General features: G+C 60.4%; 25 protein-coding genes and 4 tRNA genes (1 of these 29 running past the window's edge). 20 read left to right on the top strand and 9 right to left on the bottom strand.

Annotation, left to right across the window (positions count from 1 at the left end; all coding sequences use genetic code 11):
- Positions 1-5612, top strand: partial view of a DEAD/DEAH box helicase gene (locus tag BMI91_RS00140; RefSeq protein WP_078603562.1) — the 3' portion only. It extends 448 nt beyond the left edge of the window; the window shows 5612 of its 6060 coding nt (coding positions 449-6060); its start codon lies off the left edge, out of view; its stop codon occupies positions 5610-5612.
- 371 nt (positions 5613-5983) lie between these two features.
- Here BMI91_RS00140 and BMI91_RS20190 read toward each other — a convergent pair whose 3' ends face one another.
- From BMI91_RS20190 to BMI91_RS00130, 3 genes are all read right to left on the bottom strand, one after another.
- Positions 5984-6367: a transposase gene (locus BMI91_RS20190; protein ID WP_244176517.1), complete on the bottom strand. Its 384-nt coding sequence runs from the start codon at positions 6365-6367 to the stop codon at positions 5984-5986.
- Positions 6367-6780: an IS110 family transposase gene (locus BMI91_RS20325; RefSeq protein ID WP_425274910.1), complete on the bottom strand. Its 414-nt coding sequence runs from the start codon at positions 6778-6780 to the stop codon at positions 6367-6369. Before BMI91_RS20325 ends, BMI91_RS20190 begins: the two co-directional genes overlap by 1 nt.
- A 170-nt stretch (positions 6781-6950) precedes the next feature.
- Positions 6951-9560, bottom strand: a complete 2610-nt coding sequence (locus BMI91_RS00130; protein ID WP_078603561.1) for a 3'-5' exonuclease — start codon at positions 9558-9560, stop codon at positions 6951-6953.
- A 765-nt stretch (positions 9561-10325) separates the two neighbouring features.
- Between BMI91_RS00130 and BMI91_RS00125 the strand changes: the two genes are divergently transcribed.
- The 7 genes from BMI91_RS00125 (at position 10326) to BMI91_RS00090 (ending at position 39648) form a co-directional block, all read left to right on the top strand.
- Entirely contained in the window at positions 10326-17837 is a 7512-nt protein-coding gene (locus BMI91_RS00125) for a UvrD-helicase domain-containing protein (RefSeq protein ID WP_093476815.1), read from the top strand.
- 1023 nt (positions 17838-18860) lie between these two features.
- A complete protein-coding gene (locus BMI91_RS00120; protein ID WP_158522052.1) occupies positions 18861-21590 on the top strand; it encodes a DEAD/DEAH box helicase in 2730 nt (909 codons plus the stop codon).
- A gap of 4 nt (positions 21591-21594) precedes the next feature.
- Complete coding sequence (locus tag BMI91_RS00115; RefSeq protein WP_146683959.1) at positions 21595-26415, top strand: N-6 DNA methylase; 4821 nt, start codon at positions 21595-21597, stop codon at positions 26413-26415.
- Between the two features lies 1 nt (position 26416).
- Entirely contained in the window at positions 26417-32818 is a 6402-nt protein-coding gene (locus BMI91_RS00110) for a DEAD/DEAH box helicase (protein WP_078603557.1), read from the top strand.
- Positions 32815-34986, top strand: coding sequence for a UvrD-helicase domain-containing protein (locus BMI91_RS00105; RefSeq protein ID WP_078603556.1), 2172 nt, complete (start codon positions 32815-32817; stop codon positions 34984-34986). Before BMI91_RS00110 ends, BMI91_RS00105 begins: the two co-directional genes overlap by 4 nt.
- A 1181-nt stretch (positions 34987-36167) precedes the next feature.
- A complete protein-coding gene (locus BMI91_RS00095) occupies positions 36168-38279 on the top strand; it encodes a site-specific integrase (RefSeq protein ID WP_078603555.1) in 2112 nt (703 codons plus the stop codon).
- Between the two features lie 43 nt (positions 38280-38322).
- The gene (locus BMI91_RS00090; RefSeq protein WP_078603554.1) at positions 38323-39648 is read left to right on the top strand and encodes a hypothetical protein; all 1326 of its coding nucleotides are present in this window, start codon (positions 38323-38325) and stop codon (positions 39646-39648) included.
- Positions 39649-40243: 595 nt separating this feature from the next.
- On the opposite strand, the gene BMI91_RS00085 is transcribed toward BMI91_RS00090, so the two are convergent.
- Complete coding sequence (locus BMI91_RS00085; RefSeq protein ID WP_146683954.1) at positions 40244-40549, bottom strand: hypothetical protein; 306 nt, start codon at positions 40547-40549, stop codon at positions 40244-40246.
- Positions 40550-41085: 536 nt separating this feature from the next.
- Here BMI91_RS00085 and BMI91_RS00080 point away from each other — a divergent pair.
- Together BMI91_RS00080 and BMI91_RS19755 are read left to right on the top strand one after the other, a co-directional pair.
- Positions 41086-41397 (top strand): hypothetical protein, encoded by a 312-nt coding sequence (locus BMI91_RS00080; RefSeq protein WP_078603552.1) that lies wholly within the window; start codon positions 41086-41088, stop codon positions 41395-41397.
- A gap of 451 nt (positions 41398-41848) precedes the next feature.
- On the top strand, positions 41849-42283 hold the full coding sequence (locus tag BMI91_RS19755; protein WP_146683952.1) for a hypothetical protein: 435 nt from the start codon (positions 41849-41851) through the stop codon (positions 42281-42283).
- A 416-nt stretch (positions 42284-42699) separates the two neighbouring features.
- Here the strand turns inward: BMI91_RS19755 and BMI91_RS00075 are convergent, their stop codons facing one another.
- Both BMI91_RS00075 and tnpA read right to left on the bottom strand, forming a co-directional pair.
- Complete coding sequence (locus BMI91_RS00075; protein ID WP_078603551.1) at positions 42700-42945, bottom strand: YnfA family protein; 246 nt, start codon at positions 42943-42945, stop codon at positions 42700-42702.
- A gap of 195 nt (positions 42946-43140) precedes the next feature.
- Positions 43141-43506, bottom strand: coding sequence for an IS66-like element accessory protein TnpA (gene tnpA / locus BMI91_RS00070; protein WP_093476809.1), 366 nt, complete (start codon positions 43504-43506; stop codon positions 43141-43143).
- 875 nt (positions 43507-44381) lie between these two features.
- On the opposite strand from tnpA, the gene BMI91_RS00065 reads away from it, so the two are divergent.
- Both BMI91_RS00065 and BMI91_RS00060 read left to right on the top strand, forming a co-directional pair.
- Complete coding sequence (locus BMI91_RS00065; protein ID WP_078603550.1) at positions 44382-45254, top strand: endonuclease NucS domain-containing protein; 873 nt, start codon at positions 44382-44384, stop codon at positions 45252-45254.
- A 534-nt stretch (positions 45255-45788) separates the two neighbouring features.
- A complete protein-coding gene (locus tag BMI91_RS00060) occupies positions 45789-46820 on the top strand; it encodes a hypothetical protein (protein WP_078603549.1) in 1032 nt (343 codons plus the stop codon).
- Between the two features lie 395 nt (positions 46821-47215).
- Here the strand turns inward: BMI91_RS00060 and BMI91_RS00055 are convergent, their stop codons facing one another.
- The 3 genes from BMI91_RS00055 to BMI91_RS00045 all read right to left on the bottom strand — a co-directional run bounded on the left by BMI91_RS00055 (position 47216) and on the right by BMI91_RS00045 (position 50621).
- Entirely contained in the window at positions 47216-49450 is a 2235-nt protein-coding gene (locus BMI91_RS00055; RefSeq protein WP_078603548.1) for a DUF6538 domain-containing protein, read from the bottom strand.
- A gap of 152 nt (positions 49451-49602) precedes the next feature.
- Positions 49603-49677, bottom strand: a tRNA-Asn gene (locus BMI91_RS00050).
- Between the two features lie 71 nt (positions 49678-49748).
- On the bottom strand, positions 49749-50621 hold the full coding sequence (locus BMI91_RS00045) for an MBL fold metallo-hydrolase (protein WP_244176516.1): 873 nt from the start codon (positions 50619-50621) through the stop codon (positions 49749-49751).
- A gap of 36 nt (positions 50622-50657) precedes the next feature.
- Here BMI91_RS00045 and BMI91_RS00040 point away from each other — a divergent pair, with 36 nt between their 5' ends.
- From BMI91_RS00040 to BMI91_RS00005, 8 genes are all read left to right on the top strand, one after another.
- Complete coding sequence (locus BMI91_RS00040) at positions 50658-51992, top strand: ATP-binding protein (RefSeq protein ID WP_078603547.1); 1335 nt, start codon at positions 50658-50660, stop codon at positions 51990-51992.
- Positions 51993-52202: 210 nt separating this feature from the next.
- Positions 52203-54617, top strand: coding sequence for an endopeptidase La (gene lon / locus BMI91_RS00035; RefSeq protein WP_078523364.1), 2415 nt, complete (start codon positions 52203-52205; stop codon positions 54615-54617).
- Positions 54618-54728: 111 nt separating this feature from the next.
- A complete protein-coding gene (locus tag BMI91_RS00030) occupies positions 54729-55190 on the top strand; it encodes an HU family DNA-binding protein (protein ID WP_078603546.1) in 462 nt (153 codons plus the stop codon).
- 14 nt (positions 55191-55204) lie between these two features.
- A tRNA-Val gene (locus tag BMI91_RS00025) sits at positions 55205-55279 on the top strand.
- A gap of 137 nt (positions 55280-55416) precedes the next feature.
- A complete protein-coding gene (locus BMI91_RS00020; RefSeq protein ID WP_078523362.1) occupies positions 55417-56130 on the top strand; it encodes a dimethylsulfonioproprionate lyase family protein in 714 nt (237 codons plus the stop codon).
- A 42-nt stretch (positions 56131-56172) separates the two neighbouring features.
- Positions 56173-56248 (top strand) — tRNA-Val (locus BMI91_RS00015).
- Positions 56249-56384: 136 nt separating this feature from the next.
- Positions 56385-57326: a pirin family protein gene (locus BMI91_RS00010; protein WP_078603545.1), complete on the top strand. Its 942-nt coding sequence runs from the start codon at positions 56385-56387 to the stop codon at positions 57324-57326.
- 268 nt (positions 57327-57594) lie between these two features.
- A tRNA-Asp gene (locus BMI91_RS00005) sits at positions 57595-57671 on the top strand.

The following is a 57671-nucleotide window of genomic DNA, read 5'->3' as shown; positions in this document are numbered from 1 at the left end:
TGCTGAATGATCTCCTTCGCAGCTACAAACCTGGGGACACGGGCGTCCGGGGCATCGTGCTTTACCCACTGAACGCTCTGATCGATAGCCAGAAAGAGCGCCTCGGTGCATGGATGGACCCGCTGGCGAACCAGCTATCTTACGCGCTCTACAACCGCCACATGCCCGATACTGTGCCGGGGCCCAAGAGACGCGGCGCTCAGGTGATGGAGCGCCGGGCGATGCGCCAAGCGCCCCCCTCGCTCATGGTGACCAATGTCACCATGCTGGAATACATGCTGATGCGTGCGCAGGACCGGCCGATCCTTGAGAAGTCGCAGGGCACGCTGCGGTGGATCGTGCTGGACGAGGCGCATAGCTACGTCGGCGCACAGGCGGCGGAGATGGCTCTTCTGCTGCGCCGCGTGCGCGATGCATTCGGGGTGGCTCCCGAAGATGTCCGCCTTGCCGCGACGTCGGCGACCATCGGCGAGGGTGAAGAGAACAGGGAGACCTTGCGCCAGTTCCTCGCCGATTTGGCAGGCCTGAGTCCCGCACAGGTCGAGGTGATCGAAGGGCAGGAACGAGCGCCTAATCTGCCGCCAGAAGGCCCGGACGAAACGCTGGAGCCAGATGCAATGCCGTCTGCGCCCGATGCGCTGTGGCGCAAGTTGGCTCCGAATCCTCGATTGCGAAAGGTGCGCACCGCGATGCGCGATCGCGGTATCGGCCTTCGAGCGGCGGCAGCGTTGATGGGGCGTGAGGGCGATACGGAAGGCACGCTGCGCCTTCTTGAGGCGGGGGCGCAGGCGATTGACCCGGACACAGGCGTCGCGCTTGCCCCTTGGCGGCTGCATGTATTTCATCGGGCGCAAGGCGGGCTCTGGACCTGTGTTGATCCCGAGTGTCCCAAGCGCGACGAGGCCCTTCTGCAGGAAGGTGGAGACTGGCCCTTTGGTCGGATCCACTTCGCCGAAAGGGACAGGTGCGACTGCGGAGCACCGGTGCTGGAGATTGCAGCTTGCGACGAATGCGGCACGCCATGGCTGCGCGCGGAGATTGCCAATGACGGCCCGCATAGAATACTTCGCCCGGCTCGTGAGGTCGGGGTTGATGACGATTACATCCTGGATGTCGAACCCGAGGAGGATGGCGGTGAACTCGTCGCACCGCTCCTGTCCGAAAGTGTGATCGTCGGACCCGGAGACGACACGGGCGGAGAATTCCTTCGGGTTTCCGACGCGCACTTGTTCGAGCATCCAATGGAAGGAGATCGGGTTTTGCCGCTCACCGTCCTCGCGGAACAGGAACGTGGTTGTTGCGAGCGGGCTGGGCACAAAGGCGTTACCGTACGCCCACAGCGTTTCGGTGCGCCTTTCCTCATGGGCAACGCGATGCCGCTGCTCGTCGAGGCCGCTAAGTCAAGTAGCCATGATCATCCGGTGCCGTTCGGAGGGCGGCGCCTCCTGTCCTTTACCGACTCGCGCCAGGGCACCGCTCGTTTCTCCGCGAAGCTCCAGCAGGATGCGGAACGCACTCTCACACGCGCCATCATGTACCACTCGGTTCAGAACCGAGAGTGCAATCCGGAAAAAGCCTCCCAGATCAGGGCCACTATCGAAGCTCTCCGCCCGGCGGCCGCAGCCAATCCTTTGCTCGCAGCAAGCTTGGCAGAACAGGAGGCGGCATTGCACGAGGCAGAAGGATCGCCGAAGCCGCTGCTGTGGTCGGAGATGGTCCAGCGGATCGCGCAGAATGAGGAGTTCCGCAACTTCGCTCGCCCAGTCTGGCGAGACCGTCCTTCGAAGGGTGACGAGGCGTTGGCCACGCACTCCACGGCTCTGGCAGAACTCTTCCTCTACAGGGAAATGTTCCGACGTCCACGACTGCAAAACAACGCAGAGACGATGGGCCTCGCCCGACTTGTCTTCCCGGAGCTCGTCGCACAGGCACGCTTGTCCACTCCCGCCCCTTTGCGCGAAGCGTCGCACGATGATTCTGTCTGGGCCGATCTGTTGCATGCGGCCGTTGACCTTGTTTTCAGAACCAATCTGGCCATCCGCTTGCCCGAAGAGCCCGCAGACGTGCGACACTGGATTTCACCGAGAAGCGCCCTGGCTGCGGTCGTCGAGCCTGGTCTCAACAAGGAAGAGGTGTCCGGTGTTGATAACCCTCGTTTCTTTCCCAGTGCGCATTCCGATCGCTCCAACCTCGTCCGGCTTGTCTACCGCCTGATCGGCGGGAGCATCGATAGCGCAACCGATGTGGAAAGGGCCACAACGACACTCACGGCGATCTGGGAGCGGCTACGCAAGTCGGGAGCAATCGTCCAGGTCGCGCCCAGTGCCTGGCGCCTTGACCTCACGAATGCATCTATCGCGCCGGTCGAGACGGCATTTGAGTGCCCGGTCACCGGTCGTCTCCTGCCTTTTGCGCCGGGGAGGGTATCGCTGAACGCTGTGAACGCGGACGGGATTACCCGCGCCATTACGATGCCGACGTTGCCTAAGGCCGCCCCGATGGGCACATCGGTTGTTCAACGATCCGAGCTACGTGGCTGGCTCGAAAGCGACCCGGAGATCGCCGACCTACGCCTCGGTGGTCACTGGACGGATTTGCATGACCGGACCGTCGAGTTCACCCCTTTCCTTCGCGCTCAAGAGCATTCCGCGCAGATCGATCGGCCCAGCTTGCAGACCTACGAGAAGGCATTCAGAGAGGGCAGGATAAACGTACTGAACTGCTCGACGACGATGGAAATGGGCGTGGACATCCCTGACGTGGGGATCGTGGTAAACACAAATGTCCCGCCATCGCCGGCCAACTATCGGCAGCGCATCGGTCGAGCAGGCCGGCGGGGCGAACCTTGGGCCATGGCATTCACTTTCTGTAAGGATCTGCCGCTCGACAATATGATCTTCCGCGATCCTGGTAGGCTGCTCGGCGCTCAGGTTGCTGCGCCACAGGTTAGGCTCGACTCCACGATCCTGGTGCAGCGCCATGTCAATGCGGCTCTCTTGGGGCTCTTTCTACGCGAGAGTGGTGGGATGAGCGTTCGCACCAACATGGCCTCGTTCATGGGAGCGACAGAAGCGACAGATACGCCGTTTTTGCCTGACAGTGTGTCTGACGATTTCCTCGCCGCGCTCAAGGGCGATTGGGGTGCACAGAAGAATGTGGCGCAAGCGCTGGACCGGCTTGTCAGGGGGACCTGCCTCGCGGGTCACAAAGAGCTGACATCGCGCGCCCAAGCCGACTTCGCCGCAATGCGCAACCGGTGGCGCGATGAATACGAGCAACTCGTCGAAGCGCAAGCGGCTTATGCAGACAATGACCCCGCACATTGGCTCTACCGCAAACGTGCGAAACGCATGCGGGAAGAGTTCATGATGACCGAACTCGCCCGGCGCGGCTTCACACCATCCTATGGCTTCCCGGTGGATGTTGTGTCCTTCGATCATACTGGGAAAGGGGGGGGCGAGCCCGGGCCATCGCGTCCGCTGGATATGGCGATCCGGGAATATTCGCCGGGATGTGAAGTGGTGATCGACGGGCTGGTACATCGTTCCGATGGTGTTCTGCCGACATGGGGCAACCGTAACGATCCCGGCTCGGTCGAAGACCTCCGCACATTGTTCACCTGCCGATCCTGCAATCTATTCGGCACAACGCGACACGAGGCTGCCGACTGCCCGCGCTGCGGCAAACCGCTCGACCGAACAGAGCTCTTGCGTCCGGCGGGCTTTCTCGGAGCACGCCGTCCGCATAGTGCTTATGAACAACTGGCGTATGTGCCGCCCGATCCACCCCGTGTCTCGGCTGAGCCGGAGACCTGGGTATCGCTCCCCGATCCGGAGGTAGGCCGCCACCGCACTGCGCGCGAAGGGCGGGTTTTGGTCACCGCATCGGGCGAGCACGGTGACGGCTATGCGGTTTGCATCGCTTGCGGTCGCGCCGAGGCGGAGATGGGAGAGCGTGGCTCGCCGCTGCCCGCCGGGTTGGTCCGGCACCGGCCGCTTCAGAAACTGCGCGACAATCCGCGCCACGACGGGCTTTGCCCAGCGAACGATGACGCGTCCAGAAAGATCCGACGAAATGTAAAGCTTGGCACCGAAATGGTGACCGACGTGTTCGAGCTTCAACTGGATTCGCTGCCAATCAACGAAGCAGGAAAGGCCCTGGCAGCAGCCATCGGCGCCGCGCTGCGGGAGGTGCTTGGTTCACGATTGGGCGTGGATGCCGAGACCATGGGCCTCGCTGTCGCGCCCAGCCTGCGGCCCGACAAAGCCCGGCGGAGCGCGATATTCCTTTATGACAAGGCTTCGGGCGGATCCGGTTTTGCCTCGGCTGCGGATCGTGACCTGCCTGGGCTTCTGCGAGATGCTGCAGCGCGGCTTGACTGCCCTGCCGGTTGCGCAACCGGATGCCCTGAATGCGTATTACGGCGCGATCTCCAGTTTGGGACGCTGATGGATCGCCCCGGCGCGCTGAAAGTATTGGAGACGGAGATTTTGCCGCGGCTCGATCTTCCGGAGTCGTTGCAGCTGTTCGGGCCCTCGACACAAGCGGTAACGCGCCCGCTCGATGAATGGATCGATCGACAACTGGCACATCGTACAATCGAGCGGATGACTCTGTTTCTGACCGACCCACCTTCCGGTTGGGACATCGCCGATTGGCCCGGTACGCGCATTGCCGAAAATGCAGGTCGTTCTGGAGTGCAAGTCGCAATCGTTATGCGAACTTCGGACGTCCACCGCCTGGAGATGTCGCAGAAATTGGATCTTGTCCGTCTTGTCACCCGCGCACGCGCAAACTTGAATTTGGCAGAAGATCTACCCGCAGTAGGCGACAAGACTATCCTCGCTGAACTCTGCCTCAATGGGCGGGAGGTGGCCATAGCTGCGCCCGACGAATATGCCAGCCATGTAAACTGTCATTGGGGTGACGTGACCCGCGCGCTGGTCGTCCGTGGCCCTCGCGCGCCGCTGGCGGTAAGCGCGCCGCTCTCGTTGGACAAGCTCGCCGCCTACGGCGAGGGTAACTCTGCTCAAAAGGACGTCAGCACAGAATTGGATGGCGCGATCGGCCAGTTTGGTCGACGGTTCTGGGGTATCGCGAAAGGCCTGCGCCCGCAGATATTTGCCAACTCGACGCGTCTGGTGCGGGTTACTTACAATGACCGATACCTTCGCAGTCCACTAACGGGGCGCCTCCTCTACGAGGTATGGCGCACACTACCAATTGGTGACGCTGATACGCACCTTGAGATCGTGACTGAGACGCTTGGCAAAACCGAACGACCTGGCTTTCTACTCTGGCACAATTGGGAGACGGATGCACTCCGCCGCGATGTCCTCTCAGCTCTCTTCCCAAGCGCTTCGGTAATCATCGGTACGAAATCCGAGTGTGCCCATGCGCGGTTCTTCCGTTTTCATTTCGAAGATGGATCAGAGGCTTCACTTTTTCTCGATCAGGGGTTCGGTGCTTGGCGCGAAGCGGCGCAAAGGACCGCACGCTTCGATCATGATGTACACCCGAAATATCAGGCCCGCTCACTTCGAGAACTGAGGTTCGACGTGGCTTTGCAGGACGATGGACGTTTCCCTTCCCCTGTCTGGCTAAGCTGGTAGTGTACTTTCGTAATAGGCGTCTATTGATGTCGTAGAATTTTTGCCGCGCCAAATTTGAATTCGCTCCACCGTATTCCGGTAAGAAAATGGGAGTTAAATAAGGAAGGCTTGAATAACTCTACGCATCGCACCCTTCGCATAAGACACGTTCTCTGATTGCGGCTTCGTCAAGTGCGGATCGCGACGTCCGCCCGGGTCATGGTTCTCTCCGAGGTCGCAGCCTTTGCGCCTCACAATGGCGTTCGAGGGCGGATTGTCTCCAATGTCGTTAGCGGGGTTAGGATGATCGTTCGCCCCAACGTGTCTTGCGAGATTAATCTGCCTCCGTCCCATCAGGACTTCGCTTCCCGCCTTTCCGGCGAGAATTCAGATCAAGCAGTGGCCTCCTTCGTCCAGTGATACTCGGTTTCGTTCTTCCAGAGCGTCAGCATAAGGACGGCGATTTTGCGCGCCGTCGCAACGGCGGCTTTTCGGAAGCCGCGACGGCCAGCCAGGCGCACGGCCCAACTCTTCAGAGCCGAGAACCGTTTGACCTGTCGGATCACGGACGCAGCCGCTTCGAACAGCAAGCCGCGCATGGCGCTATCGCCGCATTTCGAGACCCGTCCGGACCAGTCGATCTCGCCGGACTGGTGCCGCTTCGGCGTGAGACCGAGGAAGGCGCCGACATCCGACGTCCGACCGAAACGGCTCGGATCATCGATCAGGGCGATGAAGCTGAGCGCATTCACTGGGCGAACGCCCGGAATGGTCATCAGCCGGCGCGCAACCGGTCGGACGCTTCAGTGCGGATATGGACGGGCGTGAACCAACCGGTGCGCGCCAGCTGAGCCAGACCTTCGGCGTCGCCTGCATCGGACTTTGTTGAGACGCGCTGACAAGCTCTTGTGCGCCTTCCGGGCATCGATGCAGGTGGCTGCCAAGCCAATGCGCTCGAGACCGTGCTGCAACCAGATCGACAACATCCCGCTCTCATGCACGATGCGGTTCGGCTCGAGCGACCGGTTGCGAAACCAGCCAGCGATGCCCTCGGGATCGGCGTGCCACGCGCCACGGTCTTGCCGTCCCTGTCCACGACACAGATTGAAATCTCTTTCAGCGACACGTCCAAACCAGCATAATTTTCCAAGGTCGTTCTCCTCACGGTTACTATCCATGAGGCCACCATACCGAACCTCGTTTGCCACCGGAGAGCGGCCGCCGCAATCACACCATATCGTTAACGGCGTAATTAGCGACGTGTCTTATATCCCCGCTCAAGTCTCAGGCAGGCGTTGCCAATGGCATTTCAGAGCGGACACCGCACCTTTTCTCATCGGTCCGTAGATCACTTTAGTTTCAAAATGCTTTGAGATTATCTCTTATTTCAACAGATGTCTTGGGGCCGAAGATGCCGCGAGCACGCGGCGAGGACTCGAGATCCTTCTTCAGGTCCCCGACCGATCTCCATTTCACTCTTTCCCGATTTCTTGTCAGACCGCGACCATCAACCAGCTCGCGAAGCTTCTCTTGGGCTTCATGCGATAGACCCAGAGCATATCCAGTGTAACAATACTGCTCACCATTCAGCGCGCCGATATCGCTGTCGTCGCTCTCCTCTATCTCGGGGAGCTTTTCTGGCGCCAGCGTCATGAATTCAGTGTTCAACTCTTCAACCTCGTTCCAGTCAAAGAAGGAAAGCTTTTTCCTCGCAGACTGCAGCCACGGGCTCGGCTCTCCATGATACGATAGATACAGGTCATTCTTTGCGCGGGTCATCGCAACATAAAGCCGGCATCCATCGCGATACATCTCATCGATTGGTGCATCATGAGGCGGTAGCACCCCTTCGCAGCAATTGACGATCACAACCAGGTCGAATTCATACCCCTTGGTTTGCTCGAGATCGGAGAGAACGAGATCTTCGCGTAGGAAGCCTCCGCTGCCATCGAGGGCCCGCAAGCCCAGTTTATTGGCAAATCTCCCCACTTCACATGTTGAGTACCCTGCAAGAGCAATACAGCAATTGGAATTTGGATGCTGATGCAGGTGCGAACGAACAATGGTCCTTGCATATCCAATTTCTTCCTCCAAAGAACCTGCCTTCAGCACGAGGGGCTCATTCGAGGAACGATTTGCGTATTTTGGATCGAGGATCTCAAGATCCTTTTCGGGACGATCCAGCATTTCATCATGCAGGTTTTGGTAGAGCACATGATACGCCGCCTCCAGAATCTGCCTTGTGTTACGGTAATTGCGCTGAATCCTGCGTCTCCGACCGCTGATGTCGATACCGGCTTCCGGAAGTACACGATGCTTGGGTAGGATGTGTTGCGCTATGTCCCCGCACAGGAAGATATCATTGGGGGCCGGAGGCACCAATTTCCGCAGGATCGAGAGTTCCATTGTCCCAAAGTCTTGCGCCTCGTCGATCACCACCCTCGTGAAGCGATTTGAGAGCTTGTCCTTGTAGCGTAGGAGCGCTGTGGTCAGACCCAGATAATCGATGACGCCGACGGCCTCCATCTTCTGCTCCCACCCGTAGAGCCCCTTCAGAATGGCTCGCCGCCACTCTTTTTGGATAGGATGTGTGCGACCCAAACGCTCGGTCTTGGTAGTGTCAGCATAGTCGGGTCGCTTATCCGGCGGCAGTGCCGTGCGGATCCAGTCAAACTCCTCGCGAAGATACGCTTCTGAGTTGATACTTTGCACGTAAAGGCTTTGGTGTATCGGGACCAGCACCTCGGCAGTTCGGGAGTTCGTCCAGCAGCGGTAATACTCTCTGAACACCTCATCAATGTGTTCATTGAGCTTCCATGAAACAGCGTCGTAATAGTGCGCTCTTTCGGGTTCGAACTCGCCCAGAAGTTCTTGGCACAACTCAAAGAAAGAGGTCACCTTTACCCGCGACCGGAGTTCCGCGCTGTCCGCTGCAGCGTCTACCAGATTTGAGATCAGCCCCGCGAGGCTTCGGTTCAAGGTAACCAAGAGAATTTTCTCACCTTCGCTGGAACCAGCGAGCCGGAGCGCACGACGCACTGCTATGCAGGTTTTGCCGGACCCGGAAACACCTGAGAGTTGCGAAGGGCCTTCGAATTCCTCTTTCACGATCATTTCCTGTTCAGGATGCATGAAAAGCATCCACTCAAGGTGATCGCCTTCGAGGGAGAAGCGGTCCAGCCATTCGAGATATTCTCTCGATCCGACGACAAGGCGCCTGATTGTGTCGCCGTCCTTGACCGCGAGCACTTCAGACAAGTCACTGCATTCAATCGTCTTCGTACGGCCGAGGAATTCATCAATGCGCAGCTCGGCATTCTCGACACCGTCCGCTGCCAAATGGCAAAGAACGTCCTGAACAAGGTTCCTCCTGTCCGGCGCCAGGATGTCCGCGCAGATCCCTTGGATCTCGTTTGCTGTCACGGTTCCTCTCAGCTGGCTCAACTTCAAAACTGCCCGCGCCGGCACGCCTTCCAGGAGTTCATCAACCCGGAGTGCAGAGAGTTTTCCCAGAATGGGTCCTTCAGACGGCCTCGGCGAAGGAGACAATATGACGCCTTCGTCGGGAGCGGACTTGTAGATAGGCATCAGGGTACCGGCTTCCTTATCGAAGGCCACCTCAAGACCCTTGTTTCTGTCCAACCACTTCTCACAGGAGTCGTGGTTGCCGACGAACAAGAGAATTATGCATTTGTTAGCTTGTTGAGTTATAAGGCGGAAGCCATCGCCCAGATCAAACTTCACACATGACCTTATTCTGCTCTCGCCATGATTGGTGATCGGAAATCTCTTCAGATCCTCTAATCCACCATGACTGATTGCCTCGATAATGCCTGAGGCCTTTTCAAAGCGCTTCCTGTTCTGCCCCCCCAGCCTAAACAATTTATGAAGTGAAGAGTCGAAATCCTTGTGTCGAAGCAGCGCAAAACTCGGCTCTTTCGAATTTGTATCATTAACTCGTTTAGGCATAATCGAATCTCATCAGTCTTCTATATACTGGCACATTCACTTTCGGCCGGCCTTTGCGTCAAGCGGCATGTAGTTCAACTGCAGGCTTCAAGGGGAGGGGGGGGATACTCGCTCGAAATATTGTGTACCTCCAGTCCAGTTCAGCACCATCTTGGTCCGGACGAACAGCGCGTCATTTGGGCCGCAGCGGACTCAGAACCGATTTGCGGTAATGCAGCATCAGGTTTTTGGTCTTGAGCCGAATTGAAACCGTTGGCAGTACTGTCTCGGTTGGTCTGTATCTGCGCATCGCAATCTTCGGTAGAGGAGGCAGCAAGAGTAGCTCGGCGCTTCGGTCCGTGAATGTCTTCTTCGACCCGTCTGAGCAGGTGATCCCCTGAGTGCAGCGCTTCACGGTCGTGCCAAGTGCCTCATGACGTCTGTCACCGGCGCGGAGGGCGGAAACCGGGCTTTCTCCACACGCGCGAGCGAAGCCCTCCCTTCTTCAACTGGCAAGCGAGTATCCATCTGGTTCACGCAGTCAGTCCGTTGCGATCGACAGAGGGGAGGCAGAACAGCACCGCCTTAGCAAACGCATCTTGGCTTCAATCCCGCCGCGATCCCAGTCGATTGCGGGAGCTGGTGAGAGCTGAGCAGCGTATAGACGCTGGCGCGATGGTTTCCACAGCTCCATGCGCCAGTTCTGGCCCTCTATTTGGACGTGAATGTTGAAAGATACGTTTTGTTATTGTCGTTCAGTTTATCAGCTGCAACTGTGCAATTTCAATGAATTTTCCAAAAAAGCATACTGCATTGCCACTCTCCGAACTTGCCGCTCATACGGACCCACCGACCCTGCCCGCCATTACCCCGAAGGCGCTTTTGAAGATGCCCTTCCTCGCCACGGTCGAAACGGTCGTCTCGACACGGGGCTTTGGGTTCTTGAGGATCGAGGGCAGCAAGGACGAGATATTTTTTCATGCCACGTCCGCCCTGTCGAACGAACAGGCCCTATTCCTGACGCTGAAGGAGGGAGACAGGCTGCTGTGCCAGATTGGCAGTACGCTGCGAGAACCATCCAAGCCCGCTGCCGTGCTCTGGACCCCGGTCGCCGGGCGAGACTGGACGAGCACGGGTACACCGGGCAGTCAGACGGAGCTGGACCGGATCCGGCGCCATCTCTTCGGGAAAGCCGGCACGGAGGAGATCGGACGTATCGTTGCGGCAGGCTGGTATCGCCGCAAATGGAAGGGGGGGGCACCCACCGATCTGGAGGATCCGGTCCTGCAGCAGGTCTACACCACTGCGCTGGCCGCGCTGAGGCCCGGCGAGCTCCCCAGCCGCCTTCATGCTGCGCAAGGTAGCCCTTTTGCCTTCGTGGCGGCCCTCGATCCGATGTCGGATGTCACCGAGCTCTCCGCCCTGCTGACGACCTTCGCGCCCGGTCAGCTCTCGGCGGTTTGCGCGCCCCGGGCGGAGTGGGTACAGACCTCGGGACCTCGGGGCAAAGCAGGGCGCTTGTCCGAGGATCAAAAGGTTGCCCTGCTCAGTTGGGCCGCGCTGAGCGGCGCCGATGACCCAGAGAGCTTCCGGGCCACATGGCTGAAGGGCGACGGAGCGCATGAAGCGACTTTCGCGCGGCAATGGCTGACATCTGGAGAGACGGTGCCCCGGCCACTGCTGTCCTGGCTGATGAGCCTACTCGAAAAGGATCTGCTACAGGTCGGCGACCTGCGCAACCTCGCGTTCCGGGATGCGCATGCGGGCCTCGTCCTGCATCACGCGCTTTCCGACGAGGAACAGGCACGCCTTCAAGAGAGCTGGGTGCGCGATCCCTCGGCGATCGAGGTGGCGCTGGAAGACGAGCCCGCGCTGGCGGGACGGTTGCTGCAGACCACCGTGCTTGCGCTCGATCTCGAGGCGGACGGGGCGCGGATCCGTCAGCTCGGACAAGCCGATCACCGCGGCAGTACGCGCCTCGAGGGCAGCCGCCTTGCCGGGAGCCTGCAACAGGGTTTGCCCGATTTGATAAACGCCTTGACGCAGGCACGGCTGGCGGTTGGGCACAACGCGATTGGCTGGGACTGGCCCATCCTGTCGCGTGCCGTGCCCTCCCTTCCCGGAACGCCCATCTGGGATACGCTCCTTGTCGCCTTCCTGCTCGAGCCCCAAGCTCTGTCTCATGCGCTTGGGGGCGATCACACGGCCGATGCCGATGCCCGCGCGGCCTTCGAGCTCTTCCGTCGACAGGCCGAGCGCTTCGATTCCTCCGTGCATGAGGCGATTCTGACCGGATGCTGCAGGTCCACGGAAGAGCTATTCACGCGGCTCGTGGAAGCGGGGCGTGACGACCTATCCGTTGCCCGAGCCACGCCCGCCGTCCTTGAGGCAGTCGATCGTGACCAGCCACTGCTGCTGCCGGATCGGCTCCTGCAACTGCTGGATTGGGTGCCGGGGTACGTGATCGCGCCCGCCGACCCAGAGACTCCGCTCGATCCAGCCTTGCTCGAGATCCGGCCGATGCGCCTGTTCGAAGAGCTGACGGCGGCGCAACGGCGGACGCCTGTGGTCGAGGTGCTGATGGCGGTGTTGCAACGGGCACAGGCACAAGGGGTCTCCGTGCGTCGTAACATGGTGCCGGGCTGGTTGACTGAGCGGCTGCCCTGGCTGGAGGCCGCGCTGAATGGGGCCGCGGGGCTGCCCGACACGGAGCCCGGCTGCCGGGTTTCCCCGCTTCCCGCTTCGCTGCAGTGGTGGGCGCAGGCGGAAACGTGGTCCGGGCAGGCCATGCTCCCCGACGGGCCGCGAATGATCGTCGCGCGCTCAGAGGCTCCCGCCGGGGCTCTCACGACGACCCCGATCCGTGAAGGCACCATTCTCCTGGACCTCGTTGGCGGGACGAGCTGGGCTGTGTGGGATCCGGCAGCGGACCGGCTGGAGACCGGCGGGAGCTGGCGGAGCTTCCACATTATCACCGTGCCAAGGACGGTGGTGCCGGTAAAGGGACCGGGCAGCCCGCGGATGAGCAAGCCGCTGTTGGTCTCTCGCCAGACCACGGTGCGCGATCCTGGTTCCCGGACGCAGGCCGGATACTGGTCAGAGCAGCTGGCGACGCTTCGCAGCCTGCCCGCGGAGAGCAATGCGGTGCCGATCCTGCTGGTGAGCAGCACTCGCAGCCGGACGATGTTGGGGCTTCTGGAAACGGCGCTGACCGAGCTGGGGCTGGGAGAGAAACAGCCCCAGCATCGCAGCCGGCGCGACCAGCTGAAACGGGCAGTGGCCAACAGGCTCTCCCTCGTCGCCGGTCTCGATGCGTGGCGCGACTGGGCTGCGCTGGCGAAGGATGCCGGGGTCACCCTCCAGCCGGTCGTGGACGCGGCCCCGCTGGAGGAATGGTACGCGCTGGACGCGCTGGAGGCCCCCGCCGCGTCCGAGCAGGAGGAAGGCCAGGATGACGGGCCACGCGAGATCTCCACGTCCATGCTGCTCGACGGGATCGACAAGCGGGTGGAAAAGTGGCTGCGGCCATGGCTGCGCGAGACCGGTTTGGCGGAGAGCGCCAGGGTTCCCATCCTGCTTGATCCCCGGCTTGAGGATACGCGGCACTTTACGGGAGGTGCTTTCAAGTGGCTTGCGGTCGAGCTCGCGCCCTGGACCTCCGAGGAAAGCCGGCGGATCGAGACGGTCTTCACTCCGTTGCAGATCGAACGGGAAGAGGCCCCCTCCGGGATGGCCGCGATGGAGCACTTCCTGGTGACGCACTGGCAGCCATCCGGCGCGGCGGGCAGCAACCCCGTGACCGGGTTCAAGCCGACACAGCTCGAGGCCATGGAGCATATCCGTGACCGCCGGGCCGATGTGATGATCACCCTGCCGACTGGAGAAGGCAAATCAGTGCTCTTCCAGGTGCCGGCCCTGGCCCGCGGCCTGCGCAATCGTCGGCTCACCCTCGTGATCTCGCCGTTACGGGCGCTGATGCGAGACCAGGTCCTGCGCCTGCATGAACAGGGGTTCGAAGAATCCGTCGACTTCCTCAGCGGAGACCAGTCCCGCGAAGAACAACGCGAGGTCCTGCAAGGCGTTCTCGACCAACGAATCGTGATGCTCTACGTCGCGCCCGAACGGCTGCGCGTGGACAGTTTCGTCGATGTACTGCGGCGTCGGATCGAGGCGGACGGCGGGCTGGAATATATCGTCTTCGACGAGGCACATTGCATCAATCAGTGGGGCTACGAGTTCCGCCCCGACTACTTCTTCGCCTTCAGTTCCCTGATGTCGCGGCTGCGGACTGGCCGCCTTCCGGACCCGACGCCGGTTTTGCTGCTCTCGGCGACGCTTACGGCCTCGGACCGTCGGCGGATGCGCGGGCTGCTGGAACGCCTGTCACAGGATCCGGACCGGTTGCCGCTCGCGATCTGTCCCGATCCGACGACGCAGGTCAGCCCGCTGCGCGCGCATATCCGTGTTCGCACGCATCAGATGCAGGGCAACATCTTCGAGCCGGATGGAAGGGCACTGCAGGAGCGGATCCCGGAGGTCGTGCAGGTCATCCGGACGGCCCGGAGGAACGTCGAAGAGACCGGACAGCGCAGTGCGGTGCTGGTCTTCGTTCTCTCCCGCTCTCACGCCGACACGCTGGCGGAGCAGCTGACGCGCGAGACCGGGCGGGAAGTCGAGAGCTTCCATGCCGGTCTCGATGGCGCCACGCGCGAGGACATCTACGATCGCTTCCGGAGCGGTGAGTTCGATGTGCTGGTGGCGACCAAGGCCTTCGGGATGGGGATGGACATCCCTGATATCCACTGGGTCGTGCATCTGGCGTCTCCCGGATATCTGGAGGATTACCTGCAGGAGGTGGGCCGGATCGGGCGCGGTGTCAGGGAGCGCGAGAAGGCGGGGCTCGACCGTCTCAACGCGCTGATGCTGTACTCGGGGCAGGATTTCGAGGCTATCAGGAGCATGCGGGCCGAGAGCGAACTAAGAGTGCCGCAGATCGATGAGATAGAGAAGCACATCCTTGAGGCGGTCGAGGCGGTCGGAGACAGCCCCATAGCCTTTGTCCCCCAGGACGGCTTCTCCGTCGAAAAGTACCGGACACCAGCGAAACGTCGGGGCGATGCCACGCGCCTGCGCCTGGCGCTCCACTGGTTGGAGGAGGCAGGGCATTTCCTGCAGGCGGGCACGGTGCCGGACCTGCTCGAGATCCGCTTCTCGCCGGTTCGGCTGAAACGAGTGTCCGAGGAGGACAGCTTGGCGGGGAAGGTCGCGGCGGCCATCTTGGAGGCGACGTCCAGCGTGCTGACCGAGAGGGTGCAGGCGCTTCCGGAGCTGATGCAGAGGATCTTGGGCAGCGTTGGTCTGCGGACCGGTGACGACGAGCGCTCCGGGGAACGCAAGGCCGTCATTAACCTCTCCCGGATCCGGCGCCACTGCCGGATGGAGAGCCTCGACGCGACCATGTCCGTTATCGCGGACCTCGCGCGCCGCGAGGCACTGACGCCCGTCTGGGTGATCGACTACACGACGCGGCCCGTGTTGTCCGAGAGCGAGACACATATTCGGACCCTGATGGAGCGGGTGACGGAGGCAGTGCGGCGGTTGCTCGGAGAGCTTCGCGGCACGGGCACTTTCCGCTTCGATCCGCACGACTGGTACGATCCGGCGCCATTCCGGCTGGTCGATCCCGAAGTTCGGAAACTTCCGAAGCAGTCCCGCGAACAGGTCGAACTCATCTTGCGGGAAGACCGATTCCGGCGCAGCTACATCAACGGCTTCCGCACCCTTGCTCGGGTGGTCGGAATCAGCCTTAAGCAGGGGCTCGACCCGAAGAGCGATCGTCTCTACTGGCAGGCCCGCTGCGCTGATGCCGAAGGCCGGATCGCGGCGCAGCGTCTCGATCACCTCCTGCCGCAGGCCGCGGCCCTGTCGCGCCTGTTCCCCCCGAACACGAAGGACGGGAGCCTCGAGGTCGCGGATATCATTAACGGGATGCAGGAGGCGCATCCTGTCGGGACGTTCCATGCCTCGGATCTCTCCAGCCTGATCCGCCTGTTGTCGTCGCTGGGGCTCGTAAGCACCTCGCCTGATCTGTTGCCGCCGTCCTACGTGCTGCAGCCGCAGGGACGCGCGCCGGGGCTGGGACAATACCCCGAACTGGTCGAGGAGCTCGACAGCGTCAACCGCTTCGCTGAGACGCGGATTTTCGGCATGGAGGTTCATGCTAATCTGCCCGAGGAGGCACGGGACCGGTTCGTGCCGGGCTACTTCGCTTGTCCCGACGTAGATGCGCTCAAGGGCTTCGTCGACGAGCAGCTGGGCGAGATCGAGGACGAGACTGGGATCTTCGCCGAGAAGCGCGACCAGCTCCGGGCGACCCGCGCGACGGAGTTCTTCGATTTCTACCGGGCCTCGCCGGAGCCGGCGCAATGGGAGGCGATGCAGCATCCCTACGACCGCCACTTGCTGGTGAATGCGGGACCGGGTGCGGGCAAGACGTCCGTGCTCGTGGGCCGGATCGTCCATCTCATCCGCGAGCAGCATGTGAAACCGTCCGAAATCATGGTGCTGGCCTTTAACCGCGCCGTGGTCTTCGAGATCCGCAAGCGGGTCCGGGACCTGTTCCGTTCACTCGGCTACGCGGCCTATGCGTCCCGCGTCCGGGTCCATACCTTCCACGGTCTCGCGATGCGCCATCTGGGGGATACGGCCCCTTCCGAGCCCGAAGAGCTCCTACCGACCTTCGCTCGCATGATGACATGGGATGCAGCGTTCAGGGCCAGTGTGGCCGGCGAGTGCCGGGCGCTTCTGATCGACGAGTTCCAGGACGTTAACGAGGAAGTCTACAAGATTATCCACGCGCTGCATGCAGGTAGCGGGGACCGGGCGGGGGTCATGGCGATCGGGGATGACGATCAGGACATCCTGCGCTGGAACCGCAAGCCAGTCCGTTTGGGTTGGGGGCGCCTTGCGGGGGAAGCCGGAGGCATTTTCGCCGACCATTACTTCGTTCGTTTCAAAGCGGATTTCGGCGGCGCGGACCTGTCCGAACTGACACTGGGCGTCAACTTCCGTTCCAGCCCGGAGATCGTCGAGAAGAGCCAGGAGATGATCAATGGCTTCTTCGGGCGCCGGACCCTGTCGCGACGGCTCAAGACCGGCCGGCTGCTTGCCGTGGACGGGGCGCCGTCGGGAACGGTGGAGCGTATCAATGCGCAGAGCTGGAGCTGGGAACGAACACTGCAGGACGTCCGCGCCACCAGCCGGCGGCTTTTGTCGGAGAACCCTGGAACTCTCGCGGTCCTGTGCCGCTCCAACGACGAGGTGGCCAGTGTCCACCGGGCGCTCTCCGACGTCTTCCCCATCGTCACCGTGCAGAGCAGCGACAACATCGCAATCCGCTCGCTCCGCCACGTGGCCCTATGGCTGGATCTGCTCGAACGCGAGATCGCACAGCAGGACCAAGCCCTCACCGATCCGCTGCGGACACGCCTGCTGGAGACCTTCGACGCAGAGACGGACATTCCCGAAACTCGGGCCGGAGGCCGGATGGACCCGGATCTCTCCGTGCTGTGGGACCTCTGCGCACAGGAAACCGTGTTCCCCTATCTCTCGACGCTGTTCGAATTCCTGAAGGATCTGCGCAGCGACGAGCTGAAACGCCTCCTCGGTTCCACGCGACCCGAAGGCGAGATCCTCGTCTCCACGATCCACAAGGTTAAGGGGCTGGAATACGACAACGTCGTGGTGCTGCCGTCCCGCATGTCCTTCGGGGGCAGAGGCGCAGAGATCGAGGCGAATGCGGCCGAAGAGGCGCGGCTGCTCTACGTCGCGCTGACCCGCGCTAAGTCCCGGCTGGTGTTCCATCTGGGAGATCGCGAACTTGCGTGGGCGGGAAAGACTATCGCGCCGTTTGCGGGCACGCAGGACGGTGGCTGCATCCTGACTGGAACACCGAAGGAGGTCTTCATCAGTTGGTCGATGAACCAGTCACACTCCAATGCGGATCCCGGGCGCACGCAGACCTATATCGAGACATCGGTGGCGGTCGGCGATCCGATCCGGATCGAGGCGCCGGACCGATGGGCCGGGAAGGCGCTGATGCACCAGTCGGAAACGGGGGGCAGCCGCCAGATCGGGGTGCCGTCCAAGGCCGTCGGGCAGAGTGGCGGTGTCTCGGATCTGAAGGTCAGCGCGGTGATCCGCTACGAGTCCAAGCCCGATGACCGTGCGCAGCCTTGCCCGAGGGTCGCGGCACAGGGGTGGGGCTATGTCGTCTTGGTCGAAGGGGTGCTGCGCTGAGGCCCGAGGCTACAGCTCCGGCGGATTGCACCCTGCGTTCGTCAGGGCGTGCGTCATGGCTGGCCTCAGGTGATACGGAGGGAGTGGAACGCGATGTCCGGGATGTCGAGGAGGTTCTGAGTGCTGGGCAGGCGGGGCGCTTCGGCTGCGGAACGAACTACGTCCGGCCCTCCGTGAGCGAGGACGTAATCATTGGGCCAATGTCGGCTACCTCTCTTTCTGGGCATCCATCCGGCGGAGACTCGACGTGGCGAAGTGGGTCGGCGGCCTTGCTGTAGGACGTTTTGGAACTATGACATGGGTGACATCTTATGACATGCTCTTCCGGTCCAATGTCCCGGACAACGAAACGTTGAGGGGCAGGGAGGTTTATGATGGTGATGCTGGATGTGGAATACGCCCGGGGCTCGCCTGGCCGCGAGTTTACTTGATAGCCCATGCAGAAAAACGGGGTGCGAGGTCATTCTGAATCGTCGCAGAGTACAGTCGTAATGATCCGCTCGAAAAAATTGAGATTATCAGACGCCGTTTTCTTACTGAGGTGCATTTAAAAAAACATACCGAGATGGAGGGAACTGAAATTGCGTTCTACTACAGTACTTGGTTTGAAGGTAATGGAGGGCAGAGGTTATGTCTATCGCGTCCCGCAATGCCTCTCTGACATGCGATTTTATCCAAGATAGAAAAACCGAGAAGCGGTCGATTGACCATAGGCTTACGAACCGTCACAAATGTGGTGCGCACCGATATACCAGCGCTAAGGCTTTACATGCGCCAGAAATTTTTTGAGGAACTACATCTTTGTCCGCCCATCCTGTTCCCGGCTCTGTGATCAGCCTGCGCTCTGCCGTTTGGAAGATCTTGGGCACATCCACGCTTAGACACGGCTTTCGGGAAGTGCACTGTCGTGGACTGTCTGGGCTGGTTCGAGACAAGGAGGCCCGCTTTGTCTGGGAGCTCGAACAAGGCGCGCAGGTCTTGGACCCGGCCGCAGTTAAGTTGGTTCCAGACGCTTCACCGGGCTTGATTGATACGAAGCTTCACCTTGAGGCATCGTTTCGCAACACGCCGACGACCACCCGCCGCCCCCTCACTCTCGGTCGTGCTGCGATCGATGATCTCTCCTTCCAGCACCTGCCCGTGGAGCGTGCGCTGGCGCAGGACCGGGTCCGGCTTCTGATTGCGGATGATGTTGGTCTCGGGAAGACTCTGGAGGCTGGCCTGATAGCCTCTGAATTGACTCTACGGGGCCGGGCGGACCGGATCCTTGTGGTCACCACCAAGGCGATGCTCACCCAGTTCCAGAAGGAATTCTGGACTCGGTTCTCAATCCCGCTCTCCCGGCTTGATAGCGCCGCGATACGGCGGATGCGTAACCGAATCCCGGCGCATTACAATGTATTTGACCAGTTCGACCGTTCCATCGTCTCGATCGATACCTTGAAGCGTGATACACAGATCCGCGATGCGATCAAGCACTCTTATTGGGACCTGATCATCATCGACGAAGCGCATAACGCGGCAGCCCGGAAAGCCTCGGCGGGTTCTAACTCGCAACGCGCAGAATTGGCGCAACTCCTGTCCCGACGCACCGACTCCCTCATATTGTTGACCGCGACGCCTCATGACGGCTCGCAGGAAAGCTTCGCGAGCCTGATCGAGATGCTCGACCCGACCCGGGTGCCGGACCCGACCCGTCTGCACCGATCCGACATCGAAGACCTGGTCGTGCGGCGGTTTCGGTCCGACAAGAGTGTGGCCGCAGACATCGGCAAGCAGGTTCCCGAACGACGACTTATCCGTCGCAACTTTCCGCTGAGCCCTGAAGAAGAACTGGCTTACCAGACGATAGCCGAACTGCACTTGGATCTTGACGAACAATCAAGTCGAGGTCGCGCGATTGACTTGTTCCGGACCACGCTCGCCAAGGCGATCTTCTCAAGCCCGGCTGCCTGCCTTGAGACGCTCCGCCGACGCATCCACGGGATCGACAACGGGACTGCGCGCGGCACAGACGAGGATCGAGACAGGCTCGCGGCGCTATCTGATCACGTGGCAGCAATCGACACTGATGCCTTTAGCAAGTACCAGGAGCTCCTCTGCATGCTCCGTGATCTGCGATGGAACGGGAAGAATCCGCGAGACCGGATCGTCATCTTCTCCGAGCGGATCGCAACGGTCTCTTGGCTTGCCAATCGACTTCGCGATGATCTGAACCTCTCGGACGAGCAAGTGGCGCGCGTGGACGGGGGAAGCGTGGAGGCAGACGTCAGAACTCAGGAGATTATCGACGAGTTCGGGCAAGAGAAGTCCCCGATCCGATTCCTGATAGCCTCGGACATGGCGTCAGAGGGGCTCAATCTGCACTTCCAGTGCCACCGTCTGATTCATTTTGATCTCCCCTGGTCGCTTCTGCGGTTTCAGCAACGGAACGGCCGGATCGACCGGTATGGGCAGGACCGCCACCCGCTCATCACCTATTTCGTCGGTGAAAGCTCGCACCCGAAGGTGCGTCAGATGTGGGTCTTGGAGAAGCTTGTAGAGAAGGACGAGGCAGCACAGGCCGGAGTGGGCGATCCAGCGGTGTTCCTGGGCACGGGGGATGCGGATCAAGAGGAAGTGGTCGTTGCTGAGGCTGTAGCGTCCGGGAACGGCGCCGAGGCTTTCGACGCGGAAATGTCCGCGCGTGTTGCGGACGCTCAAACCCATATGTCGCTGGATGACCAATTTGCGGCTCTTTTTGGGGAATACGCTACGCCGTCCTCCACGGAGCCAGAGGCAAGCGCTGCGCCGGAGCAGGACCCACCGCGGCTCTTCCCGGACACGTTTGCATATGCGACCAAAATGATTGAGCGACTGTCGCGACCCGAGGATGGCGTTTTCCCCTCAGCACCATCGTTCGCGCCGAAGGACCGCATGATTCGCATTAGTATCCCCGAGGATATGCTGGCTCGGGATGGATTCGGATACGCGGGTGAGGGTGCTGTCGACGGACGATACATGCCGGAGGAGGCGGTGGGACCCGGAAGCCGGATCGAACTGACCGACCAGGCGCAGGTCATCAATCAGGCGATCAATCAAGCAAAGATGCAGGAACGCTCTTGGCCGACTGTCCAATATCTCTGGGACGCGCACCCAATCCTGGAATGGTTCGCCGACCGGGCCAACACCTTCTTTCCGGAGCATTCCGCACCGGTCGCTCCGTTAAGCGGTTTGACCAATGGGCAAATCGCGGTGGTCATGCACGGCGCGATTCCGAATGCGAACGGGGCGCCGGTGATCGACCGCTGGGCTGTCATGGTCCAGCAGCCAGACGGGTCTATCCACATGGAGGAGGTTCAGGATTTCATCGCGAGCATGCGACTTGCGAATGACACTCCAGGACGGACTGTGAAAGACCTCGCTCCGGCGCAGGCGTCCATCCCAAACGCCGTGGATCGGTTCCAATCCCATCTCGTCAATATCCGTCGGGAACGTGCTGCCCAGATCCAGCGGGATCTCGACGCGGTCCTCGAACGGCTGGGTGAATTGGAGGGCCGGTTTCGGTCCCAGTTGACACTTGAATTAGGTGAGGAGCCGTCGAATGACATCGGACTGAGCCCGACCGAAAAGCGACGAATGACGATCAGGAGAGCGAAAGAACAACGGATCGAACGACTATTCGAGGATTGGGCGGAGTGGTTCGGGCGGACACGCCAGATGGTGGAAGACCCGAACCCGTATGTCGACGTAAAAGCTGTATTTGTGGGGTGATGGGATGGACCTGATCGGAATAGAGAACGAGGCAGAGTTCTTCCCATCCGGGACGCTGTCGGACGTTTTGAAGGAAGAACTTCAGGATATCACCAGCCGCTGGGCAGGGCTGGACAAGAATGCTCATCCAGTAGACCGATTGTCTCGCATAGCCGCCCCGACGATAGAGAGCTTGCGGCAGGCGCGTAATACTTCCAATGCGAGCCGTCGTAGCGAGTTCGTCCGAGATATCCATCATGCGCTCCTTCACGCACTTGGATACTCCTGGAAAAGGGATGCGGTCTTCACCGCGCTCGATGAGGCCCAGGCAATCCCGATTGTCGCCAGGGCGGCGGACGCGACCGGCCGAAATGCGCTCTGGGTCATCGAGGCCCCGGCTCAGGACGGCGGGGATGAGGCAGCAGACCCGCTCGGGGCATGTTTCACCGCGGATCAGTTCCCGCCCGACGTTGGTGAGGCGGCACTCTTGGATCAAACCATCGAGTCCGTTTTGGCGGAGGGGGTATTCGAGCTTTCCGACGGGCCACGTCATGTTCTTGTTCTGGGCCTTTCGCAGATTGTTCTTATCGACAAGAGGAAATGGCCGGCGCGTTCCGTGCTCCGTTTCGACCTTCAGGAGATTTTCACTCGGGCTGAACGCGAGACGCTGACCGTGATGTCTTGCCTGCTCTCACGCGAGGCGCGCGTTCCCGACCAGGGGACGCCGATCTCGGATCGGCTTGAGGAGGAAGCACAGCGCAATGCCAATGCGGTCACCACGTCTCTCAAGCGGACCGTAAGAGACGCGATTGAACTGCTCGGGCAAGAAGTCTTGGACGTCTCCGACGGCAAGCATCAGGGGGTCTGGATCGACGGGCCGGAGCTTTCGCGCGAATGTCTTCGCTACATGTATCGGCTCCTCTTCCTATTTTACGCTGAGGCAAACCCGCGTTTGAATCTGCTGGATCTGAGGGATCCGATTTACGCGACCGGTTATTCACTCGAGACTCTGCGTGAACTGGAATCCGTGCCGCTCCGCACGACCATGGATAGGGAAGGGACCTTTCTGTGGGACAGCCTCCAGCGAACCCTGCACCTGCTCTATACCGGGCTGGATCTCGCAGATGCGGAAAAGGGGACCGGCTTGCGTCTGCCGGCGGTAAAGGTGTCACTGCTCGATCCCAAGAGCACACCGATCCTGAATTCACTCTCCCTCCGCAACGAGGCAATCCAGAAAGTGATCCGCCTCCTATCGCTTAGGTCCACCGGCAAGGGAACTGGTCGGATTTCCTATGCGAAGCTCGGGATCGGCCAACTGGGCGCGGTCTACGAGACGCTGATCTCCTTTACCGGGGTGGTCGCCAAGACTGACCTCATAGAGCTGAAGCCACGCAAAGGCCGATCTGCAGAGGCCGATAACGGCGCGGATGACGAAGCTTCCGACGTTGACGATGAAGAAGAAATCGCTGAGCTGGACGACGCTGATCAGGAAGCTGAGGAAATCTTCCGCCGCGACAAGATCGATCCGCTCGCCCCCAGCTGGTTCGTCCCGCGTAGCCGGATCAAGGAATTCGAACCTGAGGAGATCGTCTTCAAGGGACCCGAGGCGCTGGTCTATCCCAAGGGGACCTTTATCTACCGGCTTGCGGGGCGCGACCGGGAGAAATCCGCCTCCTACTACACGCCGGAACCTCTTGCGCGGTTGTTGGTCAAGCATGCACTGATGGAAAGGTGCCGAGACCTGACCGCAGATGATCTTCTCGACCTGAAGATCCTCGAACCGGCGATGGGGTCAGCGGCCTTCCTCGTGGAGACTACGAACCAGCTTGCCGACCTTTACTTGGAGCGGAAGCAGAAGGAGACCGGGGAGACCATCCCGCAGGATAGGGTCGTTGTCGAAAAACAGAAAGTCAGGGCCTACATCGCCGACCGGAACTGTTTCGGGGTCGACCTTAACCCGATCGCGGTTGAACTGGGCGCCATCTCGCTTTGGCTCAACAGCCTCCATGCAAGCGACTTTTCCCCTTGGTTCGGGGATCAGCTCCATGCCGGGAATTCCCTGATCGGCGCCCGGCGGGCGTCCTATCCCCCCGCCTTTCTCGCCGCGAAGAAGCAGGCCGACCTCTGGTATAATGCCAAGCCCGAGGAGATCGGCTGGCGCAACCGCTTGCCGGAGAGCCATGTTTGGCAGTGGCTCCTGCCAGCCAAGGACATGGCGAACTTCGACAAGGACAAGTCGATCAAACCCTTCGCAGGTGACGCGCAGGATCAGATCAAGGACTGGCGCAAGGGCGGGTTCTTCAAGAAGCTTGAACCGCACGAGGTCAAGCTGGTCCAAAAGCTCAGCCGGGTTGCCGAGGCTTTGTTTGACCAGGTGGCCGAGGATCTTGCCAAGACCCGCGCGGCGGCGAATGACGAGATCACCCTCTGGCCGGACAAGGTCATCCCCGGGAACAAGGGGCTGGACTTCCAGGCTAAGGAGAAGCTGCAGGCACACCTGATCGGCGCCGACCACGCGAGGAATACGCTGCCCTACAAGCGCCTCAAGACGGCAATGGACGCCTGGTGCGCCCTCTGGCTCTGGCCGCTCGACAAGGCGGACCTGTTGCCGAGCCGGGCGGAGTTCCTGCAGGGGATGGCGATGATCCTCGACGGCGGGTTCACGCCGGACGGGTCACTGGCCGCCCCGAGCATGGACGAGTTCGCCGACCCGTCGCCGGACTTCCTCGACCAGCTGGAGCCGGACGCTCCAGCGCGCGACCTGTTCAGGGCGGCCGCGAAGCGGCAAGACGGGCTGTTCCGGGAGACCAATGTCGAGGCGCTGGTCGAGACCTTCGACTGGCTCGGTGTTGCGGTCGAGGTGGCCGGGCACGAGCGCTTCGTGCATTTCGACCTGATCTTCGCCGACGTGATGAAGGCGCGGGGTGGGTTCGACGTGATCGTCGGAAACCCGCCTTGGGCTAAGCCGTCGTTTGACGAGGCACTTGCCGTTTCCGCTTTCGATCCGGCCATCGGCGCCAAGAGCCTCAAAGCGAAGGATGTTCGCGGTGCGCTTCCCGAGCTTCTAAATAATCGATCAAAGTTGAATGAATTTATCAGGTCATACGCAATCGAGAATGGCCGCATATCTTTTACTTCGTCCAATACTACCTTTCCATCGTTGGGCGCGGGGGCAAACAATCTTTATGCCTGCTTCTTGGAGGTTGCGTGGCGCGTTGGAGCAGAGAACGGCTCTGTCGCGCTGATTCATCAAGATAGGCACCTTACGGATCCGAAAAACCGTGAGTTTAGGTCAAATTGGTACACTCGAATTCGACGTCATTTTGCTTTCCGAAATGAGCTTAGAAGCAAGAATTTTGCCGATGTAGGCAACCGGAAGGAGTTCTCGTTGAACGTTTATGGCTTTCCAAGGCGGCAAATTGAATTCATTCACATGAGCGGGTTGCTGGACGCGTCGCAGGTGGAGGATTCTTTTGCACATGATGGAGCCGGGCCAATTCCTCCGATGAAAGATGATAGCGGTAAATGGTTGGTCCGGGGGCACTCCGAGCGGATTGTGAAGCTGAACCGGGATTATCTCTTGAAGTTATCAGATTCATTGGAGGATGGTTCTGATAATATTTCCTGCAAGTTGCCGCAGATATACTCTACGAAAATTTCGGCGCTATTCTCTTCATCGCAAGCTATGAGGAGATCAGGAGAAGACTTGGTCTTTTCTTTGGAGCGCCCTATCGTTGAAACTGATGCGATCAGAGAGAGACGAGTCGAAAAGAGAGAAGCATTTGTCGAATATGTCGGCTCAGGCGTGCTAACTGCGCCAATGATCAAAGTTGGCTCGGCGTTTTCTCAATGCCCCGGGAAGTATCTAAGATCGCATCGAGACTATCACCCCCTGGATTTAGATGCCACCGATAGCACAAGCTTGATTCGATTTGGCTATAAACTATTTCAGCCACCGTCGATACTTGCGGTTGGAGAAAGTGGTGAAGAACTGATCGGGGAGGGGCATCCTCTCTATGCGTTCGCAGCGCGAGACTTCATCGACGTGAATGGAGAACGTAGCCTTTTGGCTGGGCTCGTTCCATCGGGGCTTCCTCACCTACACACCGTGCGTGCAGCCACAGCAGGTAGCCAGTTGAGCACGTTGTCAGTTGCGTCCCAACTGGTCTCACTTCCGTTTGATTTCTTTCTTAGAACTGCTGCGCCAGGCCACCTTGATATAAGCGTGCTGCAATCTCTACCTTTTCAAAAGGCAAGGAGCGACGCACTTTCTCGTGCTCTTCTCTTGTTCTGTCACTTGCAGGAATTTGCGGCTCTCTGGAATGGTCTTGCGCCGACCTTCGAGTGGACGGGATGGTCTCAAGTACACCCATCTTTGCCTATGGTGGATCTGAAAGATCGTTGGTCAAACTCATCGCGTCTTACGTCCGATTATGCAAGAAGGCTGGCGCTCGTTGAACTTGATGTGTTGGCTGCAATGGCGCTTGAGATTTCATGTGAGCAATTGATTGAAATATTCAAAACATATTACCCAATCCTTCGACAAAACGAGGCGGGCACCTGGTATGACCAGCATGGCCGGATCGTCTGGACCTGCTCCAAGGGCCTGCCCGGCGTCGGCTGGCTCGACGAGAAGGGCAAGAGCCCCAGTCGCGCCTCGTGGGAGAAAATCCTCGACGACAACCCGCCAGAACTGACCTGCACCGCCATCGACGACACGATGCCCGGTGGCCCGCGCGAGGTCACCCGCCACTTCGTCGGCCCCTTCACCAAGTGCGCCCGGATCGAGGACTACAAGTGCGCCTGGGCCCATTTCGAGCGGCTGAAAGCCGAGGACGCCGCCTGACATGAACCCGGTCCTTCTTGCCCGCCATGTGCAGGACAGCCTGCGCGAGCTCGTCCACACGACCCTGAACAGTTCCAGCCCCGCCTTCGAGGGCATGGTGGAGCGGTTCATGGCCGAGCCTGGGAATTTCATCAAAGGCCCGTGGATCTCGGTCGACATGCCGTTCCGCCAGATCGACGGCGCGGCGGAAGGAACCTGGGCGCAACCCTTCCCGAAGGTGCCCCTACGCTTCGCCCCCTACCAGCACCAGACGGACGCCTTCGCCCGGCTGAGCGGGGAGGCAATGCGCTCGACCCTCGTGGCGACGGGGACTGGGTCGGGCAAGACGGAATCCTACCTCTGGCCGATCCTCGACCACTGTCGGCGGCACAAGGGAGAGCCCGGCATCAAGGCGATCCTGATCTACCCTATGAACGCGCTTGCGACCGACCAGGCGCGCCGGATCGCCGCGGCCATCACCGAGATCGGCTCGCTGGACGGGGTGCGCGCCGGCATCTACGCCGACGCCGAACCGCAGAATCCGGCCCATGAGGTGACCGCCGACAGCGTCATCACCCACCGGGAGGCGATGCGGAAGAACCCGCCTGACATCCTGCTGACGAACTACAAGATGCTCGACTACCTGCTCCTGCGCGGCCGGGACAAGCCGCTGTGGGAGAAGAACGATCCCGAGACCCTGCGCTTCCTCGTGGTGGACGAGATGCACACCTTCGACGGCGCGCAGGGGGCTGATCTTGCCCTTCTTCTGCGGCGCCTGAAATATCGCCTCAAGACGCCCCAGGACCACCTGACTTGCGTCGGGTCCTCGGCGACGCTCGGCGCGGGAGAGGATGCGAAAACCGACCTCAGGCGCTATGCGGAGACGATCTTTGGCGAGACCTTCGATGAGGGCTCCGTGGTCACGGAAACCCGGAAGGTGCCGAACGAGGTGTTCGGCGATCCGGAATATCTGGATCGGCCTGAGCCGGCGGATATCCACGCAGCCCTGCGCGAGGCGGAGGAGTTGGATCAGGCCGGGGCGGCGTTGCGGCTTGCGACCTGCCTATTTCCCGAACGGACGGATCCGGATCTCGCCTTTCTCGATGACGGGGACCCGTCTGATCCGGGATTTCGGATCGCGCTCGGTGAGCGGTTGAAGGAGCATCACCTCTGTCAGCGCACACTCAAGATCATCGCGGAACACACGGGCCCCGCGTCGCTGGAGACGATCGCGGCAGGGCTGGCGCAGGTTCGCGTGATCCGGGAGTGGCATGAGTCTGACCATCGGGCGCTTGCAGAGCTGGTGGTCGCGCTGGTGGCCTGGGCCCGGTCTGGTCCATCCGAAAACCCGCGCTCGCTGTTCAACGTCAGGCTTCAGCTCTGGGTCCGCGAGATGTCCCGGATGATTACGAACCTGCCGCGATTGGAGGCGGGCTTGGTCCGATCGAAGATGGACCTCTTCCACGCGCTCGACCTTGACCGGCATATGCTTCGCCGAACTCTGCCCGTCGTAAACTGCAACCGGTGCGGCGCGACTGCCCATGTGGGGCGACTGAACCCGAATTCCAGCACCTGCTGGGCTCCTCTCGATCAGCTCTATGAGGAATTCTTCGACGAGAACGGTGGGGAGCGAATCCGACTTTTCTACCACGAGTCGATCGACCGGATGGTCCCAGCGAGCAGCGGGGCGGGAAGGATCGTGAAGGGTCTGCTCGACTCGGACACGATCGCCTTCACACCATCCGATCACAACAACCTCGAAACCGGGCCGGCAACCCCGGTCTGGATGTACGATCCGAGCGACTCTAATGGCCGGATCGACAGGACGTGTCCCGCCTGCGGTCAGGCACGTGGTCTTCTCCTTTTTGGGATGCGGGCGGCCCGGCTAACAACTGGAATCACCGGGACACTCTACACGTCAGAACAGAACGAGGAGCAGGCGGAGGAGAAGCCGCGCTTCCTGGTGTTCTCGGATTCGGTCCAGGACGCCGCGCACCGGGGCGCGGTTGCAGAGACCCGCAACGCCCTCGCAGTCTACCAGAAATCCCTCTTCACCGCTCTACGCGAGACCGAGACGGCCGGAATGAGCTTGAGCGAGGTGATCGAGGATGTGCCGACAGCGCTCCTCGACACGCTCGGTGGCGATGCGTTTACAGCGCTGTTCATCCCGAAGGAGCAGACTTGGCGCCGCCGTTACCAAGACCTCGTCCTGGATGGGATTTCCATCACCGACCCGGTTTTCCTGGACCACATGAAGCTGAGGCTCGGCTGGGAATATTTCGTCGATCTGAGCTACCGGGCGCATTTCAGCCATACGCTCGAGGTGAACGGGGTGGCGGTGGCAGACATCACTGCGGACCTCCTGTGCGCTTCGGCCCAGCGGCTTGCAAGCGAGCTCCGAAACGAGCTTCCAGGTGCGCCCGAGCTCGATCCTAACCTCCTCGCGGGCTTCCTGTCCGGGGTCGTTCAGAGGATGCGGAGACAAGGCTCCGTGGCGCATCCATATCTGGTCAGTGCTATCGCCACCGCCAATGGCCGCTACGGGCTGAACTGGTATGGAGCCCAGCAGCAAGTTGGCGTGAGACGAACTGGAGCTCTGCCAGCGCCAGACAGCCGCCGTGGCCTCGCTCCGATCCCGGTGGCGCTGCACAATCCGCCGTTTGGCTTCGAGAATATCACGAATGCCCATGTGTCGAGCTGGTATCGTGACTGGCTGTTCCGCACCCTCGGCCAAGAAGAGCTTCGTTACGGGACGGACCCGGATGCGATCTATCCGATGGTCCTCCGGCGGCTCGAGGCGGACGGGTTGGTCCGGCGGGTAGAACGGTCGGACGGGAGCCGGCACGCCTGGCTCATTGAGCCGGGATGGGTCACCGTGACAACTGGCACCATCGGACTCGCCTGTGACCGGTGTGGCCGACGCGAGACCGCCCCTGAGGGCAATGCGGAGATCGCGATAGCCAGCCTTTGCACCCGGATCGGGTGCGATGGGAAATTGAGAGAGGTCTCACCTCCAAATCGTCCGGCGCTGCGTCGCTCGCTTCTTTCGGATCGCAACCACCGGGTCGTCGCGCGAGAGCATACCGGCCTTCTCGAGACGAACGATCGGCTGCGGATAGAGAACGGGTTTATCTCGGAGGAGACCCGATGGGCCCCGAACTTGATCTCGGCGACTCCGACTCTGGAGATGGGTATCGATATCGGGGACCTGTCCACGCTCCTTCTGGGATCGGTTCCGCCCGAGGAGGCGAACTACGTCCAGCGGATGGGTCGGAGCGGGCGTCGTGACGGGAACGCACTGAATATGGTGCTCGCGAACTCCAGGGGCCACGACTTGCAGTTCTGGGAAGACCCTACCCCGATGCTGGCGGGCCAGGTACGTCCTCCAGGAGTTTTTCTGGCCGCAGAAGAGGTGCTTCTGCGTCAGGTGACCGCCTTCACACTGGACGCCTATGTCTCCGGTTCGAGTGAGGCAGGGGATTACGGCAAGGTCCGGGACGTCCTGAAACGTCGAGCTGCCGGTGCTATGATCGGATTTCCGATCGAGTGGCTGGAAATGATCAATGAGCGAGGCAATGAACTTGCGACCGCGTTCCTTTCTGGTCTTCCTCAAGAGGTTCAGGCGCGGACGGACCTGGTAGGTCGCATCCAGACCTACCTTACCGGCACGGACCCGAAATCCATCGGATGGCGGATCGGAGCCGTATTCGACGCGGCCGCGGAAGAGCGCGCACGCCTTGTCGAGAAGCGGGAGGAGGCAACACGGGAACTGAAGCGGCTCCGCACCCGTCGTGCCGAGATTACCGAGGAGGAGTTTGAACGTCGGGAGGCCGAAATTTCCCGCGACCGAGCCGAGATCAACAGGATGATCCGGAGCGGGATAGACGAGGTAACGGTGATCCGCTTCCTCACCGACAAGAGTGTCCTGCCGAACTACGCTTTCCCGGAAGAAGGAGTAAAATTGACCTCGATCTTGTCGCGTCGAAACGACTCCGGCGGAAGTGGGGGGCCTCAAGACGAGGACGGGTTGATCCATGTTGAATATTCTCGTCCGGCAAGCTCTGCCCTGTCCGAGCTCGCCCCAGGGCAGTTCTTTTATGCGAATGGACGGCAGGTGGAGATCGAGCGGATCGAGATCGGAAAAGAGGACCTGACCTCTTGGACCTTCTGCCCCGTCTGTTCGAATGTCGCCAACCGGGTCGAGGGTTTGCAAACGAGCACTTGCCCGCGTTGCGGAACCGACATGTGGTCGGACAGCGGATCCGAACATAACGTGGTTCAGCTCAAGTCTGTGATCTCGGTGGATAGCGAGGAGAAGGCGGCGATCCGGGACGGCGATCAGCGCGACCAGCGCCAGTTTGACCGGATGCTCATGCCGTTTCACCGGACCGGAGATATCGACTGCTCCTGGTTCACGAGCCAGGAGGAGGGAGCGCCCTTCGGATTCGAGTTTCTGCCAACCTGCACCTTCCGAGATTTCAATTTCGGATCGAAGTCAGCCTTTCCCGGACCCAGGGTCGCCGGTGAGAATAGGCCCGCGCAACCTTTCCGGATTTGCCGGCACTGCGGGACCCTGCAGAGGCCGCCGCGGAGCGAGGAAGATCGAGGCACGCACCCGTCGACCTGCAAGGTGATGCGGGAGCCGGATCTTGCTCGGGATCGGTGGGAGGCTGACGTGTTCCTAATGCGCAAGTTCGAAACGGAGGCGATTCGGGTCGTGATCCCGGTTGTGGGTGAGGCCGATGACGATGACCTGAAGAGCTTTGTTGCCGCAATCAACCTTGGTATGCGCCAGCATTTTGCGGGGAAGGTGGACCATCTCCGCTCCACCATCTTCGCGGCCCGGCTTGATGGAATGAGCACGGTCCGCAGCCTATACCTTTACGATTCCGTTCCGGGAGGTTCCGGGTATCTTCGTCAAATCGGTCAGCACCCCGACACGATGCGGAGCGTGATTGTCCGCGCGGTTGAGGCGCTCCGGGACTGCCCTTGCAACCAGGAGCCAGACCGGAACGGGTGCTTCCGATGCGTGAAGCCCTATCGCTCTCAGTTCGGGCCGGGCGAGCCGGATAGGGACCGCGCTCGACAGATGTTGGAGGCGATCCTCCAAAAATGGGAGAGTCTCAGGCGGACTGAGACCGGGATCGACGAGTCGATCCGCGGTGCGCTGATGGAGAGCGCGTTGGAACGGCGACTTCTTACGGCTCTTGCGGAGCGATACGGGGAAGAAGCGCTTACGCCGCAGGTCCTTCCCGGGGGGCGGCGGGGCTTTGTGTTGCGCGCTGGCAAGACCACAAAGCCCCGCCTTTGGACGATCGAACCTCAGGTCCAGATTGATGCTCGTTTCAATGGGCTGCCGCGGAAGCGGGTCGACTTCCTGTTCACCCCCGCCGGACGGTCCGGCGCTGTCCCGGTCGTATTGGAGATGGACGGTCTCGAATATCATGCGGGCACCGTAGCACAGGATCTATTGGACCGGATGCTTATGATCCGATCCGGTCAAGTGCAGGTCTGGACACTCTCATGGCGGGATCTCGATGCTGAGGACCGCGCCTTTCTGAACCCGCTGGCGGAACCTGCTCTCAATCCGGAAAAGGTCGGGCGGCTCGGCAACGTGCTCGCGGCTCCGTCATTCTCTGGTCATGTCGACCGGATCCGAAGTTTTCAGGCGGACTCCTCCCTCACGGGGCTATGGCGCCTTCTCGACGGCGAGACAGACGAAGCCGTCGCAGCGCGATCTATCCTGACGCGCGCTTTCGCAGGACTCGGACGCCCGCTCGATCAGCTTCCACGCCAAGCGAACCTTTCTGCGGAAGGGTATCAGTTTCTTCTGACCCCTGGGTTGACCGAGCATGTCGGGGCCGGGGCACTGGACCTCTATCTTGCCTGCAAAAAAATCACTCCGGCGGATTGGGCCGGAGTGGACGAGGATATCCGGCTGCTCTTGCGGGCCAAGTTGCCGGCCCCTGGTGAGGACCCGGCAGCACGGGCGCTTTACACTGAGACTTGGCGCGGGCTCTGGCGCCTCGTCAACCTGTTCCAGGGGGTGCGCGGACTTCATGTGGAACTCGATGGCCTCGATACGCTATCGCCCCCAGACATGTCCGCAGGAGGGGGAGCGACCGACCCTGATACCGCAGCCTGGACGGAAGCGCGCGCCCTATGCGATGACGCGTTTCATCCTCTGATCGACGCGCTGGTTGCAGCTAAGGTTCCCGGACCGGATCGGATGGGTGATGATCTGCTCGCCGAGGGGCGGGTCGTCGGTACGATGGAATTCGGCTGGTCCGAGACGCGGGTCGGCGTAATCGAGGAGCCGTGTGAAGGGACGGGCTGGCGACTTGTCCCATTCGATCCGGAGGAGGATCAGATCGGTGAGACGGTGACCCGGATACTACACGCATTTCAGGAGATGAAATCATGATGGACGCGATCAGCAAACGGGTTTCCTACGACATTGGTTGCATGAAAAGCCTGCGGAAGCTGCCGGACAAGGTGGCCATCAGGTTCATGGATATGATGACCCGGTATATGTCGGACCCGACAGCGAACGGGCTAAACCTCGAAACGGTTGAGGGGGCGAAGGACAACTCAATCAAGTCTCTTCGGGTCGATCAGGGATACCGTGCTATCGCGTTCGAGGTGGGTCGCGACATCATGTTCGTCCACGTGAACGAGCACGATAAGGCGTATCGATGGGCGACACGCCGCCGGGTTAAACTGGACCCAGGCACGAACCGGATCCGCGTTGTCGAGGAACTGGACGCCACTGCCGTGGAAGCGGAGGCGCCCGCACCGTCGGAGCCCCGTCTGTTTGCAGAGATCGCCGATAAGAGATTGCGCGCGCTTGGTGTGCCTGACGAGGAATTTCCAGCGATCCGGACCATAACAACAATCGAAGCTTTGGAGGTGGCGGAAGAGGATTTCGACCCGCTCACCTACCAGGTCCTCTACGCGCTCGCCGCGGGTTATTCGGACCAAGAAGTCTATGCGCTGACCGGGGTCGCGGAGGAACCGCAAACTGCGCCGGAGACGGCTGGGGAGGATGTCTCCTTCGACCAGCTGATCGAGACGGAAGAGAGCAGGCAGACCATCTTCATCCCCGAAAGCGAGGCGGAACTCCGTCGGGTCTTCGAAGAAGGGCTTGAGGGATGGCGGGTCTTCCTTCATCCCGAGCAGCGCAAGCTTGCCTACCGGGACTACAATGGCCCCGCCATGGTGCGCGGTGGTGCCGGGACTGGCAAGACCGTGGTAGCGATGCACCGTGCCAAACATCTTGCGGACCAGATCAAGGACGATCCCGGCCAGGCAGGGCAACGGATCTTGGTGACAACTTTCACCACAAGCCTCGCTCAGGACATCGAGGCCAACCTACGGACCCTATGTCCCGAGCATCTTGATGCGCGCCCTCCCCGGATCGAAGTGACCAACCTCGACCGGTGGGTGTCCCAGTTCCTAAAGCGCAAGAGCTTCGCCCGAGAAGTCGCGTTCTTCGGGGAGGCGCGGGACCGGCTGGACAAGACCTGGAAGGAGGTCTTCGACGACCATGCAATGCCGGAGGGTCTTTCAGAGCCTTTCGTGAAGGCGGAATGGGCCCAAATTGTCCAAGCGAAGGGGCTGACCGATAAGCGTGCCTATCTGAAGGCGTCACGGGCTGGTCGTGGCACGCCGTTGGACCGCCGCAAGCGGGCAGCGCTTTGGGAAATGTTTGCGGATTATCGGGCCCGGATGATCAGCGATGGTCTGGCCGAGCCAGATGACGCATACCGGGAGGCGGTTGAAATCTTGTCCGCCGAGGCGCCGAGCCTACCTTACAATTCGGTAGTGGTGGACGAGGCGCAGGACATGGGAGAGCAAGCCTTCCGGCTGATCCGTGCGATCATTCCTGAAAACATCGCCGGTGACCGGAATTCGCTCTTCATTGTTGGCGATGCGCATCAGCGGATCTACGGTCGCCGCGCGAGCATGTCTTCCTGCGGGATCGAGGTGCGCGGCCGCTCTCGACGTCTGCGACTGAATTACCGGACGACCCAAGAGATCCGGGCCTGGGCCGTCTCCATCCTCGAAGGAGTGAGCGTGGATGACCTCGACGAGGGGACCGACACTCTCAAGGGATATGTGAGCCTTCTTCACGGCGCCGCGCCGGACCTCGTCCGCTGCGCCTCCGAGGCGGAGGAGCTGACCGGATTGGCGGATTGGATCCAGGCGTTGCCAGCAAACCAGATCCGGCGCTCAGATGTCGGCGTGCTCTGTGCGCGGCGGACTGACGTGAAGCGTGTTGAAGAAGCGCTTCGGGCCGCTGGGATCGAAACTGTGGTGCTTCGATCCGGGGCCGAAGACCGTTCCGTGCCAGGCGTCCGGGTCACAACAATGCACCGGGCAAAGGGACTTGAGTTCTTCGCAGTCGCAATACCGTTCTTGTCTGACACCGCCTTCCCCCCGCAGGGGGCGCTTAACGCGGCCGTGGATGCGGCGGACCGAGAAGATATCGTCATTCTGTACCGTTCCCTTTTGCACGTCGCTGCGACCCGAGCAAAGAAAGCCCTGCGCGTTTCATGGTCGAATACCGCGACGAAGCTAATCTTTCCCTAAGTTCACAGATCCAAGAACACTGTGGGAGCTGAAACAAAGATGAGTGCAGCTCGACCTCCAGGTCGACTTCGTCGCAAAAAATGGTGTGGATTCTTTGCTTCCATCGAGGCCCCGGGGCCTCGATGGTGGATTTAAGGGTAGCTCCGGATACTCGGCGAGAGCGTTTCGCCGCTATCGCCTTCGAACAGAAACTGCTCGGTTAGCCCATTGCTGCGCGCCGTGGAAAAGGACCCGTTTCGCAGCCGCTTGAAAACTGCATTAGTCTCGCTGCCAAGCTCGAGGCACGACAGCTGCCCTTGCGCCAGAGAAATCGACTCTAAGCGATGACATGGAGTCGCACACGATAGACGCTGTGCTTCACGATCCTTGAATAGGCGTTTCTTCTGCGGCGCGACGCAGAAGAAACGCAAACCCAGGCGCTCATAGAGTATGAAATTCTTCTGACACCATTAACATATGGAACGATGCTCCAGACGCAAAATAGCGCTGACGCAGCCAAGAAGAAATTTTTTCCTGCTCGAAATATAACTGGGTTTGGCCGAAAGGCGCACACCTTCGCCCCGGACAAAACGCGAGTCGAAGCCGCAACGCGGCTCTTTCTTAGGGATTCTATGTTTCCTCTTATTCAGGGTCGGAATTTTGTTTTTAAAACAATTGGATAAATGCCTTCTTGACGCAGTTTCTCCGCGAGATGACGCAAAAATTCCGCCAAATGACGCAAATTCCCCGCAAGATGACGCAAAAATTCCGCCGGATGACGAGATTTTTCCGCTCAAATCGCGCAGTCCAAATCGGATCGCCATATGCCACTTGATCAGCCAGCGCGAAAGAAAGGGGCTTGTCCTGCGAAATTTATCTTGGCGACGTTTTGAGGGGCGATCTGTTGTTCCTATTTCCGGTTTTGCTGGACAAGGAGAAAACGGAAATGGCGCGAAAATTATATACAACAGAGGAACTTGCTGCACGTTTCAGGTGTACGCCACGCTGTATCAGTGACTGGATCCGTAAGGGATGCCCGACTGAGCAAGGCAGGGTGATGTTGCCGGCGCGGAAGCTCGGACGTCGCTGGTTCTCGACGGAAGAAGATGTACTCCTCTTTGAGCTTCGATCCCGGCCGTCTGATGACGGGCGGCCGGATATCGAGCTCGATGATGAGTGACGGTCGCGGTCGCAGATAAGGAATGACCATGACACTTCGTGATGAACTTCTGGCACATATCAAGGAAACCGGTGAGAGCATGCGCGCGCTTTCCCTGCGAGCAGGTCTGAATGAGAAAAGCGTATCCGATATTCTTTCGATCGTAGGCTTGAAGCCGCGGCACAAGACCCTGGTCGCGCTCTCGAAGGCGACTGGGCGAGACCTCGTTTGCGCTGCGACGGAGGCGAGTGTTTTGACGTTTGGCGAACTGGTCGTGAAGCTTGAAGAGGCTGATCAGAGAACCCGCGCGAGCCGGGTCCGCTGGATCATGCGGAAGGCGATCTGGTATGCATACCGGCCGGTCTGCCGGCACGATGTCATCGAGTTCTTCGCGCACCACAACGCGGCCAACCTCGGGCTCTCGAAGGGTAGCCGTTCGACCTACAAGTCAGATATTCTTGCGGCCATCGACCAACATGGCGTGCGCAACCGTCCGCGCGGTGTCCAAGATATTGGCGGCATTTGGGCTCGCGCCTACGAGGCTGTGAAGGCCTCCGACATCTCGGTGGACTGCCGACGCAAAGCCGGGCCTTTCATCGTTTACCTGTTCGATCGTGGGATTAAGCCTGGCCAGATCACGACTGACACCGTTGCGAACTACTACGCGCATCGGCTCGAAACCGGCGTCATAACGGAAGCAAAATGCCGCAAACATATTGGCAACGTTGTCACGCTTCTCGGCCATCTGGCGACCAACCCGTCGACGTCGCATTTCGGGTTCAAGGCCGTGGCGTCGCCATTCTCGGATCGGCGCGACAAATTCGGTATCGGCACGGCCACCCTCGAGGCTCTGCTGAGCGAGTTCGACACCCGAGTGGCCCCTTGGGCGGCCGGAGAAGTTTCCCGTGATGGGGTGACCTACGACGACTTCCTCGAGGCACTGGATCGGGAGGAGCAGAAAGACACCGATCCGCTTTCCGCGATGAAAGCCCGGCTCCAGAAGAGCATTTCCGAGAAATCGCGGTTGCCGGGACAACCCCTCAAGCCGGAGCGTGCGGAGCGACGGGAGTCGAGGATGCGGGAATACGGGTTCCTTACGACCAATGACCGTTGGTCTGAAGGCACCATCGCGACGCGTCGCGGATACGTCATTTCCTTGTCGAAGGCCCTCGCGGCGTCGCATGACATCGTCGTGCCCGACATCCGTGCTCTCACAGATTTCCAAGTCTTGCAGGCCGCGGCCGCCGCCCTCTTCGAGGCCAACGGGGGCCGCCGGGACACCGGGTATCTTGTCTCCGTACTCAAGGCGATGAAGAAGATCGCGGTCGGCTACGCTGCGGCGTCGGAGCAGGACGTCGAGGACATCCGCGCGCTGATCCGGTTCTACGACACTGGTCGTCGAGGCATTGCGCCGAAGAACAAGAAGAAACTGCGGGAGTTCACCGAACCGCGTATCCAGTCGACAATCGACCTGTCCGGCACCGTGATGACGGGGATCAACGCCGAGATCGACCGGCGGCGGAAGAACAAGAGTAAAAAGATCGCAATACGCCCGGATCGCCTCGACGTGATCGACCTCGAATTGGCTCGCGACATCGCCGCCGTGCTGGCGCATGACATCCTTCTTACGCGCGCGCCGCGCAGCGCGAATATCATCGAAGCGCGGCTCGAGTGGATTGTGTTCCAAGACGAAAAGGCCGTTCTTTCGATACCGGCACCCGAGGTAAAGGGGCGAAAGCAAGGTGATCCGGACTACGCCGTTCGCCTTGGGGCGGGCGCCAGCCGGTTGATGCGAAGCTACATCGAAAAGATCCGCCCGATCCTCCTGCACCCCGATGACAAGGAAAACCCGTATCTATTTCCGCGCCAAGAAGGCGGCCAGTTCGAGTTCAATGCGCCTTATCGCGGGATCTTGAGACGGGTCACACGCCTGCTGCATCAGCATGTCGGGGTAGAGATCAACCCGCATCTTTACCGACATCTAATCGGCTGGATTTGGCTCAAGGAAAGCATGGATAATCTACCGCGCGTCCAGCGCCTGCTTGGTCACAAGAGCCTGAGGACGACCGTCGAATACTATGCCGAGCTCGACGAGACGCTCGTGATGAATGGGTGGCAAACCTACCTGGAAGCCAAGACGAAGACGGCCGCGTGAGCGGCCGTTCTGGCACGCCTTTCACATTTACGGACATGACTTGATGAATGATCACCTTGCCATGCTGCGCAAGCTTCGCGACGCATCGCGCCCTGACGCTGTTCCGTCGCGCGAGACCTTGACCAACCACCTGGCCGCGCGGATCGACGAGGTCGGTGCGACGGCTTTCGCGGAGTTCGCCCATCTTCAACGGGTGGCGGCCGAGACTTTCGGCCACGAGAAGACCGCACATTTGGCGCGCGTCCTGAGAGATGCGCGGGTCTCGGTCAAAGCGCCCGACCGATGCCCCTGGGATGTAGCGGTACGCATGATCGCGTCTCTGCCGGCGGCCTGGCAGGAGTCGCTCGGCGAGCAGATCGCCGTCTCCAGGAACGGACAGGCCGTTCTGGGAAGGACGATCTGGAGCGTTGACTACACGACGTCTGTGCTTGCCGCACTCGACCGCTGGACTGCATATTGCAGGTCTCAGACGCAGGACACTCTTCCAACGGCCGCCTCGCTCCACGCCTACGCCCTTCATCTTGGTCAGCCGCGCGCCGGCGCTCAGCCGACAACAAAGGGAACAGCGGCCAACTATCTCCAACGAGTGATGGCAGGCATTGCAGTTGCGACACGCGGGCGGTTCCGATCCGAGGCGTGCGAATTCGTTGTCGCGGACTGGCGGGAACGGGGCAGGGTGCAAGGGGCCTCGACGAAGAGCGGCAGCCAGCTCGTCGGTGCGAGCGCACTCTACAGCTTCGGGTTTCGTCTGATGGCCGAGGCCAGCGCACGCCCCATGCGCGGCATCCGCACTGCCACGCTCTTTCGCAATGGTCTCATCCTCGCGATCGGAGCCGCACTGCCGGAGCGCGCCCGTGCCCTGACCTGGCTTGAATTTGATCGGACATTAACGCTGATCGACCGGACGCATCTCCACGTGGACCTACCCGGAAACGCCCTAAAATATCCGGAGGCGGGCAAGGCCCAAGAAGGCTTTGATGTGGTCTTCGAGAACGCCGGGCTTGCAGAAGCGCTGCATGCCTATCGTTCGATCTATCGCCCGCTCTTCGACGACGGTCTTCACCTGTTCCCATCGGTCCATGGGAAGCGGGGCGCGATCACGTCTAAGCAGCTGGGCGGACTGACGGGAAGCATGACACTCCGCGAGTTCGGCGTCCGCATCCCGATCCATCGATTTCGCGACAACGTCGCCACGGAAGCGTCGGAACATCTGATCGGCGGTGCCTATGCCGCGAAGACGCTTCTTCGGCACGTGGACGAGGCCACTACGCTCCGGCATTATGCTCATGCCGAGGGGATGATGTCTGCCAGTGAATTTGAAGATTTCATCGAAGGCAGGCGCACGATCCCGGTGGAGCTGATCCTCTAATTCCGTTCCGCCCACATCCGCCGTATGCCCTGTTTTCCGCTTTTTCCGCCGCCTGTTGAAAACGGGTCAGTATTATCCCCATGGGGTGGAGTGCCCCCTTTCTCAACATTTTCTGCGTGCTGCTCCAACTTCCGACAGTCGCCGCCGGGAATTCGACCAGGTCTCAATTTTTCGTTCTGATGTTCTGACCGGTCGGAGGTTTCGCTTCGAACAAAGTGCTGACGCTGCGTCCGCGAGATCGAAGCCGGCTATGTCCGAGCCGTGACATGCTCCGCGGTTGTTTATGTAAAATCTACCGATCTATGTAATTCTCAGATCTGTTTTAAGAGAGGCCGATCCAATTTCAGAGATAATCGTCGAGACTTAAAAGCGCGCCCAAGGCCGCAAGCAATATAGCGGTGCTCTCATTGCGGCTCATGGAGCGGGGCCACGGACGCAGTTCGGCGAGGGGATTGGCCCTAAGGATACCGACGAGGGGATCGGCGTACGAGATTTTCCGAACATCATCTTCTATCTTCGCGGTGTCTTCTGGCGGTAAGTGTTCTTCGCGCCTTTTGATGCTATATTCACGCGTTCTCGCGCGTGCGGGGCGGCCTCAGAGGCTGTCTCTCAAGAGCGCTTCAAGTGCTGAGGAAATTTGAGAGACATATCTGGTGTGTTCCTCGACGTTGTCACAAATGGTACCCTCAGCCAAAAATTCTTCGGCCAGATCGAACCTCTGTTTCGCGGCTTGGCATGCCCCCGAGCTGAGAATGCTCACCGTCTCTTTCTCGAAGCCAAGCTTGCACATTTGCTCGTACAATCTCACGTTGAGAGACTTCAGAACGTCTCTTCTACGGTTGACCAGTGATGTGAGCAGAAGCGTCTCATGATTAGAAAGTTCCATTTTCACATCTTTCATTTAATGCCGCTTAAGACGCAGTGCTGTTTCTCGGTTTCTGAGGCGTTGTGGTTGCAGAGATTGGCTTCAGAGCTTTGTTGCGCGCTTAGAAGGATAATTTAGTCCTTTTACTAAATAAATTATCGGATACTGTCGAGCCCACTTCGTCGTATTAAACAATGAGGCTTCGATGACTTGGGTCGCCATTTTTGAGATGGGATTTTGGTTGGATGCGAAGAGATTTATGATCGTTGGTGGAGTGAGATGTGTTTCCGAATTTCATTTGGTTTCTTATTTCTTCTCCGGCGAGCGAACAGCTATCTGAATTCTTGATTCACATTTAAGATGGGTTGAAGGTATATCAAGCTATCTTGCCTGATATAGGCGGATGTATTTCTCACGAAATCTCTCTTGCGTATGGACAGCGGCGTTGCGTCGCTGCGGCCACAACACTATCCTGGTATTAAAGAGAGGTGATCGCAGATGGCAGAGATCGTTCGAGACTACCCTGTTCCCAAGGGCTGGCTTCAAGAGCGCGAGACCGGCGGCAGGAAGAAATGATCTTGCTCAGTGAGTGTCTGAGAGATGGTCTGCTCGACCCTTCGCTCATCGCCAAGGAGCTCCGCACGTCCAAAGTGGACGTTATCCGTTCCGCCGGATCTGGCACGCAAAGGTCTCTGCGCGCGATGCTCGATATCCTCGACATAGTAACGCTGCGCTTTGGCAATCCGATCATGGCGTACGCATGGTATCGTTCCGAAGCGTTGCCCGGGTTTTCCGGGTCGACTTGTATGCAGCTCGTTGCGCAAGGGCGCGCAAGCGAAGTGATTGAGTATGTCGAAGCGGTCGATGCTGGCATCTATGCCTGAATGTTGGTTCCACATCTTTTTTCACGAAGAGGTCGCCTACAGAGCGCACCTCTGACTCTCTTCACGGGAGAAGACATCCATCAGCTCTGCTACACGCGGCGCGTCACTCCGTGGGCGCGGGGTTGTCCGGGGCGTAGGTCTCCGACGCCGCCCTCTGGGGCACCCCTGACAGTTTAGCCCGTCCCGCGTCACTGCTGGTGTGCGAACACAAAATAGGCGAAAGCGGGAAGGGGCGTTGCGAACTCGTCAGCGTGTCTCGTTTCTTCCGTCGATCGAAAAGAGAATAGCTCACACAATCCATACTGCGTGCTATCCTAAGACGATGGGCGAGAAAGTCAGAGACAGAGAAATATTGGGAACTGATGTCCGAAATCCATTTGGTCCGGTCATCGGTGCCGACGGGGCGTAGGATAAGGAGCGCGACCGGCCTGAGAGAAAGCGTACCGAAATAATGAAGAAACTGCGAGAGATAGATGGAACGACGCCACTTGCGGGCGAACGACTGTCGTTGGATCGGCGCGATGTGGCTCTGTGGCTCGCTGTTCGATACGCAGATGTTACTCATCATCTCAGTGTATCGCGGAACTACACAACCCCACCGCGCGTGCTTGCCTACGTTGTCGTGCTGACATTAGATGCATCACGTGAGATCCGGCACAAATTACGCGCCGATGCACTCCGTGCATTTGAAGCACTTGGCTATACGCTCGCTCCGACGGGCGGCGACGTCTACGAACTCTGGATCGAAGTGACGAGCGGTATGACGGAGGAGCGCAGACTGGCTTGTGTCGAGCGTGTCGAAGCCGCGCTCGCGGGTCGTGTGATCCCAAATCCCCTCAATCTGCGAGACTACGCATCTTCCGCTACGTCAAAAGATGATTTCTGATACACAAAAGACGGAAACCGTCGCACCAGGCGGTTTTGTTGGAAAAAGTTTCGGGCACGTCGTGTTCAGTGCCCACGGGTTCGGCCGCTTGGGGGCATGAGGCCCGCGCAAAGATCGACATGGGAACGTTTCGAGCCATGGAGCGCGGCAAACCTGCGCGTAACTCGGCGACGATAAAGCGGTTATCGATCAGATGCTTCTTGCGTTGCTCTCAATCGCAAATGCGCGCGTGGCTCCTTGTACGCTGTCTCTCTGTCTTACGTGCCGATCCAGAAATTAGAGCTCTCTTCCGCTTGCATGCGGAAAATAGACGGTAAGCGCCCGATTGATGCCGCCTGCTTTCCCCGTCCGTTCACGCCACGCCTGCGTCGTGGCCCTACGCCTCGCTTTCCGCTGTGCGGTATCGGTTGGTATTTTCAAAAAGATACCGCGGAAGCGCATGGTAACCGCCCGATTGAGGCCGCAGGTTGCTTCTGAAGCATAGGGGCGACCAAGATGATCGCCATGCCGGTCAGGCAAAAGATTGCGCCGATGATATCCCATCGGGTCGGGATCTGCCCCTCTACGGTCCAAAGCCATGCGATAGATGCTGTGATGTATATGCCGCCGTAGGCCGCATATGCACGACCGGCAAAACCGTCCGCGCTCGAGGAAGTTGTAATAGAGGCAGAAGCCTTGGCTCATCCCAGTAGAGCAGCTCCAGCCGATCCCCCTTTCGACCCCGGAACGCGAAGACCGCGCCGCTGGTGGGTTTCTGGCGCAGCCATCCTGGGCCAGGGCTGAGAGACCGGCAATTCCTTTCCGCATGTCGGTCGCGCCGCACGCCAGGTAGACCCGGACCCCGGTGCCTGGGCCGATCATGCCGCTTCCACCGCGCGGATCAGCCCGGTCAGCGCCTCACCATCCATGCTGCTGTCGAAACGGAGGCAGCGACCGTTCCCCAAACGCAGCTCGACAAGAGCCGGGCGAGCGGGCGGGGAGTGGGTCGGTTCGGACTGGGCACCGAAATCAAGTGGCAGGAAGACTGCTCCCCGATCCGGCGACAAAAGACCCTTCTTCTCCAGGTCCCGGCGCCAACCGTAGATCTGCGAGCGTGTGATCTCATGCCGCTGGGCAACTTGCGTAACCGAAGCCCCGCCAACACCCACTTCCAGCAAGATCTCGAGCTTCCCCTCGTCGCTCCAACGACGGCGCCGTTCGACACCCAGAACTTCACCCAACATAGCGCCTCCCGATATGACACGTCGCTAAAGACGTCTTTATGCACGTGTCTTTTCTCGGTCCGCCTCCATCAGGCAGGCGGCATCAATCGGGCGCTTATAATCGTCGAGCCCCCACGGCGGGACGCAGGGACTCGAACCGGATTGGCTCAACTCAGCTGAGCAAGCTCTCCTACATGTTTCTTCCGCAGGTGCTTCCATCCGCGCTTTAGCATCTCTTCGAGCTCCGACCCGCCAAGGAGTATACATAAGGCCCCAGGACCGGCGCGAAGCCGCTCTCGGACGCTCTTCTCAGTCAGCGCCTCCGGCCAATATAGCGGAGTGGTTTCCGGATTCGTCGCGTGCGGAATCCTGCTAATTTGCTCGCGTCATGATGTCTCCGAGGCCTTCTCGTGCTCATAGAACTTCAGGATGTCTCGTAATAGCGGAGGCAAAGTACGTGCTGCAGATCGATCGCCCTCTTTTGGAGGTGGGTTTGTGCGCTTATGTTCTTCTGCACGCTCCATTCCCCTCGCGAAAGCTGCTGCGGTTCTATTCGACATTCTGGTCTCCACTGATCGTTTCGGTGGCGCCTTTGCAATTGAGCGCAAAAGCGCTCCACGCGCTCTAACTTGCTTTGGAGGCGCTGCGCTATACGGGATTTCCCGTACCTTCGTGCGAAAGTTCCCACACAAAGTAAATTCGTGTGGGAACGCCGAAAGCAACAAGGGGGCCGACTTCATCGCAGCGCGATCAGCCTACAGCACGTTTCATAAAGCGGCTGAACCGGTGCTGCCTTGCTATTTCGCGGACGTCACGCGTGTCTGCCCAACTTTCGCCGCGGTCGTGGATTAGCGTTTTTGCTAAGGTTTTGCAGATATTCGGCGCCGAGCGAACATATGAACCAAAGACATTTCAAGGGCGACATTATCGTCGAAGAGGTCGCTGAAGGCCTGCTTATACGCCAACATGGAGAGGGTTACGTCGCGCGCAATTGGCGGCTCTGCCCTGCAACTGAAGAGTTGATCGAGGCCGCTATCGGGGCTGGCTTGGGGTGTATGATCCGAGATTCGCATCCTCGCCGGAATGCCCGTTGGCCGAACCCGCGTGGCGTCGTCTATCTTGCCTTTTCTCCAGATGAGACGTCGCAGTGGTCGCTCGCGATCGACACATTCAATCCGCGTCGCGATGACTACGGCTTTGCTGTCTTCAATGGCAAGTATCACGAGCAATTTCTGAAAGCCGGTATCCCCTTCACCTTCGAGGGACGAAATCGGACTGCGGGCCACCTCGTCGTTGCCCGCGAACGCGTGTTGGAGGCCATCAACGCGCTCGCGGTTTTCGACCACTCCGTTCTCACGCTTAACCGGATCGCGCACTCAGAGACCGGGTTTACGACGGAATACGTCATTCAGAGGCAAATTCTCAAGAATTGGAGAGAAACACCTTGGGGCAGGGACTACGAGATCGTGCAGGACGAGTTTCCTGTCGACGGGGGCCGCAACTCTCGGCGCATCGACATACTGGCACGCCACCGCAAAAACGGAGATTGGCTTGTCGTGGAACTTAAACGTGCCGAAGCAACGCCGGACGCGGTTGGTCAAGCCGCCGACTATCTTCGAGCGCTCGCTCAACGAGATGAATTCAATCACGGACGTTTGGAAGCTGTGGTCATTGCTGAGCGTTTTCAGAAGTCGGCGCGCAAGCTGGCCGAAGTTGAGGGCATTGATCTCTACCAGATTGGCTGGCCCGCGACGCTGACGATGGTCTGAAATTTCAATCAGGAAAGGAGATATTCCATGTCGAACGAGAACACCAAGAAATGGGCTGAGGAACAGCGGAGAAAGGATCGGGCACGCAATGACGACCGCGAGGATGGCTGTCTGCATTGCGGGGCACCCGCCACACTGGACTCGCCACTTTGCGCAGCGTGTGACGCGCGAAGTTGATCTCACTTCGGAGACAATGTTCAAGCGCAAAACAGTGCTCGCGCGTGTGAATGCGCAGAGGTGAAATTGCACATGCCTGGCATTTGGTGCACGTATCGCGGCTGGACGTGTCCGAACGGAGATCGGGGGCTCTATGAGCTTGGCTGCGAAATGGCCAGAAGTGGGGCAGACATGTTGATGTGGTTTCTGCTCGTTGCGTGACCTTTGATCTACGCGCCGGGCGCCCACCGAGGCCCCGTGAACCGGTGACGTCAGTGATACCAATCGGCTCTGCATCGGGTGCAGGTAGCCGGAGTGGGCTTGCGCTTGTATTTATAAATATCGCTTTGAAAATAGATAAATTTTAGGGACTGATAGATGGCGACCGATCGGGATCAGCTTGAGGGCTTTACGAAATTCATATCCGAGTACGATTTCGACCTCACAACAGGAAAGCTCGACCTCAGCAGCTTCACGAGCAATCTTTCTTATTGCCTCGCTATCGACCGCCAGCAGCAACCTCCGCACCCGCGGAATATGTTCGAAGCGCTTCGCGAATGTCTCGAGCAGGCGAAGACGCATATCAAAGCAGGCACTCCGGGTCTTGCGAACGAGCCGGTACGCGACTGGCGGCCAGAAATGGCGCAAATGTACCCCAACGGGCAAACAACGACGATTCACCTTGCCAGTTTACTTTTCGTTTTTGAGGCATGGATCTTCTCAATCGGTCAGATGATCCCGGATCGTGCTACGGACCGTGGGCGCGCCTATCTGGCTTGGCCTCGCTCAGAATGGTATCTAACCAACACCTTTCTGCAGCGGTTTCACAGCCAGGTTTGGGACGTTCTGCGGCGTGAAGACCTGAAGACGGCGCGGGACAAGAATTTTTCGAGCTCAGAGGCGATGAGCGTGGCGAAAACGTCGGGAGTGGCGTTCGGGACGGCAGCCGATCAGTTGAAAATGCGCAATCAGGGGTTCACCTTGGCGCTAAAGCGAGTGGATCACGCTATCGCTGAGGGCTTCCCGCTTGAAGCGATCGCAATTTGCGAGAGCCTGGTCAGCGCATGCCTGCATCATTTCCTGGAATCTGTGGGCGGCTCTCGGCCACCTGAGAGCTTCGCACGTTTGATCGATCATTTTCGTCGGACCGGGGATAAGGCGCAAAGCTATCCTGGAAATCTTGTAGACGATATTGATGCTTGGCGCCGCAAGCGAAACGACGCAGTCCATCGCTTTGTTGCAACCAATCCGGCAAGGATTGCCGAAAGTCAGGAAGCATTCCTTGAAAGGGCCGGAATAACAGCAATTAAGGGCCGGGAGGCCTGTGCGGCGTTGCTTGACTGGTTTCAATATGAGAGCTTCTTTTTCCTCAAAACCGAATTTGATCTTCCGGGACCAACTTTAAATTAAACACGCGGCGATCGACGCGAGCCGAGAATTTCAACACTGTGGTATTAATGCTCCTCGGATTTCTGGGCGTTCTTGGAGCGAAAGGCAGATTGCTGCTGGACAAAGGCGCCGCCCGATCGGTCCCATCTGGGTTGGTCAGAGAAGGGGCCGAGGCGTGGCTTCGGCGCGGCGTGCAGTGGTTTGCAAAGATAACGGGGGCGGGCGGGGGCATCCGAATTGTCAAACGGCGTGGAATACAGGTCGCTCTGCAACGGGCATGGAGGGGCGCGAGCTGCGTTTCAAAGCCTCGCGCCCCTCCATGCCTGCTGTACATCATTCGAGTGTCCCGTAGATCGAGCTACTCCCAGTGATGCGCGCCGGCGAGGCAGGCAATCACGCGGAGCAAAGCCCCGGTATCAATCCTGCACGCTTCGAATGCCGACGACTTTACCGCGCTCGACTGCGGTTTCTCCGAAGGGTCTTGCGATCATCGACACATCGATTTCGACGTCGCAGATGCGCTCATAGAGTGTCCGGAGAGACAAGCCTTGGGCGTAGGATTTCGCCCCCTCATCCACCGGATCGTGGCCCAGCAGCACGCAGCGGATCGCATCGGATTTGTCCTGATTCATCAGATCCGAGTTGAAAGAGGTGCGCATGGCATGGAGATCCAGGCCCTCCCAATAGCACTGATGTTTTTTTCGGTAGTAGGTAAAGTTCTTCGAAAAGTTCTCGGAATAGGTTCCCTTCGTCTGTCCCCGGGTCAGGTGCACGAATAGGCGGTGTTTGCCTTGCTTGCAGCGGAGGTCGACGAGTTTCAAAAGGCCAAGCTCGATCAGCGTCGGATGAACAGGCATGCGGCGCTGGGATTCCTCTGTCTTGACGTTATTGGCGTCGAGGACCTTCACGTCGAGATAAGAAATCCCCTTGTCGGTGCCGAAGTCCTCCGGTCCGAGCTGGCAGGCTTCCTCTTCGCGCAAGCCCATGAGGCGGGCAATCAGCGGAATCCAGTAGAAAGGCTCACCCGGATCGTCGAATGGTCCCTGGAACACGGGCGAGCGCAGAAGGATATAGAAGCGATCGTCCCAGCAAATCCGCTTTCGCTTCTCCTCGCTCTTTTTCCACTGGTCCTTAAGTTTGTTGGGCACGCCACAGATCTCGAACGGGTTGCGATCGATGAGCTGGAGATCATAGAGCATCTTCCCGACCGACTTGATGTAACCGCGGTGCTTTGAGCGAGTTTCGGCGCGCAGGCGCGGAATACGCGCGTCCAGGCGCGCCTTTTCCCGGTCTGCTTCCGTGACCTCAGGGCCGTTTCCGAGTGCCTTCAGCGCATCCTTTTCTGCGCGCTCCTCCTCGGCGTCGATCTCGTCGACGAGGACGCGGAAACCATTCTTTGCCACGAACTTGTCAGTCCCTTTTGAGTGCTGGAGGGGCAAGTCGGGGAGGATCTTCAGAGCGTCGCGGATATCATCCCGATCGACGTCTTCGAACGGCACATCTCCGACGAATTCGACCCAAAACTTCTCGGCCACGTTAGCTTTGCTTCCGCTGTTCGATTTCCATTTTTTGCCTGCTTTCTTGTCGCCTGTTTGTTCGATCGAGAAATCGTCTTGGTAACCAGCACACTTGAGTTCTTTCTTGAGCTGGATTCCCTCCAGAAGCGTGATGCCCCGAGGTTTGGTGCGCAGAATATTCCGCATTTCTGGCGAAAGATCCCGAAGGTCGATGTTTTCCAGCAGCGGAGGGCGCATCTTGATCCGAAATGCAGTCTCGTCGTCCTTTTCTGTGACGACCCGGGCGTCGCTCCCGGAGGTCGGGGTAGGAGGCTCGGGCGATGCTTCGGAAGTGTCCGCAGGCGCGGTCGGGGCTGTGGTGGAGGCAGTCGGCGCGGGAAGATTAGCAGCCGCCTCTGGGGCGGACGTCGTGGTGGCCGCAGGGATGTTCGGCACTGCGATGGAGATCGCGGCCGATGCAGCTGCTGACGGGATTGCCAGGGAGGAGACGGGCGATTGCGCGGCAACCACGGGCAGGGCTGCGGGTGGAGAGGCAGACCGGCTCGCCATGACGGACCGGAAGATCGGGGTCGGTTCCGCGTAGGAGCCGACCTCGCGCTTTTCGCGTTCGCGTGACACGTCCAGCATCACTCGAAGCGCCTCGAAGGCGAGCGCGCGCCAGTCGGTCGAGCTCTCGTCGAGGGAGACTCCGAAGTGCCGCGCCAGATCGCGCAGCGGCTCTACGACCGGCGTCCGGTCTCCGAGCGCCAGCGCTCGGCGTAGCATGTCCTGCGTCGCGCGTTCGCTCTGCGCTGCAAAATTCGCGGCGGCTTCTGATCGCGGCTCGGCCGACGCGCGCAGCGCTTCATGCGCCGCAATCTGAAATCGGGCCAATTCGTTCAGCAGGCTCACATGTTCCGCGCTCAGATGCTGCACCGGTCTCTCCTTCACCAATGCGAAGCCCAGGTCGGTGAGCGCACTCAGGCGCGCGACAAGTATCTTCGCTTCGCAGATGACATCGGTTCGCAAAGAGAAACAGAGTGAGATTTTTTGAACAGGGTCCGCTATCTCGCGAAGCGCACGGGGCAGCCGGCGTCGGAAGAAATAGCCAGAGGGACGTTTTTCGAGATGAGGAATATGTGCGACTCCGGCCATGCGGGCAGCCTCCGAAACAGGTTTCAGGGCATTCGGGGTTCGCGATTGTGCATCAGCTTGCGCATGCATCTGTGCACCAATTTGTGCACGTGCACTGGTGACCCCGACTCTTGTCGGGGCTCAACCAATAAAATCAGCCACTTAGGGTGATTTGGCTCCGGCGGTAGGGATCGAACCTACGACCAATTGATTAACAGTCAACTGCTCTACCGCTGAGCTACGCCGGAACATGTGAGGGTGTATATGAATCTCGAATTGGGATGTCCAGAGGGTTCTGGCGAAAAAATTCAGGCTTTCGTCACGTCAGCGAAAATAGCGCCTCTGGGCGCAGGTCGGGCGCGGCGGTGACTTGGTTTTGCACTGACATTTCAACGAGATGCGCGAAGACGTTGCGTTCGGCCGCGGGCAGGAGGGCTGCGGGGACGTCGGTGTAGATCGCGCGGGTGAGGCCCTGCGGGGTGGCTGGCCGCTCGGTGAGGGCGCTTCGGATCTGCTCGGTGCGGGCGTCGCGATGCGCGCGCTGACTCGCGATCAGGGTCTGGGGATCGGTCACCGGGTCGCCGTGGCCGGGATAGAGGATGCGTGGGCTCTGCGCCTCGATCCGTGCGAGCGAGCGGTAATAGTCGCCCAAATCGCCGTCGGGCGGCGAAATCAGCGTCGAGGACCAGCCCATCACGACATCGCCGGTCAGAAGAGCGTCGCCGAGCGCAAAGCTCAGATGGTTGCAGAAATGGCCGGGCGTGTGCAGCGCGGTGAGCGACCAGTCGCCATGGCTTAGCGTCTCGCCGTCCTCAATGAGGATGTCGGGGTCGAACGCGTGATCGACGCCTTCGCCGCCGCCCGCATGGCCGCGCGCCGCGAGTTCCGCCATTACAGGTGCGCGCCCGGCTTCGGGCGGGCCGAAGGCGAGGATGGGCGCGCCCGTGGCCTCGGCCAAGAGCCGTGCGCCGGGGGAATGGTCGAGATGCGCATGGGTGACGAGGATATGGCTGACACGTTCACCCGGTGCGAGCGCGTCGAGCAGCGCCTGCAGATGGGCAGGATCGGCGGGGCCGGGATCGACCACCGCGACCTCGCCTGTGCCGATGACATAGGTGCAGGTGCCGGTATAAGTCATGGGGGACGGGTTCGGAGCCACGATCCGACGCAAGCCGGGCTGCAATTCTTCCATCTTTCCCTCCATCGCGGCCATCGTTAGGGTTCTGGCATGAAATTTCGCTGGCTGAAACAGATGATGCCGCGCGGGCTCTATGGGCGGGCCGCGCTGATCCTGATTCTGCCGGTGGTGACAATCCAGCTCGTGGTTTCGGTCGTCTTCATTCAGCGTCATTTCGAACGCGTCACGCAGCAGATGACCGAAGGCATGGTGCGCGAGATCGCTCTGCTCGATCAGGTCGCGACCAATGCGCCGACAGCAGAGGTTGCGCGCGAACGGCTCGACGTGCTCGACAAGACGCTGAACTTCGCCTCGCAATTCCCTGCGCCCGCGAATCTTGCGTCGCAGCGGGGCGATACACGCAGTTTCTTCGATCTGACCGGAATCGTGGTGATTTCGACGCTGCGGGCGAACCTGTCGCAGATCCGCTCCATCGATCTCGACAACAACACCAATTCCGTGCGCGTGGTGCAGGAGACGCCGAACGGGCCGCTCGCGGTGACCTTCGCGCGCAGCCGGGTGTCGGCCTCAAATCCGCACCAATTGCTCGTTTTGATGGTCTTTGTTTCCATTCTGATGACACTGATCGCCTATATCTTCCTGCGCAATCAGCTGCGCCCGATCCGCAGGCTGAGCCATGCGGCGGAGGAATTCGGCAAGGGGCGTAACCTGAATTACCGCGTCTCGGGGGCGACGGAGGTGCGCGCCGCGGGCCGCGCCTTCCTCGATATGCGTAACCGGATCGAGCGGCAGATTGAACAGCGCACGCTGATGCTCTCGGGTGTCAGCCACGATCTGCGCACGCCGCTCACGCGTCTGCGGCTCGGGCTGTCGATGATGGAGGAGAATGACGAGGTCCGCGCGATGGAGCGCGACGTCGACGAGATGGGGCGCCTTGTCGATGCGTTTCTCGAGTTCTCGCGCGACGGGGCGTCGCAAGGCGAGCCGGAAACGCTGCCGATCTGCGGCTTCGTCGCGGGGGTGGTGGAGGATATGCGGCGGATGGGGCGCGATGTGGCGCTTGTCGATTGCGACAGCGAAGAGGAGGCGACCTTCCGCCCCGATGCACTCAAGCGCGCCTTGGCGAATCTGATCGGCAACGCAGTGCGCTATGGCACGCGCGCGGAGATCACCGTCTCGATCGCGCGCACGGGGTGGCGAATCGCGGTGCATGATGACGGGCCGGGCATCCCGCCCGAACGCCGCGAGGAGGCGATCCGGCCATTTACCCGGCTCGACCCGGCGCGCAATCAGGATCGCGGGCAGGGCGTCGGATTGGGGCTTTCGATCACCGCCGACATCCTGCGCCGCCATGGTGGATCGCTGAAACTCGGGCGATCCGAACGGCTTGGCGGCTTGATGGCCGAGATGATCCTGCCCCGGTGATCGGCTACACGTTCGATCACGCGCGCGCACGAACTGCTCACGGCAACGAGATCGCCTCTTGCGGCCTGTCCCGGGGCCACGCATTGTGACGGGTGAGTGACATGCCCTAGTTGAATGGATGCCTCACGGCTCCTAGATATTGGGTTGAACAGGGGAGGGACGTGGTCGCCGAAAACGGGGCCGGACCCTCCTGCCAAGAGAGGAACGCCGATGACCGAATTTAGCTCTGTCACCCATCCGGTCCTGCCGCTGCGCGACATCGTGGTTTTCCCCCACATGATCGTGCCGCTCTTCGTCGGGCGCGAGAAATCCGTGCGCGCACTGGAAGAGGTGATGGCGGAGGATCGTCAGATCTTGCTCGCAAGCCAGGTCGATCCGTCGCAAGACGACCCCGATACGGACGGGATTTTCCGCGTTGGCGTGCTCGCCAACGTGCTGCAACTTCTGAAACTGCCCGATGGCACCGTCAAGGTGCTGGTCGAGGGCAAGAGCCGCGTGCGCATCACCGATTTTGTCGAGAATGACGACTATTTCGAAGCGAATGCCGAACCTCTGATCGAAACCGAGGGCGACGTGGAGACGATCCGCGCGCTGCTGCGCTCGGTCGCCGAGGAATTCGAGCGCTACGCGAAGATCAAGAAGAACATCCCCGAAGAGGCGCTCTCGGCCGTGGCCGACGCGACCGAAGCGGACAAGCTGGCCGATCTCGTTTCGGGCCATCTGGGGCTGGAAGTGGCCCAGAAGCAGGAGCTTCTGGAAACGCTCGACGTCTCCGAACGGCTGGAGCGGGTCTACGGGCTCATGCAGGGTGAGGTCTCGGTTCTCCAGGTGGAGAAGAAGATCAAATCCCGCGTGAAAACGCAGATGGAGAAGACCCAGCGCGAGTACTACCTGAATGAGCAGATGAAGGCCATTCAGAAGGAACTCGGCGATGGCGAAGACGGCCAGAACGAGATCCTCGAGCTCGAAGAGCGCATCGAGAACACCAAGCTTTCGAAAGAGGCCAAGGAAAAGGCCGAGGCCGAGCTGAAGAAGCTCAAGTCGATGTCGCCGATGTCGGCCGAAGCCACCGTCGTGCGCAACTATCTCGACTGGATGCTGTCGATCCCGTGGGGTACCAAATCCCGCGTGAAGAAGGACCTCAGCAAGGCAGAGGCCGTGCTCGATGCCGATCACTACGGTCTCGAGAAGGTCAAGGAACGCATCGTCGAATATCTCGCGGTGCAGGCGCGCTCGGCCAAGCTCAAAGGCCCGATCATGTGCCTCGTGGGTCCGCCCGGCGTGGGTAAGACCTCGCTCGGCCGGTCTGTCGCCAAGGCAACGGGGCGCGAATTCATCCGCATCTCGCTCGGCGGCGTGCGCGACGAATCCGAGATCCGCGGCCACCGTCGGACCTATATCGGCTCGATGCCTGGCAAGATCATTCAGGCGCTGAAGAAGGCTAAAACCACGAACCCGCTCATCCTGCTCGACGAGATCGACAAGATGGGTCAGGACTTCCGTGGCGACCCGGCTTCGGCGATGCTTGAAGTACTCGACCCCGAGCAGAACGCGACCTTCGTGGACCACTATCTCGAAGTGGAATACGACCTCTCGAACGTGATGTTCCTGACGACGGCGAACTCCTACAACATGCCGGGCCCGCTTCTGGACCGGATGGAGATCATCCCGCTCGCGGGCTACACCGAGGACGAGAAGGCCGAGATCGCCAAGCAGCACCTGATCCCGAAGCAGATCAAGGGTCACGGGCTCAAGAAGAACGAGTTCGAACTGACCGACGGCGCGCTGACCGACGTGATCCGCTACTACACCCGCGAGGCGGGCGTGCGGAATCTCGAGCGCGATATCGCGAAGCTCGCCCGGAAAGCGGTGACCGAGATCATCAAGTCGAAGGGTGCGACCAAGCACATCACCGTCGATGAGGCGAAGGTGGGCGATTACCTAGGCGTCAAGAAGTTCCGCTACGGTCTGGCCGAGAAGGAAGATCAGGTGGGCGTCGTGACCGGCCTTGCCTGGACCTCCGTGGGCGGCGACCTGCTGCAGATCGAAGCTCTGCGACTGCCGGGTAAAGGTCGGATGAAGACCACCGGTAAGCTGGGCGACGTGATGAAGGAATCGATCGACGCGGCCTCCAGCTACGTCCGGTCGGTTGCGCCGCAATTCGGCATCAAGCCGCCGCGCTTCGAGAAGTGGGACATCCACGTCCACGTCCCCGATGGCGCGACGCCGAAAGACGGGCCCTCTGCGGGTCTGGCGATGGTGACCTCCATCGTGTCGGTGTTGACCGGTATTCCGGTGCGCAAGGATATCGCCATGACCGGCGAAGTCTCCCTGCGCGGGAACGCGATGCCGATCGGCGGCCTGAAAGAGAAACTGCTTGCGGCGCTGCGCGGCGGGATCACGACCGTCTTCATCCCCGAGGAGAATGAAAAAGACCTCGCGGATATCCCGGACAACGTGAAGGAGGGGCTGGAGATTGTGCCGGTCACTCACGTTCGCGAAGTTCTCGCCCGCGCGCTGGTTCGCCAGCCCGAGCCGGTCGATTGGGACGAGGAGGCCGAAGAGGCAGCAGCCGCTGCCGCCGCTGCGGCCAAATCGGACGGGCAGGGCGCAACCGCGCACTGATCGCCTTCGAATTGAAATCGAGAACGCCCGTCGCATATCGCGGCGGGCGTTTTTGCATTTGAACAGGTTTGCCCTTAACCTCTTCGTATTGCGATCAAAAAAGGAGCCGCCATGGCCAAGAGCCAGAAACCGAAATCGACCCGCAAGCCGCCCGTCGTGACGCCCGAGGCGCCTCCGGCCTCCGCCGCGACGCTCACGCCCGCCACGCCTGATCCGGCGCCTGAGCCGAGCGAGGCGAAGGCGCTCGTGCGCAAGAGGAGCTTCGTGGATCGGGTGATGGTCGAGGCCGGGGTGAAGCGCGGCGAGGCGAAGGCCATGTCGGAAGCGGTTCTCAAGGTTCTGGGCGAGGCGCTCTCGGAAGGCGAGGAACTCAGCATCCCGCCGCTCGGCAAGCTGAAGATCAACCGCCAGTTCGAAAAGAACGGCGACGAGATCCTCGTGGTCAAGCTGCGCCGCCCCTCGGGCATGCTGGAGACGGTCGCGGCAGAGGCCAGCCAGGCGGAAATCGACCCTGCGCAGGGCGGTGTAGATTTCGACGAAAACCCTCTTGCGGAGCCAGAAGAGGGGCGCTAAAAGCCCGCCACGGAGGGCGATTAGCTCAGTGGTAGAGCGCATCGTTCACATCGATGATGTCGGGGGTTCAAATCCCTCATCGCCCACCATTTTCCTACGAAGGCGCGTCTTGAATAGACGCGCCTTTGTCGTTTTCCGGTTAGTTTTCTGCGCCCCGCGGCGTCAGATTATGGGCCAGACAGCACGCCAGAGATGCGCGCCCCATGCGCAAGATGCGGAGGATGCGATGACCGAGACCACGCCGATGTCCGACGCCCGGCCCGACGAGGTGCTGCGCGTCTCCGATTGCCCGGACTGGCTGTATCTGCTGCGCGAATTCGACACGCTCTACCGGCACGGCTCGGCAGGCGGCAGCCGCCTGATCCGCAGCCATCGCAAACGGGTGCGCGACACGCTCTCGCAGATCATCGACACCAATCCCCCGGTGACGCCGCGCCAGCCACAGCCGAAACCGGTGACGGCGCATCTGTCGCGTGCGCTCGATCTGGGCGAGCGCGGCGCGGTCGCAGGCATGGCGCGTGCGCTCTCGCGGGTGACGGGACAGCTGACTTGGGAATATGGCTACGAGAAAGTGCCGAAGGCACTGGCGCGCAAATATGCCTATTGCGAGGTGCTGGGGCCGCGCGGGCCAGTGGCTTCCGATCGGCTGGTGCTGGGATTCGTCCTCTTTGCGCCGCGCACGACCTATCCGCAGCACAGCCATAAGGAGATCGAGGAGAGCTATATCTCGGTCGCGGGTCCGTGGTCGGAGAACGATACCGCCGTGCATGCGCCGGGCTCGCTGATCCTGAACCGTCCCGATCACGAACACCGCATCACCACCGCCGATCTCGATCCCTGCCTGCTGGCCTATGCATGGGTCGGGCCGGAGGCGCGGTTGACTGCGCCGGGGATGAAACTCTCCTCGACCCGAAAGGTGCGGATGCGCGAAGGCATCTGAGGTCTTGATCCCCGGGCAAGGCGAGGCTAGAGGAAAGGCCGGGGGCGGTTAGCTCAGTTGGTAGAGCGTCTCGTTTACACCGAGAATGTCGGGGGTTCGAGCCCCTCACCGCCCACCATTCCCTCCGAAGGTTAAGCGAATTCAAGGCCTTGCATGGGTTTGCGCGCCCGCGCTCAGATTCTGTTCGCCCCTGGGGCTATGATCCGCACGCTGCGATGCTACCTTTCCCTCAACCACAGGAAAGGAGCGCCCCGATGAGCTGGAACCCCGCCCTCGACCCCGAAATTCCGATCGGCGATGCCGTTGACGCTATTGAGACCGTCATTGCGCCGCGCGCGCGTGACCTCGGCGGCTTCGAGGTGCGCCGCGCGCTCCCTTCGGCCGCGCGACAGATGATCGGCCCGTTCATCTTCTTCGACCAGATTGGCCCGGTGGAGTTCCTCTCGGGCCAACGCGGCATCGACATCCGCCCGCATCCGCATATCGGCCTCGCGACCGTGACCTACCTTTTGCAGGGCCGCCTGCATCACCGCGATTCGCTGGGCACCGATCAATGGATCACGCCGGGCGCTGTAAACTGGATGAATGCGGGCTACGGCATCACCCATTCCGAGCGCACCGACGGCAAGGTCCGCGACACCGGCCAGCATCTCGCGGGCATCCAGACCTGGGTCGCGCTGCCAGAAGATCAGGAAGAGGGGCAGGCGGCGTTCAAACATGTGGGCGCCGAGGCCCTTCCCGAACTGCAGGCCGAGGGCAAGACCGTTCGGCTCGTGCTTGGCGATGCCTGGGGCGCGCATGCGCCGATCGATCTGCCCTCCGAGATGTTCTACGCCGATGCGAATCTCGATCCGGGCGCGCAGCTCCCGCTGCCCGACAATCACGAAGATCGCGGCGTCTATGTGCTGCAGGGCTCTGTCACCGTGGCGGGCGAAACCTATGAGGAAGGCCGGATGCTGGTCTTCCGCCCCGGCGACCGGGTGTCGCTGAAAGCGGGCGGGCAGGGCGCGCGGCTGATCGTGCTGGGTGGCGCAACCATGGGCGGCCCGCGCTATATCTGGTGGAATTTCGTGGCCTCCTCGCGCGACAAGATCGACGCGGCAAAAGAGGCATGGCGCGCGGGCGACTGGGCGCACGGCCGTTTCCAGCTGCCGCCTGCCGACGATGCGGAGTTCATTCCCGCGCCGGAGCGGTGATTGCAGCCGTTGAAGAGGGGGCACTGCCCCCGACCTTCGGTCTCCCCCGGGATATTTCTGCCAAGAGGAAGCAGAAAGCGCATCTCATCGGGGCGCGTGCGGGCGCGATAAATAAGGGTCGCGGGCGCGCACTGAGGAGCCGCGATTTGCTTGCCCGAACGGCAGGTGAAAATTCGTCGGTTTTTTGCTCTCAGGCCGCTTGACGGGGGCAGGTCGCCCGCGTAATACCCTCCCCACGCTCGGACGGCGATCCGGGCAGATGATGCGAGCGGTTGTAGCTCAGTTGGTTAGAGTACCGGCCTGTCACGCCGGGGGTCGCGGGTTCGAGCCCCGTCAACCGCGCCA

The sequence above is a fragment of the Thioclava sediminum genome, from assembly GCF_002020355.1.
GTDB lineage: Bacteria > Pseudomonadota > Alphaproteobacteria > Rhodobacterales > Rhodobacteraceae > Thioclava > Thioclava sediminum.
This window is presented reverse-complemented; position numbering and strand designations above follow the sequence as displayed.

Excerpts from the sequence above, each read along its gene's own strand:
- BMI91_RS00060 (WP_078603549.1), top strand. The coding sequence starts at position 45,789 with ATGGCGACCGATCGGGATCAGCTTGAGGGCTTTACGAAATTCATATCC.
- BMI91_RS00080 (WP_078603552.1), top strand. The coding sequence starts at position 41,086 with ATGATCTTGCTCAGTGAGTGTCTGAGAGATGGTCTGCTCGACCCTTCG.
- BMI91_RS00105 (WP_078603556.1), top strand. The coding sequence starts at position 32,815 with ATGATGGACGCGATCAGCAAACGGGTTTCCTACGACATTGGTTGCATG.
- BMI91_RS00020 (WP_078523362.1), top strand. The coding sequence starts at position 55,417 with ATGACCGAGACCACGCCGATGTCCGACGCCCGGCCCGACGAGGTGCTG.
- BMI91_RS00030 (WP_078603546.1), top strand. The coding sequence starts at position 54,729 with ATGGCCAAGAGCCAGAAACCGAAATCGACCCGCAAGCCGCCCGTCGTG.
- BMI91_RS00045 (WP_244176516.1), bottom strand. The coding sequence starts at position 50,621 with ATGGAAGAATTGCAGCCCGGCTTGCGTCGGATCGTGGCTCCGAACCCG.
- BMI91_RS20190 (WP_244176517.1), bottom strand. The coding sequence starts at position 6,367 with ATGACCATTCCGGGCGTTCGCCCAGTGAATGCGCTCAGCTTCATCGCC.
- BMI91_RS20325 (WP_425274910.1), bottom strand. The coding sequence starts at position 6,780 with ATGGTGGCCTCATGGATAGTAACCGTGAGGAGAACGACCTTGGAAAAT.
- tnpA (WP_093476809.1), bottom strand. The coding sequence starts at position 43,506 with ATGTTGGGTGAAGTTCTGGGTGTCGAACGGCGCCGTCGTTGGAGCGAC.
- BMI91_RS00125 (WP_093476815.1), top strand. The coding sequence starts at position 10,326 with ATGAATTTTCCAAAAAAGCATACTGCATTGCCACTCTCCGAACTTGCC.
- lon (WP_078523364.1), top strand. The coding sequence starts at position 52,203 with ATGACCGAATTTAGCTCTGTCACCCATCCGGTCCTGCCGCTGCGCGAC.
- BMI91_RS00085 (WP_146683954.1), bottom strand. The coding sequence starts at position 40,549 with ATGAAAGATGTGAAAATGGAACTTTCTAATCATGAGACGCTTCTGCTC.
- BMI91_RS00130 (WP_078603561.1), bottom strand. The coding sequence starts at position 9,560 with ATGCCTAAACGAGTTAATGATACAAATTCGAAAGAGCCGAGTTTTGCG.
- BMI91_RS00090 (WP_078603554.1), top strand. The coding sequence starts at position 38,323 with ATGAATGATCACCTTGCCATGCTGCGCAAGCTTCGCGACGCATCGCGC.
- BMI91_RS00115 (WP_146683959.1), top strand. The coding sequence starts at position 21,595 with ATGGACCTGATCGGAATAGAGAACGAGGCAGAGTTCTTCCCATCCGGG.
- BMI91_RS00010 (WP_078603545.1), top strand. The coding sequence starts at position 56,385 with ATGAGCTGGAACCCCGCCCTCGACCCCGAAATTCCGATCGGCGATGCC.
- BMI91_RS00040 (WP_078603547.1), top strand. The coding sequence starts at position 50,658 with ATGAAATTTCGCTGGCTGAAACAGATGATGCCGCGCGGGCTCTATGGG.
- BMI91_RS00055 (WP_078603548.1), bottom strand. The coding sequence starts at position 49,450 with ATGGCCGGAGTCGCACATATTCCTCATCTCGAAAAACGTCCCTCTGGC.
- BMI91_RS00065 (WP_078603550.1), top strand. The coding sequence starts at position 44,382 with ATGAACCAAAGACATTTCAAGGGCGACATTATCGTCGAAGAGGTCGCT.
- BMI91_RS19755 (WP_146683952.1), top strand. The coding sequence starts at position 41,849 with ATGAAGAAACTGCGAGAGATAGATGGAACGACGCCACTTGCGGGCGAA.
- BMI91_RS00095 (WP_078603555.1), top strand. The coding sequence starts at position 36,168 with ATGACCATGACACTTCGTGATGAACTTCTGGCACATATCAAGGAAACC.
- BMI91_RS00110 (WP_078603557.1), top strand. The coding sequence starts at position 26,417 with ATGAACCCGGTCCTTCTTGCCCGCCATGTGCAGGACAGCCTGCGCGAG.